The 57671-nt window shown below is 61.6% G+C and carries 54 protein-coding genes and 1 pseudogene (2 of these 55 only partly in view); 21 read left to right on the plus strand and 34 right to left on the minus strand.

The annotated features are described in order from the left end of the window. From fliI to fliR, 10 genes are all read left to right on the plus strand, one after another. On the plus strand, positions 1-131 hold the final stretch of the coding sequence (gene fliI / locus ETEE_RS00560) for a flagellar protein export ATPase FliI (RefSeq protein ID WP_034162438.1). The gene continues 1228 nt to the left of window position 1, outside the view; 131 of the gene's 1359 nt are visible here — the last part of the coding sequence; the start codon falls outside the window, past its left edge; it ends in the stop codon at positions 129-131. A 30-nt stretch (positions 132-161) separates the two neighbouring features. Continuing rightward, positions 162-602, plus strand: a complete 441-nt coding sequence (gene fliJ, locus ETEE_RS00565; RefSeq protein ID WP_034162439.1) for a flagellar export protein FliJ — start codon at positions 162-164, stop codon at positions 600-602. After that, the gene (locus ETEE_RS00570) at positions 599-1864 is read left to right on the plus strand and encodes a flagellar hook-length control protein FliK (RefSeq protein ID WP_034162440.1); all 1266 of its coding nucleotides are present in this window, start codon (positions 599-601) and stop codon (positions 1862-1864) included. The genes fliJ and ETEE_RS00570 overlap by 4 nt, the downstream gene beginning before the upstream one ends. Before the next feature lie 150 nt (positions 1865-2014). Then, a complete protein-coding gene (gene fliL, locus ETEE_RS00575; protein ID WP_012848981.1) occupies positions 2015-2494 on the plus strand; it encodes a flagellar basal body-associated protein FliL in 480 nt (159 codons plus the stop codon). A gap of 5 nt (positions 2495-2499) precedes the next feature. Then, positions 2500-3513 (plus strand): flagellar motor switch protein FliM, encoded by a 1014-nt coding sequence (fliM, locus tag ETEE_RS00580; protein WP_034162442.1) that lies wholly within the window; start codon positions 2500-2502, stop codon positions 3511-3513. Beyond that, on the plus strand, positions 3506-3919 hold the full coding sequence (gene fliN / locus ETEE_RS00585) for a flagellar motor switch protein FliN (RefSeq protein WP_034162444.1): 414 nt from the start codon (positions 3506-3508) through the stop codon (positions 3917-3919). Before fliM ends, fliN begins: the two co-directional genes overlap by 8 nt. 1 nt (position 3920) lies before the next feature. After that, positions 3921-4316, plus strand: coding sequence for a flagellar biosynthetic protein FliO (gene fliO / locus ETEE_RS00590; RefSeq protein WP_034162445.1), 396 nt, complete (start codon positions 3921-3923; stop codon positions 4314-4316). After that, positions 4316-5056 carry a flagellar type III secretion system pore protein FliP gene (gene fliP / locus ETEE_RS00595; RefSeq protein WP_034162446.1) on the plus strand — a complete coding sequence of 247 codons (741 nt, stop codon included), beginning with the start codon at positions 4316-4318 and terminating at the stop codon, positions 5054-5056. The genes fliO and fliP overlap by 1 nt, the downstream gene beginning before the upstream one ends. Positions 5057-5203: 147 nt before the next feature. Further along, on the plus strand, positions 5204-5473 hold the full coding sequence (gene fliQ, locus ETEE_RS00600) for a flagellar biosynthesis protein FliQ (protein WP_034162447.1): 270 nt from the start codon (positions 5204-5206) through the stop codon (positions 5471-5473). Positions 5474-5475: 2 nt separating this feature from the next. Beyond that, positions 5476-6264, plus strand: a complete 789-nt coding sequence (fliR, locus tag ETEE_RS00605) for a flagellar biosynthetic protein FliR (protein ID WP_034162448.1) — start codon at positions 5476-5478, stop codon at positions 6262-6264. A 79-nt stretch (positions 6265-6343) separates the two neighbouring features. Here fliR and ETEE_RS00610 read toward each other — a convergent pair whose 3' ends face one another. The 7 genes from ETEE_RS00610 to cmoM form a co-directional block, all read right to left on the minus strand. Continuing rightward, a complete protein-coding gene (locus ETEE_RS00610; RefSeq protein ID WP_034162449.1) occupies positions 6344-6991 on the minus strand; it encodes an MBL fold metallo-hydrolase in 648 nt (215 codons plus the stop codon). Positions 6992-7072: 81 nt separating this feature from the next. After that, entirely contained in the window at positions 7073-7621 is a 549-nt protein-coding gene (gene mepK / locus ETEE_RS00615) for a peptidoglycan L,D-endopeptidase MepK (RefSeq protein ID WP_034162450.1), read from the minus strand. Positions 7622-7896: 275 nt separating this feature from the next. After that, entirely contained in the window at positions 7897-9531 is a 1635-nt protein-coding gene (gene ldtD / locus ETEE_RS00620; protein ID WP_034162451.1) for a L,D-transpeptidase, read from the minus strand. Positions 9532-9932: 401 nt separating this feature from the next. Beyond that, a complete protein-coding gene (gene mukB / locus ETEE_RS00625) occupies positions 9933-14396 on the minus strand; it encodes a chromosome partition protein MukB (RefSeq protein WP_034162452.1) in 4464 nt (1487 codons plus the stop codon). Next, positions 14393-15118, minus strand: a complete 726-nt coding sequence (mukE, locus tag ETEE_RS00630; RefSeq protein WP_034162453.1) for a chromosome partition protein MukE — start codon at positions 15116-15118, stop codon at positions 14393-14395. The genes mukB and mukE overlap by 4 nt, the downstream gene beginning before the upstream one ends. Continuing rightward, positions 15099-16421 (minus strand): chromosome partition protein MukF, encoded by a 1323-nt coding sequence (mukF, locus tag ETEE_RS00635; protein ID WP_034162454.1) that lies wholly within the window; start codon positions 16419-16421, stop codon positions 15099-15101. The genes mukE and mukF overlap by 20 nt, the downstream gene beginning before the upstream one ends. Beyond that, a complete protein-coding gene (gene cmoM / locus ETEE_RS00640) occupies positions 16418-17203 on the minus strand; it encodes a tRNA uridine 5-oxyacetic acid(34) methyltransferase CmoM (RefSeq protein ID WP_034162455.1) in 786 nt (261 codons plus the stop codon). Before cmoM ends, mukF begins: the two co-directional genes overlap by 4 nt. A gap of 180 nt (positions 17204-17383) precedes the next feature. Between cmoM and elyC the strand changes: the two genes are divergently transcribed. Beyond that, positions 17384-18181 (plus strand): envelope biogenesis factor ElyC, encoded by a 798-nt coding sequence (gene elyC, locus ETEE_RS00645; protein WP_034162709.1) that lies wholly within the window; start codon positions 17384-17386, stop codon positions 18179-18181. After that, on the plus strand, positions 18178-18462 hold the full coding sequence (locus tag ETEE_RS00650; RefSeq protein WP_034162456.1) for a hypothetical protein: 285 nt from the start codon (positions 18178-18180) through the stop codon (positions 18460-18462). Before elyC ends, ETEE_RS00650 begins: the two co-directional genes overlap by 4 nt. A 2-nt stretch (positions 18463-18464) precedes the next feature. Here ETEE_RS00650 and ETEE_RS00655 read toward each other — a convergent pair whose 3' ends face one another. The 17 genes and pseudogenes from ETEE_RS00655 to ansB all read right to left on the minus strand — a co-directional run bounded on the left by ETEE_RS00655 (position 18465) and on the right by ansB (position 37843). Beyond that, positions 18465-19835: an 8-oxoguanine deaminase gene (locus ETEE_RS00655; RefSeq protein ID WP_034162710.1), complete on the minus strand. Its 1371-nt coding sequence runs from the start codon at positions 19833-19835 to the stop codon at positions 18465-18467. A gap of 108 nt (positions 19836-19943) precedes the next feature. Continuing rightward, positions 19944-21350 carry a nucleobase:cation symporter-2 family protein gene (locus ETEE_RS00660; RefSeq protein WP_034162457.1) on the minus strand — a complete coding sequence of 469 codons (1407 nt, stop codon included), beginning with the start codon at positions 21348-21350 and terminating at the stop codon, positions 19944-19946. A gap of 385 nt (positions 21351-21735) precedes the next feature. Beyond that, positions 21736-22629, minus strand: a complete 894-nt coding sequence (locus ETEE_RS00665; RefSeq protein WP_034162458.1) for a YcbJ family phosphotransferase — start codon at positions 22627-22629, stop codon at positions 21736-21738. A 126-nt stretch (positions 22630-22755) separates the two neighbouring features. After that, the gene (gene kdsB / locus ETEE_RS00670; RefSeq protein WP_034162459.1) at positions 22756-23517 is read right to left on the minus strand and encodes a 3-deoxy-manno-octulosonate cytidylyltransferase; all 762 of its coding nucleotides are present in this window, start codon (positions 23515-23517) and stop codon (positions 22756-22758) included. Continuing rightward, entirely contained in the window at positions 23517-23693 is a 177-nt protein-coding gene (locus ETEE_RS19600; RefSeq protein WP_071844152.1) for a Trm112 family protein, read from the minus strand. Before ETEE_RS19600 ends, kdsB begins: the two co-directional genes overlap by 1 nt. 294 nt (positions 23694-23987) lie before the next feature. After that, positions 23988-24197, minus strand: coding sequence for a cold-shock protein (locus ETEE_RS00675; protein ID WP_034162460.1), 210 nt, complete (start codon positions 24195-24197; stop codon positions 23988-23990). 218 nt (positions 24198-24415) lie between these two features. After that, positions 24416-24625, minus strand: coding sequence for a transcription antiterminator/RNA stability regulator CspE (gene cspE / locus ETEE_RS00680; protein WP_005296986.1), 210 nt, complete (start codon positions 24623-24625; stop codon positions 24416-24418). A 306-nt stretch (positions 24626-24931) separates the two neighbouring features. Then, positions 24932-25927, minus strand: coding sequence for a tetraacyldisaccharide 4'-kinase (gene lpxK / locus ETEE_RS00685; RefSeq protein WP_034162461.1), 996 nt, complete (start codon positions 25925-25927; stop codon positions 24932-24934). Continuing rightward, positions 25924-27678, minus strand: coding sequence for a lipid A ABC transporter ATP-binding protein/permease MsbA (msbA, locus tag ETEE_RS00690; RefSeq protein WP_034162462.1), 1755 nt, complete (start codon positions 27676-27678; stop codon positions 25924-25926). The genes lpxK and msbA overlap by 4 nt, the downstream gene beginning before the upstream one ends. 36 nt (positions 27679-27714) lie before the next feature. Continuing rightward, a complete protein-coding gene (locus tag ETEE_RS00695) occupies positions 27715-29979 on the minus strand; it encodes a DNA internalization-related competence protein ComEC/Rec2 (protein WP_034162463.1) in 2265 nt (754 codons plus the stop codon). Positions 29980-30205: 226 nt separating this feature from the next. Next, positions 30206-30490, minus strand: coding sequence for an integration host factor subunit beta (gene ihfB, locus ETEE_RS00700; protein WP_012849006.1), 285 nt, complete (start codon positions 30488-30490; stop codon positions 30206-30208). Between the two features lie 87 nt (positions 30491-30577). After that, a complete protein-coding gene (gene rpsA, locus ETEE_RS00705) occupies positions 30578-32251 on the minus strand; it encodes a 30S ribosomal protein S1 (RefSeq protein WP_012849007.1) in 1674 nt (557 codons plus the stop codon). A 227-nt stretch (positions 32252-32478) separates the two neighbouring features. Continuing rightward, complete coding sequence (gene cmk / locus ETEE_RS00710) at positions 32479-33156, minus strand: (d)CMP kinase (RefSeq protein WP_034162464.1); 678 nt, start codon at positions 33154-33156, stop codon at positions 32479-32481. A 304-nt stretch (positions 33157-33460) separates the two neighbouring features. Next, on the minus strand, positions 33461-34747 hold the full coding sequence (aroA, locus tag ETEE_RS00715) for a 3-phosphoshikimate 1-carboxyvinyltransferase (RefSeq protein ID WP_034162465.1): 1287 nt from the start codon (positions 34745-34747) through the stop codon (positions 33461-33463). Between the two features lie 151 nt (positions 34748-34898). Continuing rightward, positions 34899-35342 (minus strand): annotated as a pseudogene (locus ETEE_RS00720) (IS110 family transposase); the annotation flags it as partial. 103 nt (positions 35343-35445) lie between these two features. Continuing rightward, entirely contained in the window at positions 35446-36537 is a 1092-nt protein-coding gene (serC, locus tag ETEE_RS00725; RefSeq protein ID WP_034162467.1) for a 3-phosphoserine/phosphohydroxythreonine transaminase, read from the minus strand. A 259-nt stretch (positions 36538-36796) separates the two neighbouring features. Continuing rightward, positions 36797-37843, minus strand: coding sequence for an L-asparaginase 2 (gene ansB / locus ETEE_RS00730; protein WP_012849011.1), 1047 nt, complete (start codon positions 37841-37843; stop codon positions 36797-36799). Positions 37844-37986: 143 nt separating this feature from the next. Between ansB and ycaO the strand changes: the two genes are divergently transcribed. From ycaO to pflA, 4 genes are all read left to right on the plus strand, one after another. Next, positions 37987-39747, plus strand: coding sequence for a 30S ribosomal protein S12 methylthiotransferase accessory factor YcaO (gene ycaO, locus ETEE_RS00735; protein WP_034162468.1), 1761 nt, complete (start codon positions 37987-37989; stop codon positions 39745-39747). A gap of 408 nt (positions 39748-40155) precedes the next feature. Continuing rightward, positions 40156-41013: a formate transporter FocA gene (gene focA, locus ETEE_RS00740; protein WP_034162469.1), complete on the plus strand. Its 858-nt coding sequence runs from the start codon at positions 40156-40158 to the stop codon at positions 41011-41013. Between the two features lie 64 nt (positions 41014-41077). Beyond that, entirely contained in the window at positions 41078-43360 is a 2283-nt protein-coding gene (gene pflB / locus ETEE_RS00745) for a formate C-acetyltransferase (protein ID WP_034162470.1), read from the plus strand. Between the two features lie 262 nt (positions 43361-43622). Then, entirely contained in the window at positions 43623-44363 is a 741-nt protein-coding gene (pflA, locus tag ETEE_RS00750) for a pyruvate formate lyase 1-activating protein (protein WP_034162471.1), read from the plus strand. Positions 44364-44412: 49 nt separating this feature from the next. On the opposite strand, the gene ETEE_RS00755 is transcribed toward pflA, so the two are convergent. Beyond that, positions 44413-45024, minus strand: a complete 612-nt coding sequence (locus ETEE_RS00755) for a TetR/AcrR family transcriptional regulator (protein WP_034162472.1) — start codon at positions 45022-45024, stop codon at positions 44413-44415. A 108-nt stretch (positions 45025-45132) separates the two neighbouring features. Between ETEE_RS00755 and ETEE_RS00760 the strand changes: the two genes are divergently transcribed. The 5 genes from ETEE_RS00760 to ETEE_RS00780 all read left to right on the plus strand — a co-directional run bounded on the left by ETEE_RS00760 (position 45133) and on the right by ETEE_RS00780 (position 47909). Continuing rightward, on the plus strand, positions 45133-45597 hold the full coding sequence (locus ETEE_RS00760; RefSeq protein ID WP_034162473.1) for a DUF417 family protein: 465 nt from the start codon (positions 45133-45135) through the stop codon (positions 45595-45597). After that, complete coding sequence (locus ETEE_RS00765; RefSeq protein WP_034162474.1) at positions 45597-45974, plus strand: thioredoxin family protein; 378 nt, start codon at positions 45597-45599, stop codon at positions 45972-45974. The genes ETEE_RS00760 and ETEE_RS00765 overlap by 1 nt, the downstream gene beginning before the upstream one ends. 9 nt (positions 45975-45983) lie before the next feature. Next, on the plus strand, positions 45984-46712 hold the full coding sequence (locus ETEE_RS00770) for a cytochrome c biogenesis CcdA family protein (RefSeq protein WP_034162475.1): 729 nt from the start codon (positions 45984-45986) through the stop codon (positions 46710-46712). A gap of 58 nt (positions 46713-46770) precedes the next feature. Continuing rightward, positions 46771-47040, plus strand: coding sequence for a YdgH/BhsA/McbA-like domain containing protein (locus ETEE_RS00775; protein WP_012849020.1), 270 nt, complete (start codon positions 46771-46773; stop codon positions 47038-47040). Positions 47041-47456: 416 nt separating this feature from the next. Then, entirely contained in the window at positions 47457-47909 is a 453-nt protein-coding gene (locus ETEE_RS00780) for a PTS sugar transporter subunit IIA (protein WP_015461821.1), read from the plus strand. A 77-nt stretch (positions 47910-47986) separates the two neighbouring features. Here ETEE_RS00780 and ETEE_RS00785 read toward each other — a convergent pair whose 3' ends face one another. The 9 genes from ETEE_RS00785 to lolA form a co-directional block, all read right to left on the minus strand. Further along, positions 47987-49132, minus strand: a complete 1146-nt coding sequence (locus tag ETEE_RS00785) for an MFS transporter (protein WP_034162476.1) — start codon at positions 49130-49132, stop codon at positions 47987-47989. Between the two features lie 113 nt (positions 49133-49245). Continuing rightward, complete coding sequence (locus ETEE_RS00790; RefSeq protein WP_034162477.1) at positions 49246-49818, minus strand: 4Fe-4S dicluster domain-containing protein; 573 nt, start codon at positions 49816-49818, stop codon at positions 49246-49248. Then, entirely contained in the window at positions 49818-50432 is a 615-nt protein-coding gene (dmsD, locus tag ETEE_RS00795) for a Tat proofreading chaperone DmsD (protein ID WP_034162478.1), read from the minus strand. Before dmsD ends, ETEE_RS00790 begins: the two co-directional genes overlap by 1 nt. Before the next feature lie 56 nt (positions 50433-50488). Continuing rightward, positions 50489-51349 carry a DmsC/YnfH family molybdoenzyme membrane anchor subunit gene (locus ETEE_RS00800; protein ID WP_034162479.1) on the minus strand — a complete coding sequence of 287 codons (861 nt, stop codon included), beginning with the start codon at positions 51347-51349 and terminating at the stop codon, positions 50489-50491. Position 51350: 1 nt separating this feature from the next. Continuing rightward, positions 51351-51968 (minus strand): DMSO/selenate family reductase complex B subunit, encoded by a 618-nt coding sequence (locus tag ETEE_RS00805; protein WP_012849025.1) that lies wholly within the window; start codon positions 51966-51968, stop codon positions 51351-51353. Between the two features lie 10 nt (positions 51969-51978). Continuing rightward, positions 51979-54426: a dimethylsulfoxide reductase subunit A gene (gene dmsA, locus ETEE_RS00810; protein WP_034162480.1), complete on the minus strand. Its 2448-nt coding sequence runs from the start codon at positions 54424-54426 to the stop codon at positions 51979-51981. A 460-nt stretch (positions 54427-54886) separates the two neighbouring features. Continuing rightward, positions 54887-56179: a serine--tRNA ligase gene (gene serS, locus ETEE_RS00815; RefSeq protein ID WP_034162481.1), complete on the minus strand. Its 1293-nt coding sequence runs from the start codon at positions 56177-56179 to the stop codon at positions 54887-54889. 120 nt (positions 56180-56299) lie between these two features. Beyond that, the gene (locus tag ETEE_RS00820) at positions 56300-57643 is read right to left on the minus strand and encodes a replication-associated recombination protein A (RefSeq protein WP_034162482.1); all 1344 of its coding nucleotides are present in this window, start codon (positions 57641-57643) and stop codon (positions 56300-56302) included. A gap of 16 nt (positions 57644-57659) precedes the next feature. Further along, on the minus strand, positions 57660-57671 hold the 3' end of the coding sequence (gene lolA / locus ETEE_RS00825; protein WP_034162483.1) for an outer membrane lipoprotein periplasmic chaperone LolA. It continues 603 nt past the right edge of the window; 12 of the gene's 615 nt are visible here — the last part of the coding sequence; its start codon lies beyond the right edge, outside the window; its stop codon occupies positions 57660-57662.

Here is a 57671-nt window from a genome sequence, read left to right on the forward strand (position 1 = left end):
GCAGCGATCCGCTGCTGGATCAGGCCATCGCGCTCTATCCGCAGCTTGAGGCGTTTCTGCAGCAGGGCATTTTTGAGCGCAGCGACTATCAACAGGCCTGTACGGCGCTGCAAGCGCTGTTCAGCGCATAGCCATCGCCGATGGCCTAAGGGGAGGTTGGCATGTCATCAGCATTAAACACCCTACGCGAACTGGCGCAGCAGGATGTCGATCAGGCGACCCGAGCGCTGGGTCATGCCCGCCAGGCCTGTCAACAGGCCCAGCAGCAACTGGAGATGCTGCTGAACTACCAGGATGAGTATCGCCGACGCCTGAATCAGGGGATGAGCGGCGGGATCGCCGCGGCCAGCTGGTATAACTATCAGCAGTTTATCCTGACGCTGGAGCAGGCCATCGAGCAGCACCGGACGCAGCTGAATCAGTGCCACTCCCGTCTGGAGCACGCGACCCACAGCTGGCAGCTGAAGCAGCAGCGCCTGAGCGCCTTCAGCGCCCTGCACGAGCGCGCCGAGGTGCAGCGCCAGATAATACTGAATAAACAGGATCAAAAACGGATGGATGAGTACGCCCAGCGTGCCAGCCAAAGGAGAGAAAAATCATGACAACGCCCGTTGCCATCACGCTTAACACCGCCTCCGCGTCGATAGATAGCCCGGCGGCGGACGCCGGCGATGGCTTCCCGTTTGCCGATATACTAGCGCTGATCAGCCAGCCGGGCAGCAAGCAGGCGCTGATCCAGGCGCTGCAGCAGCCGGAAGGCCAGACGCCGACCGGGCCGCACAGCGCCCTGCTCAGCCGCCTGTCCCAGATGAGCGCCACGCAGCGTCAGGCGCTGTTGGCCAGCCTAGAGAATCAGCGCGACCAGCGGCTTGACCCGGCGGAGATCGTCGCGGCGGCGCGCCAGACCCCGGCGCTGACGATACCGGATCACCCGCAGAAAATCGTGCCGGAAACCGCCGACGCGACGACCCAGCAGGCGATCGCCGCCCTGCTGGCGATGCTGCCGCCGCGCGCCGACGCCCCGTCCCAGACCTTTACGCCGGGCAGCGTACGCACCGGCGACGGCGACGACCTGATGCGCCTGCTCTCCCCACGCCGGGGAGCGCCGGAAAGCTCACTGACCTCGCTGTTAGGCAACGCTAACGCGACTAACGCGCGCCCTGACGCCCTAACGCAGCGCGCCGACATCGCTCCGCTGCTCAGCGCCAAGGCATCGCCCACGACGCCGGGGATCAACACGCTGGATACCGCCAGTTCACTGGTCAGCCTGAATACCCCGGAGCGCCGCAGCCTGTCGCATGACCTCCAGCCGGGTCACAGCGCACAGGCCATTACGCCGACCGCCCTGCACGCCGCGCCGACGCCGGCGACGCCCCAGCTCAGCGCTACGCCGCTGGCCTCTGCCGCCACGGCCAGCGCGCCGCTGCTCAACGCGCCCCTCGGCAGCGGTGAGTGGCAGCAGGCGCTGGGACAGCAGGTGCTGATGTTTGCCCGTAACGGCCAGCATCAGGCCGAGCTGCGCCTGCACCCGCAGGATCTCGGCGCCGTCCAGATCACGCTGCGTCTGGACGATAATCAAGCGCAGCTGCATATGGCCGCCGCGCACGGTCAGGTCCGCGCCGCGCTGGAAGCCGCCCTGCCGCATCTGCGCACGGCGCTGGCGGAAAGCGGTATTCAGCTGGGACAGAGCAGCATCGGCAGCGAGGCCCAGTCGCAGTGGGGCAATGGCCAGCAGCAGGGGCAGGCCCCGCAGCCGGATGCCACGCCGTTTATCGTGGCCGACAATGCGGTCCCGACGCCGCTGGACGCCGTTGCGCCGACCACGGTGCGCCGCCCTCTGGGCGCCGTCGATATCAGCGTTTAGCACGCCTGACAGAAACAGAACGGGGCAATCGCCCGATTAGCCCCGTTTTTTGACGTTATTCCCGCCATTGTTCCGGCCTGACGGCAGGGATAATAGCTTTAGCGAATTTCCATGCGCGTTGCGCACACAGCTACAGGAATCATCCCCCTTATGTCTGATATGTCACTCCCAAACCGCTCCGCTAAACGGCGCAAATGGGTATTGATCCTGTTGGTGCTCTTTGCCGCGCTGGCCGCCGGCGGCGGCTACTTCGGCTGGCACTATTATCAACAGACACAGCAGCACACCGTCAAGCAGGCGCCGATTCCGCTGCCGGTATTTATGGCGCTGGATCCGTTTACGGTTAACCTGCTGAGTAACGGCGACGACAGCGACCGCGTCCTGTATGTCGGCATTACCCTGCGTCTGCCTGATGAGGGTACTCGTAAGCGTCTAAACGACTATCTGCCTGAGGTACGTAGCCGTCTGTTAATGCTGCTCTCCCGCCAGCAGGCTGCAACGCTGGCCTCCGAGCAGGGTAAAAAAGCGTTGATGGACGAAATTAAATCCACCCTGCGCGCGCCGGTCGTCAGCGGCCAGCCGGCACAGATGGTCAATGACGTTATGTTCACAGCGTTCATCCTGCGGTAACCGTTATGTCCGATAGCATTCTGTCTCAAGCCGAAATAGACGCGCTGCTCAATGGCGACAGCGATGCCGCGCCCAGCGAGCAGCATGCGTCACTGGAAACCCACGACGGCGAAGTCCGTCCCTACGATCCCACCACCCAGCGACGCGTCGTACGCGAACGTCTGCAGGCGCTGGAGATCGTCAACGAGCGTTTCGCCCGTCAGTTCCGTATGGGACTATTTAACCTGCTGCGCCGCAGTCCGGATATCACGGTAGGCGCGGTGCGTATTCAGCCCTACCATGAGTTTGCCCGTAACCTGCCGGTGCCGACCAACCTGAACCTGGTACACCTGAAGCCCCTGCGCGGCACCGCGCTGATGGTCTTCGAGCCCAGCCTGGTGTTTATGGCGGTCGATAACCTGTTCGGCGGCGATGGCCGCTTCCCCACCAAGGTGGACGGCCGTGAGTTTACCCACACCGAACAGCGGGTGATCCAGCGCATGCTGCGACTGGCGCTGGATGCCTATCGCGATGCCTGGGGCGCTATCTTCAAGCTGGACGTCGAATATGTCCGCTCAGAGATCCAGGTGAAATTTACCAATATCACCACCTCCCCTAACGATATCGTGGTCACAACGCCCTTTACCGTTGAGGTCGGAGCCCTGAGCGGGGAGTTCAATATCTGTATCCCCTTCTCAATGATCGAACCGCTGCGCGAGCTGCTGGTCAACCCGCCGCTGGAGAACTCCAAACAGGAGGATCAGCACTGGCGCGATACCCTTAGCAAGCAGGTACAGCACTCCGAGCTGGAGCTGGTGGCCAATTTTGTCGACGTTCCGCTGCGTCTGTCTGACGTTCTTAAGCTGCAGATCGGCGACGTATTGCCTATCGACCGGCCCGACCGCCTGGTGGCCAACGTAGACGGTGTGCCGGTGTTAACCTGCCAGTATGGCTGCTATCACGGCCAGTATGCACTGCGCGTAGAAAAAATGATTAACCCTATTTTAGATGCGACTTCGCGAGGAAATTCCGATGAGTGACGCCAACAAGCCGTCAGCTGACGCTCAGGATGACGCCGCCGACCTGTGGGCGGAAGCAATGGGAGAACAACAGTCCGCCGCACAGAATAACGGCGATATTTTTCAGAATCTGGACGAGACGCCGACGCTGGGCGCCGGCAGCGGTCAGGATATCGATCTGATCCTGGATATCCCGGTCAAGCTGACCGTGGAGCTGGGCCGCACCAAGATGACCATCAAGGAGCTGCTGCGCCTGTCGCAGGGATCCGTGGTGGCGCTGGATGGCCTGGCCGGGGAGCCGCTGGATGTGCTGATCAACGGCTATCTGATAGCCCAGGGAGAGGTGGTGGTGGTCAACGATAAATTCGGCGTCCGCATTACCGATATCATCACTCCGTCAGAACGCATGCGTCGCCTGAGCCGCTGATATGTCCAGCGTCGTCGCGGCGATCCCCGCCGCCCCCGCACTGCCGACAGAAAGCGTACTGACCCAGGTGGGCGGTACGCTGGGCGGCATTCTGCTGCTGATCCTGGCGCTGGCCTGGCTGGTCAAGCGCCTGGGATTCGCCACCCGTCCACGCGGAGAGCGTCTGCTCAACGTCCGCGCCAGCTGTAGCCTCGGACAACGTGAACGGCTGGTGGTGGTCGAGGTGGATAACCAGTGTCTGGTGCTCGGCGTCACGGCCCAGAGCATCACCCATCTACATACCTTTGATGTGCCGGCGACGACGGAGCACGATGCGACCGAGCGACCGACCTCATTCCAGCACCTGCTGCGCCAGGCCGCACGTCACCGGTTTGGCCGAAGTAAAGAGAACTCCTGATGCGGCCTATTCTGCGTTACACCCTGCTGTCGGGGCTGCTGCTGTGCGCGCCCGCGGCACTGGCCCAGCTGCCCGGAATTATCAGTCAACCACTGGCGCACGGCGGGCAGAGCTGGTCCCTGCCGGTCCAGACGCTGGTCTTCCTGACTTCGCTCAGCTTCCTGCCGGCCGCGCTGCTGCTGATGACCAGCTTTACCCGGATCATCATCGTTCTCGGCCTGCTGCGCAACGCGCTGGGTACCCCCTCTGCGCCGCCGAATCAGGTGCTGCTGGGGCTCGCGCTATTTTTAACCTTTTTTATCATGTCGCCGGTGCTCGATAAGATCTACCAGGACGCCTATCAGCCGTTCAGCGAACAGAAAATCAGCATGGAGACCGCCCTGGATCGCGGCGCCAAACCGCTGCGGGCCTTTATGCTGCGTCAGACCCGTGAAACCGATCTGGCGCTGTTCTCCCGGCTGGCTAAGCAGCCGGAGATGCAGGGACCGGAAGATGTGCCGATGCGGATTCTGCTGCCGGCCTACGTCACCAGCGAACTGAAAACGGCGTTCCAGATCGGCTTTACCGTCTTTATTCCGTTTTTGATCATCGACCTGGTCGTCGCCAGCGTGTTGATGGCGCTGGGGATGATGATGGTGCCTCCGGCCACCATCTCGCTGCCGTTTAAGCTGATGCTGTTTGTCCTGGTGGACGGCTGGCAGCTGCTGCTCGGCTCGCTGGCGCAAAGCTTCTACACCTAACGCCCATCGCGTTAGGCTAATTATCCGCCGCCCTGCCCCGGCGGGCATACCGCGTACGCCGCATCGGCGGCGGTATCGCCGTCCGCGTCGGGGCCATGCGGCTGTCACAACCACGCCTATTGGGATAGGCGATACGAGGAGGACGCCATGACGCCGGAATCGGTAATGGCCCTGGGATATCAGGCAATGAAAGTGGGGCTGGCGCTGGCCACTCCGCTGCTGCTGGCCGCGCTGATCAGCGGTCTGCTGATCAGCCTGCTGCAGGCGGCGACCCAAATCAACGAAATGACCCTGTCGTTTATCCCCAAAATTCTGGCCGTCTTCGCCACCCTGGTGGTCGCCGGCCCCTGGATGCTCAGCCTGCTGCTGGACTATATGCACACCCTCTTCAGCAGTCTGCCGACCCTGATCGGCTAGCCATGATCACCTTCGATCCCGCCCAGCTCACGCTCTGGCTGGGGCAGTTTTTCTGGCCCTTTATCCGTCTGCTGGCCCTGTACAGCACCGCGCCGATGCTGGGCGAGAAAGCGGTGCCGCGCAAGGTGCGCATCGCCCTGGCCGCGCTGACGGCCTTTCTGCTGGCCCCCCAGCTGCCGCCGACGGATATTACGCTGGCCAGCGGCGGCGCGCTGTGGCTAGCTATCCAGCAGATCCTGATCGGCTGTGCCATCGGCCTGACCATGCAGCTCGCCTTTGCCGCCGTGCGTCTGGCCGGGGAGGTGATCGGCATGCAGATGGGGCTGTCGTTTGCCACCTTCTTTGACCCCTCCGGCGGCCCCAATATGCCGGTCCTGGCGCGCCTGCTTAACCTGCTGGCTCTGCTGCTGTTTCTCAGCCTCAACGGCCACCTGTGGACCCTCTCCCTGCTGGCCGATAGCTTCCGTACGCTGCCCCTGTCGACGCACCCGCTGAACGGCAACGGGTTCCTGGCCCTGGCCCAGAGCGGCAATCTGATCTTTCTCAACGGCATGATGCTGGCCCTGCCGCTGATCGCTCTGCTGCTGACCCTCAACATGGCGCTGGGGTTGCTCAACCGCATGACGCCCCAGCTATCCATCTTCGTCGTCGGCTTTCCGCTGACCCTCACCATCGGCATGATGACGCTTAGCATGTTGATGCCGATGCTGGCGCCCTTCGTCGAACACCTGATGCAGACCCTGTTTGACCGTCTCACGGTGATCCTGGGCGGCATGCAGATGATCTCATGATCCCGCGCGATGAGAGATCAAAAAAGACGCGCTAAGGCGTCTTTCATTCGAGTGGGTAAAGCGGCGCCGAACGGCGCCGCTACCAGTTTTCCGGCTCGTCGCGCACGTAAGGGTTACTGCGCCGCTCTTCGCCGATGGTCGACATGGGGCCGTGACCGGGGATAAACGCCACGTCATCGCCCAGGGTAAACAGGCGGGTCCAGATGCTGTTGAGCAGATCGCGGTGGTTGCCGCCGGCAAAATCGCTGCGCCCGATGCTGCCGCGAAACAGCACATCCCCCACCTGCGCCAGACGCGCCTTCTCGCAGAAGTAAACGACGTGGCCCGGGGTGTGGCCCGGACAGTGCAGCACCGTCAGCTGCTCCTCGCCCACCGCCAGGGTGTCGCCCTGCTGCAGCCAGCGGGTCGGCATAAACGGCTGACAGTCGGTAAAGCCAAACATATCGGCCTGCTGCGACAGCTGATCCAGCCAATACCTGTCCTCCTGCTGCGGGCCATAGATGGGCACCGACAGGGTCTGCGCCAGACGCGCCGCCGCGCCGACGTGGTCGATGTGGCCATGGGTCAGCAGAATTTGCGTCACCTTCAGATCCCGGGCGCCGATCTCCCGCAGGATCTTGGCACTCTCGCCGCCGGGATCGACGATCGCCGCTTCCCGCGTCGCCTCACACCACAGCAGGGTGCAGTTTTGCTGAAAAGCGGTAACCGGAATGATGTGGTATTTCATGGTACTCTCCGCGCATAAAAACGCCGGCTCACGGCCGGCAGTCGCCCTTACCAGACCCCATCATACGCATCCGCGCGGCGATCACCAACTTCTCACCGGCCCGGTATCGATATGGACAAAATTACTGCGCGGATAATAGCCTACGCCGCCGGCGCGCATACGCATCGCCGCCTTGCGCACGTTCGCCAGCGCCACGCCGTCGATGTGGAAATCCATCGCCTGCCCCTTGGTATGGAAGCTCTGCTTAGCGACGCCGCGGCTGCGCTCGCGCAGCTCGCTGTTGGTATGGGGCGAGCGGTAGCCGGACACCAGCTGAATCGGCTTCTTGCTGCCTAGCATCACCTGAAGCCGGAAGATCTGATCGAACAGACGCGGATCGATCCGCTTCACCAGGTTGGCGCGATAGTCGCGGAAAAAGTGGTTTAGACGCGCCAGCTCCTCAGGAATATAGGCGCGGCCATCAAAAAACTCGGCGCGCAGGCGCTCGCCGGTATTTAAATTATTGAGCACCAGCACCCGCGGGCGCGGCGTAGAAAGGGTCGCCTGGACGACGCCCGGCAGCAGGGCAAATCCAAGTGCCGCACCACCGAGCGCCAGCCATTTACGGCGCTGAAAATCTATCGGTTCCATGAGCAAATATGACCCGGCCAAAAAGTGTCTGAATAACACGCCCAAAGCGCACAGATTGGGGCCTTTGCGGCCCCTGTTATCTCGCGTCCCACGCAGCCGAACCGATCGTGGCTATCGATAGCACGAAAAGCGCTTGCGCGACGCCTCACTCAGCGCACCTTAACCGTCCGCCCAGGCGGCGTCAACCCGCCCTGCGCCCCCCGGCGCGGGCCATCACAAAAATCGCCCCGCCGCGGCGGCGGCCGTGGCCCCACGCGCGGCAGGATAACCGTCTGCTACAGATGGAAAAGCTGGCGCGCCTGCGTCACGCTGCGGCTACCGCTGCGGGCCAACTGATCATAATTGTAAATATCTGTGCGGAACTGGGGCTCCCCGCCGTCGCTGACCCAGGCGGTCTGATAGTAGAGCCGCACCGGAATGCGCTGCCGGATAGGAACATACTGCGTATTGCCTGCCTGCAGCGCAGAGGCAACCCGCGCCGGGCTCCAGCCGGCGTCGGCCAGCAGCATATCCGCCAGCGTCGAGGCCTTATTGATGCGAACGCATCCGGAGCTGAGCGCGCGGATATCCTGGTTGAACAGCGCATGGTTCGGCGTATCGTGCAGGTAGATGGCGTCCTGGCTCGGCATGTTGAATTTAAAGCGGCCAAGCGAGTTGCCCGCCCCCGGCGCCTGGCGCACCCGGTAAGGGAAGTTGCGCGCCGACACGCTGTTCCAGTCGATCATATAGGGGTTTATCACCTGGGCATCGCCGCTCCAGCCGGAGAGCAGCGTATAGCCGTGGCGCTCAAAATAGCCGGGATCGCGCATAGCTTTGGGGACGATATCCTCACGCACCAGCTTCGTCGGCACGTTCCACGGCGGGTTGACCACCACGTTGTTTAGCTCACTGTTCATCAGCGGCGTCTTACGCGCCGGGCGCCCGACGATTACCCGGGAAGATAGCACGTCCTTACCATCGCGGTAGTAGGTCATGGAGAAGTTGGGGATGTTGACCATGATCCCGGTATGCACCGAGGCGGGCAGCAGACGCAGACGCTGAATATTCAGCGCCAGCAGGGCGGCGCGCATCGGCGGCGTGACGTTCAGCCAGGCATAGGTGCGCGGACCGATCACCCCATCCGGCGTCAGCCCCTGGCCGCTCTGGAAACGCTTCACCGCCGCCACCAGCGCCGGCGTATAGACCTCGCCGTCGCCCTCATCCGCCGCCGACAGCGCGCCGCTGCGCAGCAGGATCGCGCGCAGCGTTGCGATGGCCGGGCTGCTGTCGCCCGGGCGCAGCGTCAGCCCGCCGGGCATCTGCGGCCAGGGCTGGGTATCGGCCAGCAGCGTCTCCAGCGCCGTACGCATCGCCGGATACTGGGGGTTAGAGGGCGCCAGCGAACGGATAAAGACCGTCAGCGTCCCCTGGCGCAGCGCCCGCTGCCAGTTATCGACCAGCCCGACGGGCGGGGCCGCGAGCGTATAGCTCTTGCTGCCGTACAGCCAGGCGTCGCCGTTGGCCGCCACGCCGGCCACATACTGCAGGTAGCCCATCATGGCATCGGACAGCAGGATATCCCGCGCCATGTCGTGAATGCGGGGATCCGTCAGCGCATCGGCCCAGCGGGCAAACTGCGGCTGTACGCCGGACAGCGCTAGCTCCGCCAGCTGCTGCTGAAAGTCCCGCACCGCCTCGCTATCCTGCCACATCGGCTGCTCACGGTGGGCCGCGTACAGCGCCGCCAGCTCATGGCCATAGCGTAGCGTGACTCCCAACGGCAGCTGCGCCTGTAGCGCCGACGCGGTCGGGGCCGCCTCCGCGTGTGCGGGCGCCGGTTGTGCCAGCGCCGGCGTACCCCAGGGTGCCAGCGTTACCGCCAGCAGCGTGCCGGCCATACGCCGGCGAAAACCGAATTTAGCGCTCAGCATGACTTCCTTGCTCCCTCTTCGCCCACAGCGATACTGTCGGGCACCTAATGCAAATTATACAGAATAAACCGCCGTTCGGCGGTCTCGCTACGGCAACAGGCTGCGCTGCCGTCCTGTGCGCCATCATCGTTCCGATCCGGTCACGCCCACGCCGCAGGCATAGGCAACATGACTATGTTGCTATTTTGCCAAAAAAAAGACGAGGGGAAAAAGTATCGCAGGCGAAGATTTATGACACTTTATGACATCATGCCCGTCACAGGCGGCCGAAGACAAGCACGCCTCCACGCTTTCAGACATTCCCCGCCCCGCCAACATTTATGGCCCAAAAGATAACGGCCCGCGCAGGGCGGGCCGTCGAGACGCCGTCAGACGACGACGCGGTGCGCCAGCGCGCGCCCTCAGGCCGAGGTATCCTCCAGCGGCTGCGCCGTGCGCCCGCCCTCGTCCTCCGCCGCGGCGCTAAAGCCGCGCAGCCCCACCACGTGCACGTGCTCGGTATGGTTGAACACCTTACGCACCAGCTTATAGGTGGTGCCTTTTTCCGGGCTGATATTCTCGGGGGCGGCGATGATCAGCTGCATCTCCAGCCGCTCACACAGCTCGAACAGCGTCGCGATGGACTTGGCGTCAAGACGCGCCGCCTCATCCAGGAACAGCAGTCGGCAGGGGGAGATATCCTTACCGCGTAGGCGGCGTGACTCCTCCTCCCAGCTCTGCACCACCATCACCAGGATCGACATCCCGGTACCGATCGCCTCACCGGTTGACAGCGCCCCGCTCTCCGCACGCAGCCAGCCGTCCGATCCACGGTTCACCTCCACCGCCATCTCCAGGTAGCTGCGGTAGTCCAGCAGCTCCTCACCGATGGTCTGCGGCGTCCGCTGTCCCATATCGATCTGCGGATTCAGGCGCTGATACAGCTTGGCCAGCGCCTCTGAGAAGGTCAGGCGGTTGCTGTTGAACAGATCCTGATGCTGCTCCTGCTGCTCGGAGAGCACGTTCAGCAGCATGGCGTGGCTGTCGCGCACATTCACGTTCAGACGCACGCTGTTGACCTGGCCAAAGGCCACCGACTGCAGCCCCTGGTTCAGCATGCGGATACGGTTCTGCTCGCGCTGAATGGTCTTGCGGATGATGTTCGCCACGCTGCGGGCGCTGATAGCCAGCTTCTGCTCGCGCGCCGTCAGCTCCTCCGTCAAGCGCGCCAGCTCGATCTCCATCTGCTCAATGGCATCGATGGGATCGTCGCTGCGGATAATATCCTGGCGGATACGCTCCCGCAGATGCTGATAGACCGCCACATAGAACTGTACCTTACGCTCGGGACGCCTCGGGTCCTCCGACAGGCGCAGCACGTCGCGCAGGTGCTCGTTATCCGCCACAGCCAGACGCAGGGCGCCCAGCGCCTTATCCGACATGGAGCGCAGCTCGTCTGCATCCATATAGGCTAGCTCACGCCGGTGCAGACGGCGCTCGACGCCGTTATCCTTCACCAAACGCATCACCGCGCACCAGCCCGCCTTGGCCTGGGTCACCTGGGTTCGCATCAGGTGGTAATCGCGCTCAGCCTTACGCAGCCGCTTGATCAGCGACTCCATCTCCGCCTCGCAGATGGTGATCTGCTTCTCCAGCTGATTGCGCCGGCTGCGGTTTTCACTCAGGGCGGCGTGCAGCTCATCGCGGCGCGTACGGGCCCGCGCCTCGGCGCTCGCATCCGCCGCTACGCCGATATCCTGCATCTCCTGCTGTAGCTCCTGCAGCATGTCACGCTTGGCATCGAAGGCGCTCTTCAGCGACGCCAGCACCTGATTATACTGGGCCAGCTGGGCCTGATGCTGACGCAGCTGCTCGCGGCTGCGGCTGCGATCGGCCTCGGCGTGCTCCAAACGCTGACGCAAACGCTCGTTGAGGTCGGCGTTTTCGCTCAGCATTCCCACCGCATCGCTATAGCTGAAATGGGCGCGACGCTGCGCCACCTCGGTCAGGGCAAAGGCCTGCTGCTTGGTCAGGCGCTGACGCTGCAGCGCCTGCTGGTAATCCTGCTGCAGCTGCTCATGCTGCTGCGGATCGCTCTGCAGCACGCCGATCACCGGTTCCAGCGCCGCCAGCGTGGCGCCGTGCTGCTGTAGATAGCGCGCCGCATCGCGCGCCTGCTCCAGTTCCTCACGCAGTTCATCGACCCGATCGGGCAGCGTTTCATCCGTCAGCAGCGCCGCCTGGGGCACCAGGCGATTCAGCAGCCCGGCCAGCTCGCGCGCCTGCTGCAGCTGCTGACGCTGTTGCTGGGTCTGGGCGTCCTGACCGGCGAACTCGCGCTCAATCTCCCCCCGACGCTGCTGCAGCTGGCGCAGCTCCTGCTCCGGATCATCGTCAAATACCACCGCCAGATGGCTGCCGATAAAGCGGCTGAAGGCGTGGTGCAGACGCTGGATCTTCTGTACGTCAAACGACAGTGTGGCATAACGCTCCGCCAGCGCCTCGCGCTCGGCGTACAGCGTCTCCAGACGGCTCTCGCGCGCCGCACGGCCAAACAGCGGCAGCGATGGGAAACGGGAGTAGCGCCACTGGCGATCGGCGATCTTCACTACCACCGCCTTCTCCAGCTCTTCAACGGCAAAAACGCTGTCGTCGAAGGACTGCGGATCCCCCTCGATCAGATAGAGATCTTCCGGGCACTCCTCCAGCCCCGCCAGCTGCGCGCGCACCGCGGCCAGATCCGGCACCACGATGGCATGGCGCGACGGCCCATACAGCGCCGAGAAGTAGGGCGCATCGTCCAGCGTGACGTCGTCGTAGATCTCCGACAACAGCACGCCGCCAAAGCGCTCTGCCAGCGCGATCAGTCGGGCATCCTCGGCACCGCCGGGCTGGCTCAGGCGCTCGATCTCCCGCTCCAGGGCCCCCTTGCGGGCGGCAACCTCGTCGCGTTCGACGGTGTACTCGCGCTCGCGCTCCAGCAGCTGCTGCATCTGGTCGGTCACCGCGCGGCTGTCCTCCAGCGTTTCGCCGCACTGCGATTCCAAGGCATTCAGCGCCTCCTGGGCGGCGAGCCACGCCGGTGCCCGCGCGCTCAGCGCGCCGACCCGCTCGGCGATCTGCTCCAGCTCCTGACGTAGCGCCATGCTGCGCTCACCGGCGTCGGCCGCCTGCTGGGTCAGGGTGTCGATCTGCGCCTCCAGCTCGGCCTGCAGGGCGTCCAGCTGCTGCGCGTCACAGTCGCGCCCGCTGCGCTTAACGCACTCCTGCAGCAGCCGCTCGGCATCCTGCTGGGCATTCAGCCGCTGCTCCAGCTCGGCCAGGCGGGCGCCGATGGGCGCAACGCGCTGGGCCTGATGCTGTAGTGCAGGCCACTCGCGCAGCAGCGCGCGCCCGGCCTGCCAGGCGTCGCTGCGGCTAACCTCGCCCACCACCCGGGCCACCAGGCGGTAGGCCTCCTCAAACTGGCTGTTCGCCGCATTGGCCACGCTCAGCTTCTGCTCCAGCTGCAGCAGCAGCTCGGTCGCCTCTTCTTCTCGGGCGCGAAAGTCCTCAAGCCAGCTTTCCGCATCGTCGGCGCTCAGCGCCGGCAGAGCGCACAGCGTCTGCGCCCGCGCCAGCGCCTGCAGCGCCTGCTGATACTGGATAGCCCGCGTTTGCTGTACGTCCAGCGCCTGCTGGTAGTCGGCCAGCTGGCTCTTCAGCTCATCGACCTCGGCCTCCGCCGCCTCGCTGCGCTCCTGCCAGGACTCATACTGCTCCTGCGCTTCGGCCGCCACCTCGCTCTGTTCGTCCAGACGGTAGCTCAGCTCCTCCAGATCGCCCTGATAGCGTTCGATCTTCTCCCGCTGACGCAGCGCGGTCTGCACCAGATTCAGGTGGTCGCTAGCCGCCTGGTAATCGGTCTCCAGATCCGCTTCGGCGCCGTTCTGCTCCTCCAGCTCGCGCGCCATCTCCACGTGGCGATACTGCTCGCTCAGCAGCTGTCGCCGTCCGCCGAGCAGCTCGCGACGCAGCTGCAGCGCCTGATCCAGATGGCTGCGCCGCTCGTTGGCATGCCGCATATAGTCCGCCGAAACATAGGCGGTGGCCTCGCTGATCAGGTGCTTAAACAGATCACGGTCGGACTGGGTTACCCGGATCGCCTCCAGCGTCATGCGGTTCTCGCGCAGCGCCGCCTCCATGTCCTGAAACGCCTTACGCACCCCGCCGTTCTCCGGCAGCAGGTAGTCGCGCAGTGAACGGGTGATCGCGCTGGAGATCCCACCGTACAGCGAGGCCTCAATCAGCCGGTAGAATTTGCTGCGATCCGCCGCCGAGCGCAGGCGACGTGGCACCACGCCGAGATCGAACATCAGCGCATGGTAGTCGGTAATCGAGTTGAACTGCTTGAACTGTACCCCGTCGATCGCCTCTACCCGCTCTTTCAGCTCAGCCAACGGCAGCACGCGCGCTTGGCGCTCGCCCACCGTCTCGGTCAGCAGCTGGGTCGGCTGATACGCCGTCGGCAGCCCCTGAATGGCGAAGGGTTTGATATCCACCTTGCGATCGCGGCCAGCCACCTGCTGCAGGCGTACCCCGACCAGCACCCGCTGGTGGCGGGAGTTCACCACGTCCAGCGCGGCATAGCACACCCCGGGGCGCAGCTTGCCGTGCAGGCCCTTATCGCGCGACCCGCTGGTGGCTCCGGCCTCGGTGGTGTTGCGGAAATGCAGCAGGGTCAGATCCGGGATCAGGGCGGTCACAAATGCCGCCATGGTGGTGGACTTTCCCGCCCCGTTGCCGCCGGAGAGGGTGGTCACCAGCTCGTCCAAATCAAAGGTTCGGGCAAAGAAGCCGTTCCAGTTAACCAGGGTCAGCGAGCGAAACTTACCGCGTTCAATCATTCCTGTTCATCCTCTGCATCCTCGGATTCGTGTTCCGCCTGCGCGTCGTCCGCCGGGCCGTCATTGAGCGCCAGCGATGGCTCCAGCGTGACCGCCTCGCCGTCGCGGATCAGGCGCATCTGGGCATCGCGTGCATCGTCGCCGGCGCGTACGTCGGCGCCGAAGCGGAACACCGCCTCGGTGATGCGGAACTTGGCGCTGTCACTCCCGATAAAGAACACCATTCCTAGCCGGCGCAGGCGGTTCAGCGAGGTACGCAGCTTCTCCTGCAGCTTCTGGCGGTCCAGATCGGAGCCGGTCGAGCGCTGGTTAACCAGCCTGAGCAGTTTGCTCTCATCGGTCAGGGTCAGCAGCTCGTCATACAGCTCCTGCTGGCTGAAGATCCCCTCATGGGCCAGCCGCTCCGGGCTGAGGTAGAGGTAACAGAGGATCTTGCCCACCAGCATGTCCAGCTCAGACAGCACCGAGCGGGGGATCAGGGTCGTGGAGCGGGGACGCAGATAGAAGAAGCCCTCCGGCGCGCGGATCAGCTCAACGCTATAGCGCCCGTAAAACAGCTCCAGCTCCTCCTGGAAATCCATCAGGAAGGCGTGATTGTCCAGATCGTCGATGCCGATATGGCGCCCGGCGCGCAGCTGACTGTCCAGCGCGGGAAACAGCGGATTAAACACCGCCTGTGCCAGCTTGGCCGGCATAGTATTTTCAGTATTTGTCGATGACATGGGCCTGCACCTTGGCTCCGTACTCATTGATCGCCTGCCACTGGGCCTGCAATCCGTTAAAATCTGCTTCGGCTACACCCAGGCGCACCGCCTGGTCAACCAAAATTCTTGCCACGTCGAAATGGCGCTGGCGTGGATAGCGCGCCAGGTATTCGCGCAGTACCCGCCCCAGATCTAGCGGCCGCTGTTCCTGGCGGTAGACCTGCAGCTCCTGCTCGATCAACGCCGCCAGCCGCTCACGCAGCTCGGAATACTCCTCAAACTCCAAGTCGGGCGGCAGTTCGCCGGTCACCTCGGCATTGAGCAGCATCAGCTCTTCGTCGCGCATATCCAGCAGCCGATCGGCGTTGGCGTAGGTCAGCGCCCAGGGCGCCTCAAGATACCCCTGCACCGACTGGCGCAGACGCTGGGCGAAGACCCGGTTCTTATCCATATCGATGGCCGTACGAATAAATTTGTGTACGTGGCGGTCATAGCCGATCCACAGATCGATCGCCTGCTGCCCCCAGCTGATAATACGATCCAGCTTGGCCTGCAGGTCGAACACCAGCTTATCGACAAAGCCCAGCGCCTCCTGCCCCAGGGTCGCATCCTGGATGCGCAACAGGTTGGCCTGCAGCTTGTCCCCCGCCGCCTCCAGGGTATCCTGCAGTTCGCGCAGGGTACCAGAGGTTTCCGACAGCAGCAGCTCGCAGCTGGAGATCGCCGCCCGCCAGTCCTGGGTGAGCAGCCCGGCGATATCGCGCTTAACCCCCTGCTGCTGCTCATCCATCAGCCGCTGGGTCAGATCGATGCTGTCAAAGATCTCCGCCACCGAATATTTCAGCGGCGCAAACACGTTGCGGTGCCAATGAAACTCATCGCCGCCCTCTTCTGCCGCGTCCCCCGCCGCCCGCAGCTCCTGTGCCACGATAGAGAGCTGCATCGACAGACGCAGGGTGGAAAACTCGCGCTGACGGATATAGTAGTCGGAAATACTGATCCCCAGCGGAGTCAGGCGATAGATGGCGTTCCCCTCCGCCAGCTCGCTGGTAAAGCGGTTAAGCAGGCGCTGCTTAACCAGATCGTTAATCGCATTGTTGGCGCGCTGGGTGACGGTTTCGTGCGTCTGTTCAAATGTCTTGCTGACATGACGGAATACGTCGACCAGATCCCCCTCGCTCATTTCGCCGTCCAAACGCTCGCCGTTCAGGGTAGCGATAGCCAGCAAAAAGGCCAGCCGCTCGGTCGAGAGCGTTAAGGCGAAATCATTTTTGCGCGCCCAGGCAACCAGCTCCGGTACCGTCTGGGAAAAATCGCTCATAATGGATCCTTCATGTCACCTTTGTGCGCCATCACGTGAATATAGCGCCCCAAACTTACAAAAGGCTCCTGACGACAATAGCGCTGCTCCAGCGCCAGCAGATCGTCAAAGGCCCCGATTTGTTGTGTCTTATCCCGCAGATAGTCATGGAATACCCGCACCCCGGTCTTACCGCTGATGGTCAGCCCCAGCTGCTCCAGCCAGCCATAGACCTGCGCGGGATCCAGCGGATGGTCGGGCGAGAGCGAACGCCGCTTGCGCTTTGGCATGCCGAGCTTCACATATTCCATATTCCCCACCAGGGTATTCAGCATCAGCAACCCGTTGTAGTTATAGAACATCAGCGACAGCGCGCCGCCCGGCGCCAGGCATTTCTCCAGCGCCGCCAACACCGCCTGCGGCTGTGCCACCCATTCAAGGACGGCATGAAACAATACCAGATCCACCGGCTCAGCCAAATGGCGATGCATCTCCTGCGCCGGACTTTGTACCAATTCCATGCGCGCGCTAACACCCTGCTCCTCGGCGTGCTGCGCCGCACGCTGTAGCATCTGCGCCGAAATATCACACAGGATCACCCGGTGACCGCGCGCCGCCAGCTGGCAGGCGATCTGCCCCTGCCCACCGCCGGCGTCCAGGATGCGCAGCGGGCGCTGCGGTAAACCGGCCAGCAGGGTTTCCAAATCCTGCCACAGAACCGCCTGACGGATACGCCCCTTGGTGGTGCCATAAATATTACGCGCAAACTTCTCCGCGATATCGTCAAAATTACGATCCTGCATACTCCCCACTCCGCACGCCGGGTGACTTAGGCTGGCCAGCCCCTTCGGGCCGCGCGGTTAGCCGCCGCGCGAGGTCCAAAGGATCAAAGGTACATTTTGACACAGGCTATCGTAGAATGAATATCATCAGCCTGATATTCGACGCGAATGGCGTTTTTTCATCCAAAAGAGACGGTTGTCATGCTATTTGAGCTCAAAAAATTTGTCGGCATGCTGCTATTACCGCTGCCGCTGCTCCTGTCGCTCTGCGCGCTCGGCCTGGCGCTGCTTTGGTTCACTCGCCGTCAGCGAATAGGAAAAGTCCTTGTTTCGCTCGCTTGGCTGGGTATTCTCCTGCTGAGCATGCAACCGCTGGCCGATCGCCTACTCGCCCCGCTGGAGAACCGCTACCCGACCCTGAACGGCCCACATCAGGCCCGCTATGTGGTGGTGCTCGGCGGCGGCTACACCTATAACCCGCAGTGGGCGCCCAGCTCCAACCTGATCGGCAACAGCCTGCCGCGGGTGATCGAGGGCGTTCGCCAGCTCGCCCTGAACCCACAGGCGCAGCTTATCTTTACCGGCGCAGCGGCGCAGGGGAACCCGCTCAGCAGCGCCGAGGTCGCGGCGCGGGTGGCGCGTTCGCTGGGCATCGATGAACAGCGTATTATCGTTTTGGACAGTCCCCGGGATACCGGCCAGGAGGCGCGGGCCGTCGCAGGCGTCGTCGGTAACGCGCCGCTGATTCTGGTGACCTCGGCCAACCATATGCCACGGGCGCTGGGCTTTTTCCATCATCAGGGGCTCGATCCGATTCCGGCGCCGGCCAACCAGATGGCGATCGCCAGCCCGCTCAATCCCTGGGAGCGCTGGCTCCCCTCTCCGCTCTATCTGGGGCACAGCGAACGCGCCGGGTATGAAACGCTGGGGCGCCTCTGGCAGGCGCTCACGGGACAGGCTCAGGATCGGCGCACGGCGGCACCGACGGAGGAGAAATGAACCTACGGACCTTAACGCGGCGGCGCGCTCGCCGCTACAGCCTGGCCGTCGCACTGTTAACCTTTGAGGGGCAGGTGCTGCTGTTCGACGCGCTCGCCAAGCCGCAGAACGCCGCGTTGAACGGCAGCCCGCTGGAAACCGTCAGCATGCTAGGGTTCTTTTTTGCCTGGACCACCGGTCTTGGCACTACGGCGGCGCTGCTGACCGCCGCCGCCTGCCTGCTACTGCTGCCGGCGACGGCCTACCTGCTGTGCCGCCGCTGGCTGTGGCGCGCCCGCTAGGGCTACAGCGGATCGGGGTGCAGCAGCAGCGTGCTCAGGCGGTTGTGCTTCGCGATCACCTGCGGCAGATCGATCGTCTGTAGCTGGCCGTCGCGGATCACCACCCGGCCATTGATCACGCTGAGGGCCACGTTGCCCGGATTGCAGAACACCAGCGCCGCCAGCGGATCGTGACGGGCGCCGGCGGTGCCCAGGCCGCGCAGATCGAAGGCGACAAAGTCCGCCGCCATGTCCGGTGCCAGCGCGCCGATGTCGTCACGGTTAAGAACCTGCGCCCCACCCCGCGTCGCCAGCCACAGAGCCTCACGCGCGCTCATGGCCTGTGGCCCGCTGGCCACCCGCTGCAGCAGCATCGCCTGACGCGCCTCGGCCAGCAGCGAGCTGCCGTCGTTAGAGGCCGAGCCATCCACGCCGATGCCGACCGGCACCCCGGCATCCACCATCTGACGGATCGGCGCGATCCCCGACGCTAGACGCATGTTGGAGCATGGGCAGTGGGCGACCCCGGTCTGGGTACGGGCAAACAGATCGATCCCCTGCGCATCCAGCTTCACGCAGTGCGCATGCCAAACGTCCGGGCCGGTCCAGCCCAGATCGCGCACATACTCTGCCGGCGTCATGCCAAAGTGGCGCTGACTGTAGCTGACGTCGTTATCATTCTCCGCCAGATGGGTATGCAGCGAGACCCCGTGCTGACGCGCCAGCTGCGCACTCTTTTTCATCAGCTCTCGACTGACGGAAAAGGGCGAGCAAGGCGCCAACGCGATACGCAGCATGCTAAAGCGCGCCGCATCATGATAGGACTGGATCAGCCGTAGCGAATCCTCCAGAATCGCCTCCTCTTGCTCCACCAGCGCATCGGGCGGCAGGCCGCCGCGGCTGCGTCCCAGGCTCATGCTGCCGCGACAGGCGTGAAAGCGCATGCCGATTTCACGCGCCGCATCGATGCTGTCATCCAGGCGACAGCCGTTGGGAAACAGGTACAGGTGGTCGCTGGAGGTCGTGCAGCCGGAAAGCATCAGCTCCGCCATCGCCGTCTGGGCCGAGATGGAGATCATCTCCGGCGTCAGACGTCCCCACACCGGGTACAGCGTCTCCAGCCATGAGAATAGCTCGGCGTCCTGAGCGCCGGGCAGCGCACGCGTCAGGGTCTGGAACATATGGTGATGGGTGTTGACCATCCCCGGGATCACCACGTGCCCGCTCAGATCCAGCTCCTCGTCGGCGCCGGCGGCCAGCAGCTCGCTGCCGCCGACCGCCACAATGCGGCATCCCTCCACCAGCATGCAGCCACCGCGGATCTCCCGGCGCTGGTCATCCATCGTGACCAGCAGATCGGCATTCTTAATCACCAGCGTCTTCTTCGTGTGCATCGCTTTCCCCTCTGCGGGCAAGCGCATCCGCTGTGCGCCGCTCCGCGGCTGATTTAACGGTGCCATGGCCCCCAGCGGCGGCCTACGGCATCTGAACGCCTGCGCCGGCTAAGAGGCCCGAGATGAATCGGCCTGACGAGCCGCCCGCCGCTCGGCGCGCATCTTGACGACCCGCTCATCGCGCTGATAGCCGTTAAAGAACAGGTTCAGGGCGACGGCGCTAACGCTGGCCAGCAGGATGCCGCTGTGCAGCAGCGGCTGCAGGGCGGGAGGAAGCTGGCTAAAGAAATGGCTCGATACCGTCGGGATCATCCCGACCCCCAGGCTGATGGCGACGATATACAGATTAAACCGATTATGGCTGAAATCCGTACGTGCCAGAATACGGATCCCGGTGGCCAGTACCATACCAAACATCACGATCCCGGCCCCACCCAGCACAAACTGCGGCACGGAGGCCACGATCACCGACATCTTGGGGATCAGCCCGAACAGCAGCAGAATGACGCCGGACATTACGCAGACCCAGCGGCTGGCGACCCCGGTCACGCTCACCAGGCCGACGTTCTGCGAAAAGGAGGTGTGCGGAAAGCTGTTAAACATACCGCCGATGATGGTGCCAATGCCGTCCACCCGCAGTCCGCGCACGATATCGTGCTGCTTGGCCGGGCGGCCAACGATATCGCCCAGCGCCAGAAACATCCCCATCGACTCGATAAAGGTAATCAGCATCACCACCGTCAGCGTTACGATGGAGACCGGCTCAAAGGTGGGCCAGCCAAAGGCAAAGGGGTGGATCGGTGCGAACCAGGCGGCGTCGCTCAGCCCGTCAAAGCTGACCTCCCCCAGCCACAGCGCCACCAGGAAACCAAAGACGATGCCCAGCAGCACCGAAATATTGCCGAGAAAGCCCTTGGCATAGCGGGTCACCAGCAGAATAAACACCAGCACCAGCAGCGAGGTCCCCAGGTACAGCGGGCTGCCGTAGTCCGGATTCCCCTTGCCGCCCGCCGCCCAGTCGATCCCCACCTGCATAATGCTGATGCCGATGGAGGTAATCACCACCCCGGTCACCACGTTGGGAAACAGCGGCATCAGGCGCCCGACCAACGGTACCAGCAGGGTCGCCAGAATCCCCGAGGCGATGGTCGCGCCGAAGATCCCGGTCAGGCCGATGGTGGGATCGGCACCAATCGCCAGCATCGGCGTAACGGCAGCGAAGGTGACCGACATGATCACCGGCAGGCGAATACCTGCAAAGCGGCCGATCCCCAGGCACTGCAGCAGGGTCACGACGCCGCAGCAGAACAGATCGGAGCTAATCAGAAAGGCGATTTGATCTTTGGGCAGGCCGAGGCTGCCGCCGATCACCAGCGGCACCGCCACGGCGCCGGCATACATCACCAGCACATGCTGCAGTCCCAGGGTAAACAGCTGCACGATAGGCAGCTTACGCTCTACTTCATCGACAGGCTGTGCAGCGCTTTCCGCTGGCGGATTCTTCATGACGCTCATGGACTCATCACTCCTTACGGCGCGACGGCGTCCGCCGTCGGCTACGATTCGAGAGGCATTCGCTTCCCCTGGTTCAGGTGCTCGCCGTAATGGTGCGCACCGATATCATGGCATCTGCCGCGCCCCGTACTCGTCGGACGCTGACGTTATCACCATGCACAGAGCATGCGCATTTGTCGTCTAAAACAGCATTCAGGATAAAATGAAACGAGAATTGAGGAAGGCGTCACATTTATCGCCGACGGCAGCGGCGCTGTGCGACGAGAGCGCGGTTAAACGTTTGCGTCACGCTATCAAAGTGGTAGACGGCGTATCATTTTCAATGCGCAAGAGCCTCAAAGTGATTGACGGCGCGGCGAACCCGCGCCGATGAACGATAATAATCTTACCCCAGCCACGGCAGCAGCTGCTGCGCCGCCCGGGTGAGCACCGCCTGCTCCTGGACCCCCGTGTGCAGATAGCGGTTGGCCGCCTCCCACAGCATATATAGCCAGCGACGCGCCATAAACGCCTCGCTGACCGGCGCCTTGCGCAGATAGCAGCCCAGCAGATCGGCCGACATGTCGTCTTCGCACAGGCGAAACAGATCGTACTCCCGCGGAGCCCACAGGATCATGCCGGGATTCAGCATCGCCAGCAGCTGATCGCTACGGCTCTCTTTCAGCACGCTGCGCAGCGTCAGGTTGCCGTGCACCAGCACCGCGCCATCATCAAAGTCCGCAAACAGCGCCGTCAGCTGCGTCTGACTGCGTACCAGCGCCCGTCGCACGGGCATCGCTAACGGCCCCATATGCGCCGCGTCCAGCAGCGAGGCGATCACCGTCACCCGCTGCTGATACCACGCGGCCCAGCCATTCTCCTGCACGCTATCGACGTTGCCCACGCAGCCGTGGCTATCGATGCGGTGCCAGCCCAGCACTCCCTCAACGATCTGCTCTTTCAGGCTCTCCCAGCGCGCCGGGGTGCGGGCGGGTGCCTCGGCGGCAACCCCGGACAGGCGCTCCATCAGTAGCACCTCCTGAAACGGGCTCTGCTGCGTCGTCAGTACGCCGAATACGGCGGGCAGGCGGACGGTCCCCTGACGGGCCAGCATCGAGAGCTTATAGGCCTCCTGCTGCGCCACGCCGCCGCACAGATAGCTTTTCGCCACCAGCGGGATAGCCGCGCCCTGGCGAGTATAAAGCGCATACAGGCGGGCATAGGGCTGCTCGCTGATTTGCACCATGCGCCCCACGGGTTCCCCCAGCGCGGCGCTTAACTCCGCTTTCAGTTGCTCCATCCGTCATACCCTTTTCGTCACCGGATTACTTTATCATGGGCGAGAATGTGCTCCTCTACACGCGCTGAGATCAAAAAAGCGTGCAATCGCACGCTTTCAGGTTAACTCGCGTCACCGCAGGCACAGTCAGTGCTGCCCCTGCGACGCCAGGATCGCCCGAACGCAGGCCAGATCCTCAGGGGTATCCACCCCGGTGCCCGGCGCCTGCAGCGCGACGTCCACGTGGATCTTCTCGCCGTACCACAGCACCCGCAGCTGCTCCAGCATCTCAATCTGCTCAAGCTGGCTCGGTGCCCAGTTCACATAGCGGCGAATAAAGCCGGCGCGATAGGCATAAATGCCGATGTGGCGCAGAAACGTTTGCCCGATCTGACTCTGCGAGACGGCAAAGCGATCGCGATCCCAAGGAATGGCGGCGCGAGAGAAATAGAGCGCATAGCCCTGGCTGTCGCGCACCACCTTCACCGCGTTGGGGTTAAAGGCCTCGGCGGCATCGTGGATCGGTACCGCCAGCGTCGCCATACCGGCGTCACAGCGCGCCAGGTTCTCAGCCACCTGACGGATAATCTGCGGCGGGATCAGCGGCTCGTCGCCCTGTACGTTGACGATGATGTCGTCATCGGCAAAGCCACAGCGTTCAATCACCTCGGCCAGTCGCTCGGTCCCCGAATGGTGGTCGGTGCGTGTCATACACACCTCGCCCCCCGCCTGCAGCACGGCGCGCTGCACATCAGGGTGATCGGTCGCCACAATGACCCGCTCTGCGCCGGAGGCCAGGGCCTGGGCCATCACATGTACCACCATGGGCTTACCGGCGATGTCCGCCAGCGGCTTCCCCGGTAGACGGGTCGATGCATATCGGGATGGGATAATGGCAATAAAACTCATCAATTCTCTTCCAGCGGCAGGGTTCGGGCCTCGTTTTCCAGCATCACGGGGATGCCGTCGCGCAGCGGAAAGGCCAAACGGTCAATTTTACAGACGAGCTCCTGATGCTCCTGATTAAAAGAGAGCTTTCCGTTACATACCGGGCAGGCAACTATCTCGAGTAAACGGTGATCCATGCGTAAAGGGTCCTACTGATTTTGCTATCCAAAAGTAGCGCTAGCATACCCCCTTCGGGGGAATTAATCATCCGCTGGCACAGCTCGGGAGCGTAGAACGCAACCCGGCGAATATCCGCGTGCCACGGCGTAATTCACTATGCTGCAAATCAGGACGCTGCGCCATCGCAAAATCTGAAAACATGAAGCTGTTGACGAAAATCAGGTGAATCAATGCGCGAGGGAGCGAGGGGGAAAGGCTCTATCAGCAGCCAGCGTGGAGACGTGTAGGGAAAACGCTGGCTGCACGGTACATCAGTAGGCGATCACATCTTCCGCCATCTGGCTGCGGCGACCGCGCGGCGTCGAAAACTCGACCCGCTGCCCCTCGCGCAGCAGCTTATTGCGCGCGCTGGCAATACCGGTCCGGCTGACGTACAGATCGTCACCGCCATCCAGAGGAGAGATTACGCCCAGACCCGCACTCGGGTCATACCACTTCACGAAACCCATTTTTAATGTCATTTTACTTATCCTTCTTATCAGTACACCCGCGCGGACATACGCCCTCGGGGTGGTCATGCTCTGTCAAGTTATCGTTATCAACCTCTATGAGCCTTGGTGAATTACAGATACAAAAAGCCCGCCGTAATAGGCGGGCTTTCTCGAGAGACAATGCACGTCACTGGCGAACGCATCGCCGCGCTAACGATAAGTGCATTGTCACACGTTATGCGATGTAATTACAGCGCAACAACGTTGGCGGCAGCCGGCCCGCGCGGGCTGTCCTGAATGGTGTACTCTACACGCTGGCCTTCAGCCAACGTTTTGAAACCGTCACCGGTGATGGCAGAGAAATGTACGAATACATCTTTACCGCCGTCATGCTGCTCGATAAAGCCGAAGCCTTTGCTTTCGTTGAACCACTTTACCTGACCAGTCTTCTTAGACATTTGAATTACCTTAAATTTTAACTGAAATTGCCCCATCGGGGGGTTAGGCCGAATGCAGAAACTAACTTATGGGTGGCACTAAGAAGAGGGTTCTCGAACAAGCGGAATCACCAAGGATAACGTCTTAAAAGAGTAACAGCTTTATTCTCATGTCGTACATAAATCGGGTCTGTTTTACAGGCCACGACCATTTACGCATAAACGCCGCGATTGAGCAAGCCGTTTTTTGCCTAAAAATTTCCCTTTTAAAATATTTACCGCCTAAACGACCGGAGCGACGGCGCCCCTGCGGCGCCGCGGACGGCCCTAACCGCGCGGCCGCGCCGCCATCAGCGCGGCGATACGCGCCAGCAGACGCTCGCCGGCCTCCGCGGGCAGCGTGGCACTGACCGGCAGATACCACCAGTTGTCTTGGGTAAAGGCGCGGCATTTCACCGCATCTTTTTCAGTCATCAGCAGCGGCTGCGCCTGCGGCGTCAGCGCCGCCAGCGCCGACGCCTGATACGCCTGATGATCGGCAAAGGCATGGGTCGCCTGCAGCGGGATCCCCAGCTGTGTCAGGGTGTGAAAAAAGCGCGGCGGATGACCGATCCCGGCCATGGCAACGGCCGGCGTCACAAACTGCGCCGCCGCACGCCGCTCCCCGCTGCGCAGGTTGACCAGCGTATGGCCGGCCAGCGACATCGGGATCTCGCCGGATCGGGGCGTACCGCCGTTGACGATCACCGCATCGACGCTGCGCAGACGGGCGGCCCGCTCGCGCATCGGCCCGGCCGGTAGCCACCAGCCGTTGCCGAAGCGGCGCTCCCCGTCGACCACCACCAGTTCCATATCGCGCGCCAGCGCATAGTGCTGCAGGCCATCGTCGGTGATCACCACGTCCAGCGGCCCCTGGGCCAGCAGCGCCTGCACCGCTGCGCTGCGCTGCGGCGCCACCGCCACTCGGGCGCCGGTGCGCTGGGCTATCAGCAGCGGCTCATCGCCGCACTCTGCGCTACGGGTATCCGGCCCCAGCACCAGCGGATAGTGCGCGGCCCGGCCTCCGTAGCCGCGCGATACCACCCCGACCCGGTAGCCACGCTGCTGCAGCTGCTCGACCAGCCAGATAACCAGCGGCGTCTTACCGTTGCCACCGGCGGTCAGGTTCCCCACCACCACCAGCGGCAGCGGCGCCCGCCAGACCCGGAGCCAACCGCAGCGGTAGGCCTGGCGACGCAGCAGCGCTACCAGACCATACAGCCAGGAGAGCGGCAACAGCAGCAGATACAGCGGCGAACGCCCAGACCAGATCCGCGCGATCATTGGCCGAACTGCATCCGGTAGAGCTGAGCATAAACGCCGTCGTTGTCCAGCAGCGTACGGTGGTTGCCACGTTCGACAATACAGCCGTCCTCCACCACCAGGATCTCGTCGGCGCTCTCAATGGTCGAGAGGCGATGGGCGATCACCAGCGAGGTACGGTTTTTCTGCAGCTCATCCAGCGCCGCCTGAATCGCGCGCTCGGACTCGGTATCCAGCGCCGAGGTCGCCTCGTCAAGGATCAAGATCGGGCAATCGCGCAGCAACGCGCGGGCAATCGCGATGCGCTGGCGCTGACCGCCGGAGAGCATCACGCCGTTCTCCCCGATGATGGTGTCCAGCCCCTGCGGCATTTTATCGATAAAGTCCATCGCATAGGCCAAGCGCGCCGCATGCTCGATCTCCGCGCGGGTGTAGGTATTATCACGCGCATAGGCGATGTTGTTGGCGATGGTATCGTTAAACAGGTGCACGCTCTGAGAGACCAGCGCCACCTGATCGCGCAGCGAACTCAGGGTATATTCACGCAGATCGCGTCCATCGATCAGGATCGTCCCCTGCTGAATGTCATAGAAGCGCGTCAGCAGATGCGCGATGGTCGACTTCCCGGAACCGGAGCGGCCCACCAGCGCCACCGTCTTGCTGGCCGGGATGGTCAGGCTGATATCACGCAGCGCCGGTACTTCTTTCCCCTGATAGGTAAAGGTCACCTGCTTGAAATGGATATCCCCTTTGGCGTGATCGGCCGTCAGCACGCGCTTGCCTTCGTCTTTCTCCTGCTCCAGATCCAGAATGGCGAACAGAGTCTGACAGGCCGCCATACCGCGCTGGAACTGCGAGTTGACGTTGGTCAGCGACTTCAGCGGGCGCATCAGGGCGATCATGGAAGAGAACACCACGGTAATAGTCCCGGCGGTCAGCGTATCCATCACGCTCGGGAAACTGGCGGCGTAGAGGACGAAGGCCAGCGAAAATGAGGCGATGAGCTGGATGATCGGGTCGGAGATCGACGACGCCGTCACCATCTTCATGCTCTGTTGACGCATGTGGTTGCTCACCTTGTTGAAACGCTCGCTCTCTACCTTCTGTCCGCCGAAGATCAGCACCTCTTTGTGCCCTTTCAGCATCTGCTCCGCGCTGGCGGTCACCTGCCCCATGGAGCTCTGCATATTCTTACTGATGTTGCGAAAGCGCTTGGAGACATAGCGGATAGCGAACGACACGATCGGCGCCAAAACGATCAGGATCACCGACAGCTGCCAGCTGTAGTAAAACATCAGGCAGAACAGCGCGATAATCGAAGCCCCTTCGCGCACCACGGTGATCAGCGCACCGGAAGAGGAGGAGGCCACCTGCTCGGAGTCATAGGTGATACGCGACAGCAGCGTACCGGTCGACTGTTGGTCGAAGAACGAGACCGGCATACCCATCATGTGGGAAAACAGGCCGCGGCGCATATTCATCACCACCTTGCCGGATACCCAGGACACGCAGTACGAGGAGACAAAGCCGGAGAGTCCACGCAGCACCATCAGCCCGATAACGGCAAAAGGCATCCACTTAAGGATATCGGACCCCGCCTTGCCAAACCCGTCGTCCAACAGCGGCTTAAGCAACGACAGCATGTAGGCATCGCTGGCCGCGTTGATCACCAACGCCACCGACGCCACGATGAGCCCCGCTTTAAAGGGAGCGATCATCGGCCACAGCCGACGGAACGTCTGCCAGGTCGAGAGATCTTTATCATTCAGCATTTAATGAACCAGTTAGGAATGAAACAGCGGATTATTTTACCCGTTATGACCGTCAACGCCAAACCAAGCATGATACCAATGCGGATCTATTTGCTGCCGCAGGGTGCTGACTCGCCAACCGGCGGCAGAAAAATCCACCCGAATCATCCCATCGTGAGCGGTATCCCGCCAGGCAATCCCCCGCTGACCGTAGCGCTGGCGCACCGACGGCGCAGGAAAGCGCCAGGGGGAGTAACGGGCGGCCGACGCCAGCGCCAGGGCGGGCTGCACCGCCTGCAGCAGCCCCTCGCCGGAGGAGCTGCGGCTGCCGTGATGGGGAACCTGCATCACCTCGGCACGCAGGTGCGTCCCCGCCGCCAACAGCGCCCGCTCGCTGTCGGCCTCAATGTCTCCCGTCAGCAGCAGCGCGCCTCCCGGCCCGCTGATACGCACGACGCACGAGTCATTGTTACGCGGGCGGGCCACCGCCCGCGGCGGCCAGAGGAAGTCGATCCGTAGCCCCTGCCAATAGGTATGCAGACCGCGCCGGCACGGAAGATCGTTCGGTGCCGGCGAGGCGACCCAGGCCAGGGGATAGGCCTGAACCAGCGTCCGCCGACCTCCCGCATGATCGCTGTCGGCATGGCTGATGATGAGCCCGCTCAACCTGAGTCCCTGCCAGCGCAGGTAGGGCAGCAAGACCTGCTGCGCCGCGTCGCCGCCCGGCCAGCGCCCCCCACTGTCATACAGCAGCGCCTGCCCGTTACGGCTGATCGCGATGGCCTGCCCGTGACCGACGTCCATCATATCGACCCGCCACCCCTCGCCGCCGCTGCGCCCACGCAGCGCCCCTCCGCCGGCCAGCAGCCCGCACAGCAAGAACAGCCACAGATCGCGCCCCCCTTGGCGAATCGACCACAGCAGGCCCAGCGCCAGCGCTAGCGCGCTATACATCAGGGCGAGCCCGCTCGGCATCAGCCAGCCATCGGGCAAGCGACGCAGCAGCGCCAGCAGCGCCTCGAGTAGCCACTGCGCCATGCCCCACGCCCCCTCTCCCGCCCACGGTAAACCGACCAGCATCAGCAGCAGCCCCGCCAGCGCCAGAGGCATGACGCCCAGCGAGACCAGCGGCACCGCCGCCAGATTGGCCAGCGGCGCGGTCCAGCTGATTCCGTGGAACAGCGCCAGCTGCAGCGGCGACAGCAGCAGCAGCAGCCCCAGCTGCAGGTGCAGTAACCTCAGCGGCGCACAGCAGGGCCCGCGCAGCCGAGCGCTCAGCGGCTGCCAGGCGGACCAGAACAGCAGCGACGCCACCGCGCTCACCGACAGCCAAAAGCCCGAGGACAGCAGCAGCAGAGGCTCGCTTAGCAGTCCCAGCGATAAGGTCAGCGTCAGCACATCGCGCAGCGTAGACTGGCGTCCGCGCCAGCGCCACAGGGCATACAGCGTCACCATCAGCGCGGCGCGCAGCGTCGGCGGTGGCACGCCCGCCAGCCAGGCATAGCCCCAGGCGGCCAGCACCGCCAGCGCCAAAGGCTGGCGCGGCGTCTGCCAGTGCAGCGGTAACATCAGCGCCAGCCCGCGCCAGAGCCCATGAGCCAGCGCGGCGGCCAGGGCAATATGCAGCCCGGAGATCGCTAGCAGGTGCAGCGTCCCGCTCTGGCGCAGCAGCGTGCGTGACTCTGCCGTTATCTCTCCCCGCTCGCCGAACAGCAGCGCCAGCAGCAGCGGTCGGGCTGAATGACCGGCGAGGCGCCGTACGGCGAGATCGATGATCCGCTGGCGCAGCGTGCGCCGGGAATCCAGCAGACGATAGCCGCGCGGCGTCGCGCTCAGCACCACGTCCTGAGACAGGTAATGACGCTGACGATCGAAGCCCGCCGGGTTCAGGCTGCCGTGCAGCGCTCGCGGCAGCGCATCCACCTGCCAGCGCTGCCCGGCCGCGAAGGGGTAGCGCTGGCTGTCCCAGTGCAGCAGCAGGCGAAACGGCGCCACCGCCCGCCCCTCCAGACGGGTTACCCGCAGAATAACCGGCTGACGCAGCGTGGCGCTCGCCAGCGACGCCGACACCACCTGCCCCTCCAGGGTCACCGCGCGATCGGCGTAGGCGAGCGGCCGCAGCGCCTGATGGCCCCGTTCACTGCCCCACAGCAGTCCCAGGCACAGCAGCCCAATCCGCAGGCTCACTCCGCCGCGCCGCAGCAGGCACAGCAGCGCCACGCCCAGCAGCAGCGCCGATGCGCGCCCCGACGGCAGCGTCGGCAGCCACAGCAGCGGCAGCATACCGCACGCCAGATAAGATAACGCCGTCGGCAGCCCCATCCGTACTCCACCGCAGGTTAAAACGGGAAGTGTGCACGCAAAGGCGCCCTGGGTAATCCGGCAAGGCACACGCCTGCGCAGCGGCGCGCAGAAAGCGTTATCGCCAATGCAAACCTACGCCGTTCACGGGCGAGAGAGAAGCGAAAGACGGGAGAGAGGACGAGCGCGCGGGACGACAAAGAAAAATGGCGCCGTTCGGCGCCATTTTAATCAATTCAATCCGCAATCAAGCGTAGATGTTTGCCCGATCGCGTAACTCTTTACCCGGTTTGAAGTGGGGAACGTATTTACCTTCCAGCTCCACTTTTTCGCCGGTTTTCGGGTTACGGCCGACGCGGGGAGCACGGTAGTGAAGTGAAAAACTGCCAAAACCACGGATCTCGATGCGTTCACCGTCGGCGAGCGTGGCTGCCATATGTTCCAGCATCTCTTTTACCGCATCCTCAACGGCCTTAGCAGGCAGATGGGGCTGCTGACTGGCAAGTCTTTCAATGAGTTCTGACTTGGTCATATATCCTCCAAGCTGTGTCTCCCATGACGGGAGAGCGCACGATGCAGCTTAACTACCGTTACAGGGCGGCTAACGCCGCCCTCATCATTATTCGCCTTTAGCAGCCTTGAATGCTTCAGCCATAGCGTTGTTGGAGAAGTTTGCATCGTCCTGGCTGTTTACGGCAGCCATAGCATCTTTCTCTTCCGCTTCGTCTTTAGCACGTACAGACAGGCTTACAACGCGGTTTTTGCGATCAACGCCGGTGAACTTGGCTTCGACTTCGTCGCCTACGTTCAGAACCAGAGTCGCATCTTCAACGCGGTCGCGAGAGGCTTCAGAGGCACGCAGATAGCCTTCTACGCCATCAGCTAATTCAACTGTAGCACCTTTCGCGTCAACAGCGGTGACTTTACCAGTAACAATTGCACCCTTCTTGTTCAGAGAGATGTAGTTGTTGAACGGATCTTCCGCCAGCTGTTTAACGCCCAGGGAGATACGCTCACGCTCTGCGTCAACCTGCAGAACGACGGCTGCGATTTCGTCGCCTTTCTTGTATTCGCGTACGGCTTCTTCGCCGGCAACGTTCCAAGAGATGTCAGACAGGTGCACCAGACCGTCGATGCCGCCTTCCAGGCCGATGAAGATACCGAAGTCAGTGATTGACTTGATCTTACCTTCAACGCGATCGCCCTTGTTGTGGGTTTCAGCGAACTGCTGCCACGGGTTGGCTTTGCACTGCTTCAGGCCCAGGGAGATACGGCGACGCTCTTCGTCGATATCCAGAACCATAACTTCCACAACGTCACCCACGTTAACCACTTTGGACGGGTGGATGTTCTTGTTGGTCCAATCCATTTCGGATACGTGAACCAGGCCTTCAACGCCTTCTTCGATCTCAACGAAGCAGCCGTAGTCGGTCAGGTTGGTCACGCGGCCGGTCAGTTTGGTCCCTTCCGGATAACGCTTGGCGATAGCGACCCACGGATCTTCGCCCAGCTGCTTCAGACCCAGGGATACACGGGTACGCTCACGGTCGAACTTCAGCACCTTAACGGTGATTTCATCGCCAACGTTGACGATTTCGCTCGGATGCTTAACGCGTTTCCAAGCCATGTCAGTGATGTGCAGCAGGCCGTCAACGCCGCCCAGATCAACGAATGCACCGTAGTCAGTGAGGTTCTTAACGATACCTTTAACTTCCATGCCTTCCTGCAGGTTTTCCAGCAGCTGATCGCGTTCTGCGCTGTTTTCAGACTCGATGACAGCACGACGAGAAACTACAACGTTGTTGCGCTTCTGGTCCAGCTTGATAACTTTAAACTCAAGCTCTTTGCCTTCCAGGTGCAGAGTGTCACGCACCGGACGTACGTCTACCAGGGAGCCCGGCAGGAACGCGCGGATACCGTTCAGCTCTACGGTGAAGCCACCCTTCACTTTACCGTTGATAACACCGGTAACAGTTGCAGCGTCTTCGTAAGCTTTTTCCAGCATCAGCCAAGCTTCGTGACGCTTAGCTTTTTCGCGGGACAGCTGGGTTTCACCGAAGCCGTCTTCTACTGCATCCAGAGCCACATCAACTTCGTCGCCTACCGCGATTTCCAGTTCGCCCTGAGCGTTTTTGAACTGCTCGGCCGGAATGGCAGACTCAGACTTCAGACCGGCGTCAACCAGGACTACGTCTTTGTCGATAGCAACAACAACGCCACGAACGATGGAACCCGGACGGGTTTCGATTTCTTTCAGGGATTCTTCAAAGAGTTGAGCAAAAGATTCAGTCATGTTGATAATCTTCAGGATTCTTTAATTGAACGTCCATCCGGCATCCGGCCAGACGGGGTTGTTTAACATACCTCGGCTGCATTCCATCGCGGCGAGGGGTACTAATTATACAACGTTTTTCACGGCTAAACGAACTAATTTATCAATAACAACAATAGACAGCGCGTAAAAATCACAACGCACCGCCCCGTTGACTGCGGCTATGCCGCACCGCCGTGAATGCCCGCTTACGCCAGCGTCTGGCGCGCATGGGCCAAGGCCTGCGCGATAACCTGCTCGATAGACAGAGTCGTCGAGTCGAGCAGCAGCGCCCCCGCCGCCGGGACCAACGGTGCCACGGCCCGGTTGCGATCGCGGAAATCGCGCTCTTTAATTTCGGCTAAAAGACTCTCAAAGTTAACATCAAAGCCATTTCCCTGCAACTGCAACATACGGCGGTGGGCGCGCTCTTGCGCGCTGGCATCCAGAAAAATTTTCACCGGCGCATCGGGGAAGACCACCGTGCCCATATCGCGACCGTCGGCGATCAGCCCCGGCGTCTCGCGAAACGCGCGCTGACGACGCAGCAGCGCCTCGCGCACCCGGGGAAAGGCCGCCGCGCGCGACGCGGTGTTGCCGACGGTTTCCGTACGGATCGCCGTACTGACGTCCTCCCCCTCCAGGATCACCCGCAGATCGCCCTCGGCGGCGTCAAAGCGCACGTCCAGGTGCGCCGCCAGCGGAACCAACGCCTCTTCTGAATCGATATTCACCTGATGGTGCAGCGCCGCCAGCGCCAGCACGCGGTAAATCGCACCGGAGTCGAGTAAATGCCAGCCAAGGGCCTGTGCCAGCGCCTTGCACAGCGTTCCTTTACCTGCGCCGCTGGGCCCATCTACGGTAATGACCGGGACTATCGCCGTCATTCTTGTCTCCTCTCAATTGGAACCGCCGATCCCGCGGATCGGCGAAAACATGTTAGGGAATGGCGACGTCACCGGACCTGCACCATTCCCTAACACGCTCAGCGGCGGGCGTGAAATACGGCGGCATTATACGCTGCCACCGGGCGAACTGTTACCCTTGAGGAGACGGTTGCTGGAAAAACTGGCGCCGGCAGACGCAGACCGGGCGCCCCCAAACGATTGCCTACGCCGCCCCGCGGGCGATCGGATAGCAAAAAGCCGGCGTATGCCTACGCCGGCTTTTCAGATTAACCCCCAACGCGTCTTAGCGCGGGTGGCACAGCGCGGAAAACTGGCTAAAGTAATCGGGAAAGGTTTTCGCGGTGCAGCCGGGATCGCAGATGGTCACCGGCGTGTCCGACAGCGCCACCAGCGAAAAGCACATGGCCATGCGGTGATCGTTGTAGGTGGCAATCTGCGCCGCCCGCAGCTGCGCCGGCGGCTCGATGCGCAGGTAGTCCGCCCCCTCCTCGACCACGGCGCCCACCTTCTGCAGCTCACAGGCCATCGCCGCCAGGCGATCGGTCTCCTTAACGCGCCAGTTATAAATATTGCGTAGAGTCGTCGGCCCTTTGGCAAACAGCGCGGTGGTGGCGATGGTCATCGCCGCATCGGGGATCGCGTTCATATCCATATCGATGCCGTACAGGCTATCCCGGGTGCAGGCGATATAGTCATCGCCCCACTCAATATGGGCCCCCATTTTCTCCAGCGCATCGGCAAAGTGAATATCCCCCTGCATGCTGTTACGGCCAATCCCGGTCACCCGGACGGTGCCGCCGGCGATCGCTGCGCCGGCCAGGAAATATGACGCAGAGGAGGCGTCCCCTTCGACCAGGTAGTCACCCGCGGCCTGATAGACCTGGCCCCCGCGCACGACGAAATGACGATAGTCGTGATGCTCCACCTCCACGCCGAACGCCCGCATCATCGCCAGCGTAATAGCGATATAGGGCTGGGAAACCAGCTCCCCCAGAATGGTGATACGGGTTTCTTCTGCCGCCATCGGCGCCGCCATCAGCAGCGCGGTCAGAAACTGGCTGGAGACCGAGCCGTTGACGCTGATGTCACCGCCGTTAAAGCCGCCGCGCAGACGCACGGGCGGATAGCCCTCGCTCTCCAGATAGTCAACGTGCGCGCCGCCCAGCCGCAGGGCCGTCACCAGATGCGCGATCGGACGCTCCTTCATGCGCGGCTCCCCGGTCAGGATCACATCGCGCTGCCCCAGGCTGAGCGCCGCCGCCAGCGGGCGCATCGCCGTGCCGGCATTGCCCAGAAACAGCGTCAGCGCGCCGTGGGCGCTCAGCGTCCCCCCGAGTCCCTGCACCTCGCAGCGGGTGCGGCAGTCCGACAGCTGATAGCGCACGCCCAGCGCCTTAAGGGCATCGAGCATGTAGCGCACATCGTCGCTGTCGAGCAGGTTATGCAGCCGCGTTACGCCGCGGGCCTGTGCCGCCAGGAGCAGGGCGCGGTTGGAAACGCTTTTCGAGCCGGGCAGATTAATCTCGCCGCTAAAGCGGCGCACGGGGTGTAACGTCAGGGCGGACGACATGCTAAATCACTCCTGCTGGGCAAACGGCGCCGCCATCATGGCCGCGCTTCCTATTGAGGGTATTTTTGTACCGTTTTTATTGAGCGCTGTCACTATGCGGCGCCCCATCGGCGCCGGCTCGACGGCGATGCCAATAAAAAATCTACGCTCACCCCCATTTTTGCAACACTGATTTTGGATTCATGGTGGGTTTCACCTTGTCTCTGATGAGTGATTCCCTGACCCGATGCAGCGCTCGCATTGCCCGCTGAATCGCTGTTCTCGGCTGGATGATACGCATTGATGGTCGCGATGCGGCCTCACATATTGCTTCAGCGTCGACAAAGTCATTTTTATTACTTTTGACAAACGGACGCACGAATTGTGGAGAGAGCAGTTTTGCTTTATGGCCGATATCGCTGATACGCCGTGCCATAACATGGGCGCCGGCACAGGCCGCCATAGCAACAGCGGAGGATGGACATGTCGCCAGAAACTGCATTAGCGTCAGGCGCGTGAATCTCTTACGCAAAAGCGCCTTGCCAGACTTATCTTGGCAATGGATGTAAAAGGGCGGTTTGCCGAGATCGCTATCAATAAGCGCAACGTTTTGCACGCTGGCGCCCTAAAGTAAAACACCCTATCAACGTACCGCTCACAGGATGAGGAGGCCATCTCATTAGCCCCGCGGATACGGGGCTTACGCCGCACGCAGAAAATCAGCCGTGGCGACGGGCGAAGTCTGCCATAAACGCCACCAGCGCCTGCACCCCGGCCAGCGGCATGGCGTTATAGATAGAGGCCCGCATGCCGCCGGCGACCTTATGCCCCTTCAGCGCATGCAGCCCGGCCTTTTGCGCCTCATCCCAGAACAGCGGATCCAGCGCGCTGTCCACCATCTGGAACGGCACGTTCATCCGCGAACGGTTGGCGGGCGCCACATCGTTGCGGTAAAACTCGCAGCCGTCGATCGCCTGATACAGCAGATCGGCCTTGGCCTGGTTGCGGCGCGCCATCTCGCCTAGCCCGCCCTGCTCTTTAAGCCACTTGAAGACCATCCCCGACAGATACCAGGCGAAGGTCGGCGGCGTGTTGAACATGGAGTCGTTTTCCACCAGCACCTGATAATCGAGGATCGACGGGATCTCCCGACGCGCGCGCCCCAGCAGGTCCTCCCGCACGATCACCAGCGTGATCCCCGCAGGCCCGACGTTCTTCTGGGCGCCGGCGTAGATAAGCCCGTAGCGACTCACGTCGATAGGACGCGAGAGAATGGTCGAAGACATATCGGCCACCACCACCCGATCGCCGAAGTCCGGCTCCTCATCGATCGTGACACCGTCGATCGTTTCATTCGGGCAATAGTGCAGATAGGCGCTATCGCCCAGCAGATCCCACTGCGCCATCGGCTTCATCGCCAGCTTACCGTCCACGCGGTGGGCGATATCGATCGCATGGGGATCGCAGTACCGCTGCGCCTCTTTTGCCGCGCTCTGCGCCCAGTAGCCGCCGACGGCATAGTCGGCCCGGGCCGTCCGCTCAGCCCCCAGCAGGTTGAGCGGGACCGCGGCAAACTGACCGCGGGCGCCGCCGTGACAGAATAGGATGCGGTAATCCGCCGGCACCTTGAGTAAATCGCGCAGATCCTGCTCGGCCTCGGCGGCCACCTGCATAAACGCCTCACCCCGATGGCTGATCTCCATTACCGAGGTCCCCAGTCCGTGCCAGTTGCACAGCTCCTGCTCGGCCCGGCGCAGTACCTCTACCGGCAGCATCGCTGGCCCGGCGCAGAAATTATAAACCTGAGTCATGTCACTCACCGCTCTCGCTAAATTTCACCCGTAGGTGTTTGGTTGACAGGTCTTTGGTTGTATCACCGCAGGAGAGACGCCGCAACGGTTATCACCCGCCGAGCCCATGCCGCCGTCGGCCATGGCCCCAAGAGGACGCAGCGCCCCTGTCATAAGCGTAGCCAAAACGGAAGATCCGGCGCAGAAAGATGCAGGATGGCGCCCTAGGGCGCCATCGGGTGGTCGGCGGGAAACGGGGGGCGTATGCCCCCGTCCGCTATCAGTAGGTGTTGAAGATTTTCTGGATCTGCTGCGGATTTTTGGTCTCCGTCAGCGCCAGCTGCAGCAGGATGCGGGCCTTCTGCGGATTCAGCGTACCGGAAGCGATAAAGCCGTACTTGGCGTCGTCCACTTCGGCGTCCTGCGTGGTTGAGCCCGTCGGCACGCGGGAGGAGCGAACCACCGCTACGCCGTCGTGCGCGGCATTGGCCAGCGCGTCGAATACCGTCTTATACATGTTGCCATTGCCGACGCCGGCGCTCACGATCCCCTGGTAGCCGTCTTTCACCAGCGCCTCAACCGGCAGCGCACTGGCATTGGCGTAGTTGTAGACGATGCCGACTTTCGGCAGCGAGGTCAGCTTGCTGACGTCAAACGGCGTCTGGGTCGTGTGCTTACGCGCCGGCGTACGCTGATAGTCGATCTTGCCGTTGTGGATATAACCCAGCGGGCCATAGTTGACGGACTTAAAGGTTTCCACCCCGGTGGTGTTGGTTTTGGTCACGTCGCGACCATCCAGCACCGTATCGTTCATCGCCACCAGCACGCCGCGGTTGGCAGAGGCCGGATCGGCGGCGGTAACGACCGCGTTATACAGGTTGAACGGGCCGTCGGCGCTCATCGCCGTGGACGGACGCATCGCGCCGACCAGCACCACCGGCTTGTCACACTTCACGGTCAGATCCAGGAAATAGGCCGTCTCTTCCATCGTGTCGGTGCCGTGGGTGATCACGAACCCGTCGGTCTTGCTGCACTCGGCGTTGATTTTCTTCGCCAGCTTCAGCCAGACCTGATCGTTCATGTCCTGGGAACCGATGTTCACCAGCTGCTCACCCTTGATGTTGGCGATGTTTTTCAGCTGCGGCACCGCGTCCACCAGCGCCTCTACGCCCACCTTCCCGGCGGTGTAGTTGGACTTGGTGGCGGAGTCGCCGCCGCCGGCAATGGTACCGCCCGTCGCCAGTACGGTGATGCTCGGCAGCGCCAGCGCCGCGCCGCTAAAGCCGGAAACCAATAGTGCCAACAGGCTAACCTTGACTAACTTCATCCCAATTCTCCTTATGTTAACTGCATGAATTATCTATTTTATCCATACAAAAAATGTGACCTCAGACAGACATAGCGAATACGTGGAGGAATAGGCTAAAAAAACGTATCATGCGCTTTTGACCTCCGCATAAAGTGACACAAATGACACAGACCTTTATCCCCGGCAAAGATGCCGCGCTGGAAGATTCGATCGATCGTTTTCAGCAACAGCTGCAGGCGCTGGGTTTTAATATAGAAGAGGCCAGCTGGCTGAACCCGGTACCGCACGTCTGGTCGGTACATATTCGCGATCGCGACTGCCCGCAGTGCTTCACCAACGGCAAAGGCGCCAGCAAAAAGGCGGCGCTGGCCTCCGCGCTGGGCGAATACTTTGAACGCCTGTCCACCAACTACTTCTTTGCCGACTTCTATTTGGGCCGCGCTATCGCCAACGGCGACTTTGTGCACTATCCGGACGAAAAATGGTTCCCGCTGCCGGAGGATGACCGCCTGCCCTCTGGGCTACTGGACGATAGCCTGCGCGCCTTCTACGATCCCGACAGCGATCTGGCCGCCGGCGATCTGATCGATCTGCAGTCCGGCAACGCCGACCGCGGGATCTGCGCGCTGCCCTTTATCCGCCAGTCCGACTCGGCCACGGTCTATATTCCGGTCAATATCATCGGTAATCTGTATGTCTCCAACGGGATGGCCGCAGGCAATACTCCCAGCGAGGCCCGGGTGCAGGGGATGTCGGAAATCTTCGAGCGCTATGTCAAGAACCGCATCATCGCCGAAGCCATCAGCCTGCCGACGATCCCGCCGGAGACGCTGGCGCGCTATCCCCAGGTGGTCGAGTCCATCGCCTCCCTGGAGCGCGAAGGCTTCCCGATTCTGGCCTATGACGCCTCGCTGGGTGGACGCTATCCGGTGATCTGCGTCGTGCTGTTCAACCCGGCCAACGGCACCTGCTTCGCCTCTTTCGGCGCCCATCCAGACTTTGGCGTCGCGCTGGAGCGTACCGTCACCGAGCTGCTGCAGGGCCGCAGCCTGAAGGATCTGGACGTCTTCGCCGCGCCGACCTTCGATGATGAAGAGGTCGCCGACCACACCAACCTAGAGACCCACTTCATCGACTCCAGCGGCGCCCTCTCTTGGGATCTGTTCAAAGCGGATGCCGACTACCCGTTTGTCGACTGGAACTTCAGCGGCAGCAGCGAGCAGGAGTTCGCCACCCTGATGGCGCTGTTCGCCCGTGATGGTCAAGAGGTCTATATCGCCGACTACCGGCATCTGGGCGTCGACGCCTGCCGCATCCTGGCACCGGGCATGTCCGACATCTATCCGGCGGAGGATCTGCTGCTGGCCAACAACAGCATGGGCGCTGGCCTGCGCAGCACCCTGCTGCAGCTGCCGGACAGCGAATGGGAAGAGGAGGAGTACCTGCAGCTGCTGACGCGCCTGGATGACGAGGGGATGGATGACTTTACCCGGGTGCGGGAGCTGCTGGGCATCGTCTGTGACAGCGGCAGCGCCTGGCATACTCTGCGCATCGGCGAATTGAAGGCGCTGCTGGCGCTGGCCGGCGGCGATCTAGAGCAGGCGCTGACCTGGACGGAGTGGACCCAAGAGTTCAACGCCTCCGTCTTCAGCGCCGAGCGCGCCGCATTTTACCGCTGCCTGCACACTCTGCTGCTGCTGGCGATGGAGGAGCAGCGCGATCCCGACCAATATATGGACGCCTTTGCGCGCATGTACGGCACAGATACCCTTGAGACGGCGCTGGCCAGCCTGAACGGCGATCTGCGCTTCCACGGGCTGACGGCGGTCGACGACGCGTTCAGCGCGCTGCCGGCCCACCGAGCCATGCTGGCGGCCTATGAAAAGCTACAGCAGGCCAAGCGCCATTTCTGGCAAGCCTGATATACAGCGGCCGGCGGCCACCGCGGTGGCCGCCGGTTTACAGCGCGCGCCGTGCGCCTTATGCTGTTCACCGCTCGGCAACGGGCGGTGGCGGCATTCCGCCACGGCATAACAATAAATTTACCTTGGCAACATAACAAAAACAAAGAAAGCAATAAATATACGAGAACATTACCTCTATAACGATATTTTCGCTTTTTTTTCGACTGTCCCAACGGATTTTTTCAACTCAGAGCGTAAAATTTAAAAATTTTTTTTCCTTTCTATTTCAATGAGTTTTACTATTAACCCTCTGTTTTTGGGGTGTTTTTACCTGCCTCACCGCCGCTCAGCATGATCCATGTCAATTTTTGCCGTATACTGCTTTGCTAGTATCTCGGCGCTGATTAATCTTAAGAGAGAGTTAGTGTGAAAGCTGACAACCCCTTTGACCTACTTTTACCCGCAGCAATGGCCAAAGTGGCCGAAGATGCCGGTGTTTACAAAGCCACTAAGCACCCGCTAAAAACCTTTTATTTAGCGATCACCGCTGGTGTCTTCATTTCTATTGCCTTCACCTTTTACATCACCGTTACGACAGGGACTGCCACCGTTCCGTTTGGCCTGGCCAAGCTGGTAGGCGGTATCTGCTTCTCGCTCGGTTTGATGCTGGTCGTCGTCTGCGGCGCCGATCTGTTTACCTCTACCGTGTTGATCGTGGTCGCCAAAGCCAGCGGCCGCGTCACCTGGAAACAACTGGGTTTAAACTGGCTGAATGTCTACGTCGGCAACCTGATCGGCGCGCTGTTCTTCGTGGCGCTGATGTGGTTTTCCGGTGAATATATGGCGGCGAACGGCGGTTGGGGACTTAACGTGCTCAAAACGGCCGATCACAAGATGCACCACACCTTTGTGGAAGCCGTCTGTCTGGGCATTCTGGCTAATCTAATGGTCTGTCTGGCCGTGTGGATGAGTTACTCCGGACGCAGCCTGATGGACAAAATGTTTGCCATGGTCCTACCGGTGGCCATGTTTGTTGCCAGTGGCTTTGAGCACAGCATCGCAAACATGTTTATGATCCCCTTTGGTATCGTAATCAAAAATTTTGCAACGCCGGAATTCTGGCAGGCAGTAGGCGCTGCACCGGAACAGTTCTCAAACCTGACAGTAAGTCACTTTATTACGGCCAACCTGATCCCGGTCACGCTCGGGAATATCATCGGCGGCGGCCTGCTGGTAGGTCTGACATACTGGGTAATTTATCTGCGCGGCGGCGATAAGCATTAACGTAATGTTTATCCCGCGCAGGGACGGGTTTACAAAGAAATCCACACTAGAAGGTAGGTGTTAAATGACCGAACTTAATGAAAAACAAGCAGCTGCATGGGAAGGTTTCACCGGCGGCGACTGGCAGAACGAAGTCAACATCCGTGACTTCATCCAGAAAAACTACACCCCGTATGAAGGTGACGAGTCCTTCCTGGCCGGTGCCACCCCTGCGACCGCTGCCCTGTGGGACAAAGTCATGGAAGGCATCAAAATCGAAAACCGCACCCACGCGCCGGTCGATTTTGATACCAACATCGCCTCTACTATTACCGCGCACGATGCCGGTTACATCACTAAAGATCTCGAGCAGATCGTCGGTCTGCAGACCGATGCTCCGCTGAAGCGCGCCATCATCCCGTTTGGCGGCATCAAGATGGTCGAAGGTTCCTGCAAAGCGTACAACCGCGAACTGGACCCGATGATCAAGAAGATCTTCACCGAATACCGTAAGACCCACAACCAGGGCGTATTCGACGTTTACACCCCGGACATCCTGCGCTGCCGTAAATCCGGCGTGCTGACTGGTCTGCCGGATGCCTACGGCCGTGGCCGTATCATCGGTGACTACCGTCGTATCGCCGTATACGGTATCGACTACCTGATGAAAGACAAGTTTGCCCAGTTCACCTCTCTGCAGGAAAAACTGGAAAACGGTATCGATCTGGAAGCGACCATCCGTCTGCGTGAAGAGATCTCCGAACAGCACCGTGCGCTGGGTCAGATCAAAGAGATGGCCGCTAAATACGGCTGCGATATCTCCGGTCCGGCTACCAACGCCCGCGAAGCCGTACAGTGGACCTACTTCGGCTACCTGGCCGCGGTTAAATCCCAGAACGGTGCCGCCATGTCCTTCGGCCGCGTATCCAGCTTCCTGGATATCTACATCGAGCGCGACCTGAAAGCCGGCAAACTGACCGAAGAAGAAGCGCAGGAAATGATCGACCATCTGGTCATGAAACTGCGTATGGTACGCTTCCTGCGTACTCCGGAGTACGATGAGCTGTTCTCCGGCGACCCGATCTGGGCAACCGAATCCCTGGCCGGTATGGGCCTGGACGGTCGTACCCTGGTTACCCGCACCAGCTTCCGTTTCCTGAACACCCTGTACACCATGGGGCCGTCTCCGGAACCGAACATGACCATCCTGTGGTCTGAAAAACTGCCGCTGGCGTTCAAAAAATACGCAGCCAAGGTCTCCATCGATACCTCATCCGTACAGTATGAGAACGATGACCTGATGCGTCCGGACTTCAACAACGACGACTACGCTATCGCCTGCTGCGTAAGCCCGATGGTTATCGGCAAGCAGATGCAGTTCTTCGGCGCCCGCGCTAACCTGGCGAAAACCATGCTGTACGCGATCAACGGCGGCGTGGATGAGAAGCTGAAGATGCAGGTCGGCCCGAAATCTGAGCCGATCAAAGGCGACGTTCTGAACTTCGACGAAGTGATGGAGCGCATGGATCACTTCATGGACTGGCTGGCCAAGCAGTATGTCACCGCCCTGAACATCATCCACTACATGCACGACAAGTACAGCTACGAAGCCTCTCTGATGGCGCTGCACGATCGTGACGTGTTCCGTACCATGGCCTGTGGTATCGCCGGTCTGTCCGTTGCCGCCGACTCCCTGTCCGCCATCAAGTATGCCAAAGTTAAGCCTATCCGTGACGAAAACGGCCTGGCCATCGACTTTGACATCGAAGGCGAATACCCGCAGTTCGGTAACAACGATCCGCGCGTTGACGACATGGCCTGCGACCTGGTTGAACGTTTCATGAAGAAAATTCAGAAACTGAATACCTACCGTGGCGCTACCCCGACCCAGTCTGTACTGACCATCACCTCTAACGTGGTTTATGGTAAGAAGACCGGTAACACCCCGGACGGCCGTCGCGCCGGCGCACCGTTTGGCCCGGGTGCCAACCCGATGCACGGCCGCGATCAGAAAGGCGCCGTTGCCTCTCTGACCTCCGTCGCCAAACTGCCGTTTGCCTACGCGAAGGATGGTATATCTTATACCTTCTCTATCGTGCCGAACGCGCTGGGTAAAGATGACGAAGTGCGTAAAGCCAACCTGGCAGGCCTGATGGATGGTTACTTCCACCACGAAGCCTCCATCGAAGGCGGTCAGCACCTGAACGTCAACGTCATGAACCGTGAAATGCTGCTGGATGCGATGGAAAACCCGGAGAAATATCCGCAGTTGACCATCCGTGTATCCGGCTATGCCGTCCGCTTCAACTCGCTGACCAAAGAGCAGCAGCAGGACGTTATTACCCGTACCTTCACGCAGTCCATCTAATTCCCTGACCGCGTAAAATGGCATAAAATAAAGGCTCCACCCCGGTGGGGCCTTTTTATCATCAGGAGTCAGGCACAGACTAAACCATCCAAAAAAACAATAGGATTGACTGTTTTGCCGGGGCGCTCTCTGGCACGCTGGTACCAAGGGATACCGGGCAAAACAGTTACTACCCGCGTGACAGGGTGCTACCCGTATATCGCCCTGCCCCATGTGGTTTTATGACTGCTATTGATCAGTCAATTTTGGAGATAACCCCGCAATGTCAGTAACAGGTCGCATCCACTCGTTCGAATCCTGCGGTACCGTTGACGGCCCAGGCATCCGCTTTATCACCTTCTTCCAGGGCTGCCTGATGCGCTGCCTGTATTGCCACAACCGCGACACCTGGGATACCCACGGCGGCAAAGAGGTGACCGTCGAAGAGCTGATGAAAGACACCGTCACCTACCGTCACTTTATGAATGCCTCCGGCGGCGGCGTGACGGCCTCCGGCGGCGAAGCCATGCTGCAGGCCGAGTTTGTACGCGACTGGTTCCGTGCCTGCAAGGCGGAGGGGATTCACACCTGCCTGGACACCAACGGCTTCGTACGCCGCTATGATCCGGTGGTCGATGAACTGCTGGACGTCACCGATCTGGTGATGCTTGACCTCAAGCAGATGAACGACGATATCCATAAGAATCTGGTCGGCGTCTCCAACCATCGCACCCTGGAGTTTTGCCGCTATCTGGCCAAACGCAACCAGAAAACCTGGATCCGCTACGTGGTGGTCCCGGGCTGGTCAGACGATGAGGCATCGGCGCGCCTGCTGGGTGAATTCACCAAGGATATGAAGAATATCGAGAAGATAGAACTGCTGCCCTACCATGAACTCGGCAAGCACAAGTGGGAAGCGATGGGGGAAACCTATCAGTTGGGCGACGTGAAGCCCCCCTCCCACGAGATCATGGAGAAGGTTAAGGGTATTCTGACCGAGTATGGTCACAAGGTTATCTATTAAGCCTCGCCCACCTCCGAGGCGCCGCCGCCTCGGAGGCTCAGTAGCCCGCTTAGCGCGTCAGCATCTGCACAAACTGGCGGCTAATATGCAGCAGCATATCGCGATCGCTCCCCGCCTTCGCCTGCATCGCCAGCCCCTTCTCGAAGGCCAGGATCAGCGTCGCCGTCTCCTGGGGGGTGCCCGCCCCGCGGATCTCACCGCGCTCTATCCCCTGCGCCACCAGCGTGCAGAACGCGTTGAAAAAGGTAAACCCGGCGCTGCTCAGCCCGGCAAAGACCGTCGGTGGCTTCTTGTGGTAAGTGAACAGCTCAAACAGCAGCATGCAGCCGCGCGGATAGCCAGGCTGGGTGATCACCTCGACAAAGCGGGTCAAAAACAGCTCCAGCCGGGCCGGAACCGACAGCCCCGGCGTCTCGATGCTGGCGATCACCTGGCTCAGGTACTGCGAGACATAGCGCTCCATCACCAGCGCAAACACCTGATCCTTACTGCCGAATGACGCATACAGCGTCGGTGGGTTAATCCCTGCGCACTTCACGATCTCGGCGATAGAGGTTCCCTCATAGCCCTGCATCCAGAACAGGTGCAGCAGCTTATCCAATACCTGTTCCCGCTCAAACTTCTGTGGCCGCCCTGCCTTTTTATTGTTGTGCTCTTTCATTTTTTACCCTGCGTATCGATTTTTGTATCGATAGATACAAAAATACTTGACTCAACTTGCCAATACCATAATAGTATATTGTATCGAACATTACAAAAAGGTGAAATTATGAATTCATGCAAATACAACGGACGACGCGGCTATCTGATCGGCCTGTGGGCAACGGCGCTGATCCTGATTTGGCTCGGCATCTTCAAATTTACGCCGACGGAGGCTGCAGCGATTAAGCCGCTGGTCGAGCACCATTTTCTGATGGGGTGGCTGTACGGCGTATTCAGCGTCCAGATGGTCTCCAACCTGATCGGCACGGCTGAGGTCGTGGTGGGCGTGGCGCTGCTGATCGGCATCACGCGACCGCACATCGGCTTCTATGCCGGGCTGGCCTCCAGCGTGATTTTCCTGGTGACCCTGAGCTTCATGTTTACCACCCCGGGCGCCTTCAAAGTGGTCGACGGGGTGCCGGTAACCGAGTTTTTCCTGTTTAAGGATCTGGCCTTCTTGGGCATCAGCCTGAGTATTGCCGAGCGCAGCCGTGCGGCGATGCAGGCCCCGACTACCGCGGAGGTGGCATAATGAAAGCCCTGAGCACCCTACTGTTTATTCCCGCCCTGCTGCTGTCGGCGGCCGTTCAGGCCGCCAGCGTAGAGCCCTATAGCGACGCAGCCTTTACCCAGGCACAGTCCAGCGGCGCGCCGGTGCTGATTGATGTCTACGCCGACTGGTGCCCGGTTTGCAAACGGCAGGAGCGTGAACTCACGCCGCTGTTTGCCCAGCCGGAGCAGCGCGATCTGCGCGTCTTTAAGGTCAACTTCGATACCCAAAAGGCGGCACTGCAGCAGTTTCGCGTCAGCCAGCAAAGCACCCTGATCCTCTATCGTCACGGTCAGGAGGTCCGCCGCAGCATCGGCGAAACATCGCCAAGCGCGCTCTCAGACTTTCTGAGCCGCTGAGGACATCCCATGGAGATAAGCCTGCTGACACTGGGATTCAGCCTGCTGGCCGGCATGCTGACGACCCTCTCCCCCTGCGTCCTGCCGATCCTGCCTATCGTGGCCTCATCGGCGATGGATCGCAGCCGTTGGGGGCTGTTATTCCTGGCCGCCGGTATGGCCGTGGCGTTTACCCTGACCGGCGTGCTCGTCGCCTCGCTGGGCTTCAGCCTAGGATTTGACGGCAGTACGCTGCGCTACGGCGCCGCCCTGCTGATGCTGCTGGTCGCTCTGTGGCTATTGAACAGCCGGATACAAGCCTGGATGAGCCTGAAAACCAGCGCGCTGACCGGACACGGGCAGACCTGGCTCAGCGCCTTTCAGCCGCGCTCCGCCGCCGGCCAGCTGATCGTCGGCCTGCTGCTGGGGCTGGTCTGGACCCCCTGTATCGGTCCAACCCTGGGCGCCGCCATCGCCCTGGCCAGCCGCGGCGAAAGCCTGCTCAGCGTCAGCGTCGTCATGCTGGTGTTTAGCCTCGGCGCGCTGGTGCCGCTGATGGCGATCGGCATGCTATCGCGCCAGTTTTTCCTGCAGCGCCGCGCCAAGCTGGTGCAGCTGGGGGAGTCCGGCCGCAAGATCATGGGCTGGAGCCTGCTCGCCGTCGGACTGCTGGTGCTGAGTGGCCTGGATAAAACCCTGGAGAAGTGGCTCATCGCGCTGTCTCCTGAGTGGCTCATTAACCTGACCACCGCGCTGTAATCACGTATTGACTGATTAAGACAATGCTATTGACCTGCAAAAACAAGAAGGAAATCCTATGAAAACCTATACCATCGCAACCACCCTGGCCCTGCTGCTCAGCGCCACTTCCGCCTTCGCCGCCAGCCAAATCGATGCCCGCCAGGCCATGGATCAGCAGCGTATCGGCGCCGTACGGATCCAGATCCCCAACGGCACGCTGGATCAGACCGTCGATGCCCTGGCGCAGAAAACCGCGCAGCAGGGGGGCGACTACTTCCATATCACCTCGATAGGCTCTACCGGCATGGGTAGCAGCATCACCGCAACCGCTGAAATCTATAAATAGGTTCTCTGCGCCAGGCCTCCCTCCCGGAGGCCGCTCTTCGTCGCGAACCCCGTCTCCTCCCGGCATACCATTCATCATGCCATTCCCGTTATTTTCAGTATATTCATCGCACATAATGCCTTTTTGCTGAATTATTACGCTAATATCGCGGCGATGATTTAAGTAATGTAATGAGACGATCGCGATTATTAGAAATTCTTCTAGTCAGTGACTTCTGTGACCTGAGTCGATACACTGTTTTTACACCGCAAGAGATTAGATGTTATTAATCAATCTGTTACGTGTGATGTATCGTTATTTTAATGCTGAACTTGTACCCGCGTCCTATCGTCACTGCGACCGTAGACGGCTCAATGAAATTATCACTAGGGACAGCACAGATAATTATTTCAGGTACAAGGTTACCGGAGGATTTTATGTCTATTGATGCAACTCTCGACCAACGCTGGCAGTATTGCCACCAGCCGCTGAGCTGGCGCCATGCCATCCATCTTGCCTGTCAACCGCTGATCAGCGATAAGAAGGTTAGCGCCCATTATCCGCTGCACATCATCGACGCACTGAAACGGGGCAAGCAGGATTTCATGGTACGCGAAGGTGTGATGCTGGTATTCGCCCAACCGCAGCATGGGGTACTCAGTGAACAGGGAGAGGCATCCGTACTCAAGTGTGATAAACCGGTCGTCATGCCGGATGGCGCTGAGGTCAACCTGATTATCACCCTTTCCGCCGGGACCCAGCAGGCGCTGTATGATCTGCACAGCCGGATCGAAAACTGGCTGGAGATCAACAACGGCTTTGAGCTGTTCACCCAGGCAACCAGCCAGAACATGCTGGGGGCCCGAATTCAGGCCGCGCTGCTGCACTGACGGCAGAGCCCCGCCCCACCGGGCGGGCATCTACGGCACCATAGCGACACCCTGCGCCCTGCGCGGGGTGTCTTGCTTTAGGCCGCCGGCAGCGCGGAGTGTCCCTCGGGGCGGCGCCACAGCATCAGTCCATAGCACAGCGCTATCGCGGCGATCGTCACAAACATCCAGCGATCGGAGAAATGCTGCATCAACAGCGCCACCAGCGTGGGTCCGGCCAGGCTGCCCAGGGTATAGCTCATCAGCAGCGCCTGATTCATCGCCACCAGCTCATGGCGATCGGCCCGCTCACACGCCCACGACATGGCGACGGGGTAAAGCGTAAATCCAGCGCCGCCCAGTATCACCAACGCCGCCAGCGCCCCCTGCGGCGTCGACAGCATCACCAGACTGCCGAGGATCAGCAGCGTGACCTGTACCCGCAGCACCCGCAGGCGGCCATAGCGATCGGCCTGGCGCCCCACCGGCCACTGGCCGAGGATCCCTGCGCTGACCAGCAGCGCCATCCAGTAACCGACGCGAGCATCGCTGATCCCCTGATGACTCAGGTACAGCGGCAGCAGCCCATACAGGGTGCCCAGTATCGCCCCGGAAATCACGCAGCCGTTCACCCCCAGCCGGGCACTGCGACGGCGCAGCAGCGGCCAGATCGCCAGCGCCGCACGCCGCGGCTGAGGGCGTTCGATGCGGGCGAAACACAGCGGCAGCATCGCCACCACCATCAGCGCCGTCGTCCAGGGGATCACCCTCAGCAGCGCCGTCGAGATCACCCCCAGCGTGAGCTGGCCCAGCACGGTGCCCAGATAGTAGATGGTCATATAGGCCGCCAGCAGCTGGCCCCGGTTGGCGTTACTGCCGCTGCGCAGCAGGGCGCTCTCGACGATCACCCAGATCATGGCGCAGCCGATCCCGGCCAGAAAACGCCACAGGAGCCAGCCCCAGAACTCACTGGCGATCCCCAGCGCCGCCGTCGAGGCGGCAAACAGCAGGCAGGCGTAGTAGTAGCTCTGATTGAAGCCGCGCCGCAGGATCACCCGCCCGGTGACCAGCGTCCCGACCAGATTGCCAAGAAAATAGGCCGATCCCACCAGCCCGACCTGCCACGTCGCCAGGTGCTGCTGATCCAGCCACAGCGGCACCAGCGTATTGAGTAAGGCCATGGCGACCGTCAGCAGTAATAGCCCGCAGAGCAGCAGCAGCACCGGGCGAGAGAGCGAGAACATGGAAGAGTGACCGCACAGACAGAAAAAGTGTGCGCATCATGCCACCGGTGACAAAAATGTCAATGGCTCGTTAAGTGCTCAGCGACGGGCCGGATCGAAGCCGGGACGGCGCGTTACCCTCTCCCGTGTGCGACGGCGGCAACCAGCTGCAGATGGCCGTCGTGACAGGCGATTTTGCACTGGCCGCAGCCGTCGCAGACGCGCTCCTCAAGCTGCGGCAGTCCCGCGTCGTCGAAGCGCAGCGCTTGCCGGGGACAGGCCCGCTGACACAGGCGACACCCAGAGTAACGGCCCAGGCAGTGTGGGCCAACCTGCGGGCGCCAGGCGGTATCCGCGGGGAGCCACGGCTGCAGCGCTCCCGCAGGACAGGCGTCGACGCAGGCCCGGCAGCGCTGCGTGTCGCAGGCGCAAAAGGCGATATCCAGCCAGGCGTGCCCCTCGTGCAAGGCGATGAGCCCATAGGGACAGGCGGCGACACACTCCCCGCAGCCATCGCAGCAGGCCAAGAAGGCCGCCTCCGCCAGCGCATAGGGTGGTCTCCCCGCGGCCCGACATTCGGCGATCAGCGCCGCCTGCCGCTGCGCTTGGCGCCCTCCCCCCAGCAGGCCGCGCAGCAGACCACGCCGGCTGACGTGACGGTGCGTCATCCAGGCGCGATAGTAGCGTTCGTCGCGGCGATCGCTCATCAGCGATAGAGCCGTACGTCGCTGTCGGCGATGGCGAGCTGGCGCTGCCACGCCTGCAGCGTCAGCGCCGCCAGCGACGCCAGCCCCTGATAAAACGGATGATCCGCGCCCTGCTGCAGCAGCGTCAGATAGCGTTCGCCCCACGGCAACAGATGCAGCTGCAGCAGCGCCGGCAGCAGCTGCGGCTGCCCCTCGGCCAGCCAGGCGGCCATCAGCAGCAAAATACCGATATGATCCTCCGGCTCGCGGGCGTCTGACTGCCAACTAATCCCCTGCGCATCCATCCAGCGGCGCAGCGCCAGGGTGGACTCACCGAACAGTACGCTCTCCCGATCCAGATAGACCGATCCCCAAGGCGGCGCCGCCAGCGCATGGGGGCCGATAAACAGCCGCTGATGAGCCGAGGCCAGCGACTCCTGCGCTGGCGCACACAGCAGCGCAGCGCAGTGTTCACGCTGCGCCGACGAGCCATAGGGCCAGCGCAGCGTCTCCTGCGGCTGACGCAGCAGCGTCACCAGCGGCGCCGCCTGCTCACTGTCCGGCGGCCAGTATAGCAAGGCCCCCAGCGCCCGCGCCGTCAGCGCCATATCCTGCAGTTGTTCAGGTTGTAACATAACCAACGCATTCCTTACGCGATTGGGCGGCGCCTTGGCGCCGCCCCTCTCTGTCATCAGCCGGCAACCGCCACGCCGACGGTCATATGCAGGCCATAGAACACCCCGCGTCCCACCAGCTCACCCGCCAGCACCAGGATCAGGGCAAGCGTCAGCGTCGTCAGCGACGGCGCCTTGCCGCGCAGCAGCGGACACAGCCAGCAGCCAAGTCCCAGCACCAGCAGCACGCTGCGCAGCGCCAGCAGACCGGCAAAGTCCGGAACCAGGGCATAGGCCTGCTGTACCGCGCTGTGGATGGTGGCCAGGCCACTCCCTTGCATTCCGGCGGCCACCACGCCGACCAGCGCGGCGAAGCAGCTAATCAGCGGCAGCAGGCGCAGCGAGGCACTGTCCATCTCCACCGAGCGCAGCAGCAGATAGCCCAGCAGCGGCCCGCCGATCAGCATGGTGACGAAGAAGCTCAGTGTGGTGTATCCGCTATACCAGGTCGGCACCGTGTTGATCTGGTACACCTGGCTCATCGCCCAGACAAACAGCAGCGCCAGCGCCATCGTCAACATCAGCCACAGGCGCCCCAGGGCGACGGGCATCTTGCCCAGCACCGCCAACAGCCAGTACAGTCCCCCGGCGGCAAAGAACAGCGAACCGCACAGGATCTCGTTGCTCAGCCCAGAGGCCCCGATCCGGTTCAGCGAGTTCAGGGCCCGCAGCGGCGAGCCCAGATGCAGCACCGACGCCACAAAGGCGATCCCCAGCAGCAGCCACAGGAAGAACATTCTCCCCTGGATCCGCAAGGCGCGATCGGCCTGTAGACGCCCGCGCAGCAGCACCGCCGCCATCACGATAAAGGCTCCGGCCACGCTCTGTCCCAGCACCGTGAAGATCATCAACGGCCATTCATGCCATCCCATTCCCATCTCAGACCTCCTTTGGATTCGCCAGGTAGCCGCAGGTATCACCGACCGGACGGCTGTTGGCATTCGGCTTCAGCACCAGGTTCGGCCGGGTATAGTGCGCCGCCGGCAGCGGCGCTACCGCGGCCAGATCACCGTAGCGGGCGCGTAGCTCCTCAATCGGCCCCATATCGAGCGCACGCAGCGGACAAGACTCGACGCAGATCGGCTTCTGCCCCTGCGCCACCCGCTCATAGCAGCCGTCGCACTTGGTCATATGCCCCTTCTGCGCATTGTACTGCGGCGCGCCGTAGGGACAGGCCATGTGGCAATAGCGGCATCCGATACACACCGATTCGTCCACCACCACAAAGCCATCCTCCCGCTTGTGCATCGCACCGCTCGGGCACACCTTCACGCAGGCGGGGTCGTCGCAGTGGTTGCAGGAGATCGAGAGATAGTAGGCAAACACATCGTGATGCCAGCCGTCGCCCTCGCGCTGCCATTCGCCACCGGCGTATTCATAGATGCGGCGGAAGCTGACGTCCGGCGTCAGATCCTTGTAATCCTTGCAGGCCAGCTCGCAGGTCTTGCACCCGGTGCAGCGGCTGGAGTCAATATAAAAACCGTATTGCGTTGTCATCAGCTACTCCTTAGGCCTTGGCAACCTGTACCAGATTGGTGTGTGACGGATTACCTTTGGCCAGCGGCGACGGACGCTGAGTCGTCAGGACGTTAATACAGCCGCCGTAGTCGACCCGCTCGCCGTCCGGGCTATACCAGGCCCCCTCACTCAGCGCCACGACGCCAGGCAGCACGCGCGGCGTCACCTTGGCGCTGATGCGCACCTCGCCGCGATCGTTGTAGATCCGTACCAGATCGCCCTGGGCGATACCGCGCGGAGCGGCGTCCAGCGGATTGATCCACATCTCCTGGGGACAGGCCGCCTTCAGCACATCCACGTTGCCATAGGTCGAGTGGGTACGCGCCTTATAGTGAAAACCGCTCAGCTGCAGTGGAAACTTGGCGATCAGCGGATCCTTATAGCTTTCAAACCCGGGGCTGTAGATCGGCAGCGGATCGATGACGTCGTCCGGCCCCAGCTGCCAGGTGGCGGCGATGTCGGCCAATGCGCTGGAGTAGATCTCGATCTTACCCGACGGCGTAGTCAGAGGATGCGCCTTTGGATCGGCGCGGAAGTCGCGGTAGGCCACGTGGTGTCCCTGCGGATCACGCTGCTTGTAGATCCCTTGGCTGCGGAACGCCTCAAACGACGGCAGCCCCGGGATCGCCTGTTGTGACTGGGCATAGAGATGACGCAGCCACCCCTCCTGCGTACGGCCTTCGGTAAACTGCTGACCAACGCCCATACGCTTGGCGATCTCACTGGTCATCTCATAGATGGTGCGGCACTCGAAGCGCGGCGCAATGGCCTGATCGGCAAAGATCACATAGCTCATGTTGCCGCAGGAGGCATCCAGGCAGAAGTCCATCTGCTCGGAGGCGGTGCAGTCCGGCAGCAGGATATCGGCATACTTGGCCGAGGCGGTCATATGGTTATCGATCACCACAATCATCTCGCACTTACTGTCATCCTGTAGGATTTCGTGGGTACGGTTGACCTCTGAATGCTGGTTAATTAAGCAGTTGCCGGCATAGTTCCAGATCATCTTGATCGGAACATCCAGCTTATCCTTGCCGCGCACCCCGTCGCGCGTGGCCGTCATCTCCGGGCCCCGCACGATAGCATCGGTCCACAGGAACATCGAGATGCTGGTCTTCACCGGGTTCTCCAGCGTCGGCATCCGCACAAACGGCAGGCTGTAGGAGCCTTCGCGGGCGCCGCTGTTGCCGCCGTTGATCCCCACGTTGCCGGTCAGGATCGGCAGCATGGCGATGGCGCGCGACGTCAGCTCACCGTTGGCGTGACGCTGCGGTCCCCAGCCCTGGCAGATATAGGCCGGCTTGGCGCCGCCGATCTCCCGCGCCAGCTTGATTATCTTATCCTGCGGGATCCCGGTAATCGCCGCCGCCCAGGCCGGCGTCTTGGCGGTTTTATCCGGTCCCTGGCCCAGGATATAGGCCTTATAGTGACCGTTGGCCGGCGCGCCCACGGGCAGGGTGCGCTCGTCATAGCCGACGCAGTAGCGATCCAGGAACGGCTGATCGACCATCGCCTCGGTGATCAGCACATGGGCCAGAGCCGCCGCCAGCGCCGCATCGGTGCCGGGACGGATCGGGATCCACTCATCCTCACGCCCGGCGCCGGTGTCGGTGTAGCGCGGGTCGATAATGATCATTTTCGCATTGGACTTGGCGCGCGCCTGCTCCACATAGTAGGTCACACCGCCGCCGCTCATCCGGGTTTCGCCCGGGTTATTGCCGAACATCACCACCAGCTGGCTGTTTTCAATGTCCGACGGGCTGTTGCCGTCGGCCCAGCCGCCGTAGGTGTAGTTCAATCCGGCGGCGATTTGCGCGGTGCTGTAGTCGCCATAGTGGTTGAGGTAGCCGCCGCAGCAGTTCATCAGCCGGGCGATCAGCGTCGCCCCCGGCGGCCATGAGCGGGTCAGGGTGCCGCCCAGCGTCCCGGTGCCATAGTTCAAGTAGATCGCTTCGTTACCGTACTCTTTGATGATCCCCTTCATGCTGACGGCGATCGTGTCGAACGCCTCTTCCCAGGTGATGCGCTTAAATTTGCCTTCGCCGCGCTTGCCGACCCGCTTCATTGGATATTTCAAGCGATCGGCGTTGTAGACCCGGCGACGCATCGAACGGCCGCGCAGGCAGGCGCGCACCTGATGCAGCCCCTCGTAGCGATCGTCGCCGGTATTATCGGTTTCGACATAGGCGATTTCACCATCGACCACGTGCATCCGCAGCGGGCAGCGACTGCCGCAGTTAACGGTACAGGCGCTCCAGATCACCTGCTCATCCTGCGCCGCCGGCTTATTCTGCGCGGGCGCGGCCTGAGCCTGGCGGACAAAGGGCAATGACAGCGCGCCGCTGGCCGCCGCCAGTCCGCCGATCGCCCCGCCCTTCACCACGGTTCGCCGACTCAGCGACGCATCCAGTAACGCCGTCCGACTGTTTTTTTTCATAGCATGCTCACTTTTATTTTGCTTTCTACTGGTTAATACAGCAAAGACCACTTTCCCTATTGGAAAAGCGGCACACTCAAAGAAAACAGAAAAGAGGTGACAGGCGCCCAGCGGCTCGACAATAACGCTGCGGGACGCTCAAGCTGACGCTAAGGATATAATAATCATTAAAATAATCACCTGGCTATGCAACGCCACGGCCTGGATCACGCTCTCTTAAAAGAGAATACGGTTTTCGTTCTCGCTCTATTTGCGTCACATCAACAAATAAGACGTTGTATTTCACATAACGACAAAAAATATGTTTAAAGTCTTTCAGACAGAATTAAGACATTACGGCTGATAACCACAATCATTTATTTTTACGATGGCAGGCACGGCGTCAGGGTGGGAATAGACGATAGATCGACGGCAATAAAAAACCCCGCAATGCGGGGTTTTAACGGTAGAAAATAGCGTATTAACCGATATATTCCAGACCGTTCATATACGGAAGCAGCGCTTCCGGCACCTGAATGCGGCCATCGGCCTGCTGATAGTTTTCCATTACGGCGACCAGGGTACGCCCCACCGCCAGACCAGAGCCGTTCAGGGTGTGCACCAGACGCGGCTTCTTGTCGTCCTTGCTGCGGTAGCGGGCCTGCATCCGGCGCGCCTGGAAATCCCACATGTTGGAGCAGGAGGAGATTTCACGGTAGGTGTTCTGCGCCGGAACCCAAACCTCCAGATCGTAGGTCTTGCTGGAGCCAAAGCCCATGTCGCCGGTGCACAGCAGCACTTTGCGGTACGGCAGATTCAGCAGCTGCAGCACTTTCTCCGCGTGCGCGGTCAGCTCTTCCAGCGCCGCCATCGAGTCCTCCGGACGGACGATCTGTACCAGCTCAACCTTATCGAACTGGTGCATACGGATCAGACCGCGGGTATCGCGACCATAGGAGCCGGCCTCAGAGCGGAAGCACGGGGTATGGGCGGTCATCTTCAGCGGCAGCGCGCTCTCTTCCAGGATCTCGCCGCGCACCAGATTGGTCACCGGGACTTCGGCAGTCGGGATCAGCGCATAGGTGCTGCTGTCGGCCTCCTCTTCCAGCGGACGGGTGTGGAACAGATCCGCGCCGAACTTCGGCAGCTGGCCAGTGCCGTACAGGGTATCGTGGTTGACCAGATACGGCACATAGGTTTCCAGGTAGCCATGCTGCTCCGTGTGCAGATCCAGCATAAACTGGGCCAGGGCACGGTGCATGCGGGCGATCTGACCTTTCATCACCACAAAGCGGGCACCGGTCAGCTTCACGGCGGCGGCGAAATCCAGGCCATCGGCCATTTCACCCAGGGTGACGTGATCGCGGACGTCAAAATCGTAGCGGCGCGGCTCACCCCAGCGGCAGATCTCCTGGTTATCGTTCTCATCACGACCGACCGGCACGGAATCATCCGGCAGGTTGGGGATCGAGAGCGCCAGATCGCGGATTTCCTGCTGCAGTTGATCCAGCTCGGCCTTAGCGGCATCCAGCTTTTCACCCAATTCGTTGACTTCACGGCGCAGCGGTTCGATATCCTCACCGCGCGCTTTCGCCGCACCGATGGATTTGGATCGCGAGTTACGCTCAGCCTGCAGGGATTCCGTTTCGACCTGCAGCACTTTACGGCGTTCTTCCTGTTGACGCAGCGTGTCAACATCCAGTTTATAGCCTCGGCGAGCCAGCTTTTCGGCGACTGCGTCTAGCTCATTACGCAGCAAATTGGGATCTAGCATGCTAATCCTGTGAATTATTGAGGGGTTTTTAATAAACAATACATCGGGGCGATAGCCGCATCCGCGGCAGTGCGCTCAATGCAAAGCGGATTTCTTCATAACCTTACCGCAATGAATGGGTTAGCGGTAGCGTTTTGTCGGGCTATTTTGATCCTGCTCAGCGAGCCAGGCCAGCTTATCGCCGATCTTGCCCTCAAGACCGCGCGCGGTCGGCTGATAATAGCGCGTCTGCGCCATTTCCGGCGGGAAATAGACCTCGCCGGCGGCATAGGCATTCGGCTCATCGTGGGCATAGCGATACTCCTGCCCCAGCCCCATCGACTTCATCAGCGACGTCGGCGCATTGCGCAGGTGGGGCGGCACGTCGTAGTCCGGACGCTCTTTGGCATCGCGCATCGCTGCCTTAAAGGCGGTATAGACGGCGTTGCTCTTCGGCGCACAGGCCAGGTAGACGATCGCCTGGGCAATGGCGCGCTCTCCCTCGGCGGGGCCGACGCGGGTAAAGCAGTCCCAGGCGGCGATCGCCACCTGCATCGCACGGGGATCGGCATTGCCCACATCCTCCGACGCAATGGCCAGCAGACGGCGCGCCACGTACAGCGGATCGCCGCCCGCCGTAATAATGCGCGCATACCAGTACAGCGCGGCATCCGGCGCCGAGCCGCGTACGGACTTATGCAGCGCGGAGATCAGATCGTAATAGCGATCGCCGTGGTTATCGAAGCGAGCGCTGCGCTCGCCAGACACCGATCGCAGCAGATCCAGGGTGAGCACCCGCTGCCCCTGGGCGTCCGCCTCGGCCATATCCGCCATCATCTCCAGCGTATTCAGCGCCCGGCGCGCATCGCCATTGACCAGCTCAGCCAGGGCATCGCGGGTCTCCGTCGGCAGCGTCAGATCCTGAGCGCCATAGCCGCGTTCGCGATCCGTCATCGCCTGCACCACCACCTGGGCGATATCCTGCGCGTCCAGCGCCTTGAGCAGGTATACTCGCGCCCGCGACAGCAGCGCCGAGTTCAGCTCAAACGAGGGGTTTTCCGTAGTGGCCCCGATAAAGGTGATGGTGCCATCCTCGATATGGGGCAAAAAGGCGTCCTGCTGACTCTTGTTAAAGCGGTGCACCTCATCGACGAACAGGATCGTACGCCGCCCCGCGTCGCGATTGTGGCGTGCACGCTCAATGGCCTCACGGATCTCCTTGATCCCTGAGGTCACCGCCGAAATCCGCTCCACCTCGGCGTGGCCGTAGCGGGCGATCAGTTCCGCCAGCGTCGTCTTGCCGGTCCCCGGCGGTCCCCACAGGATCATCGAGTGCAGGTGCCCCGCCAAAATGGCGCGCGGCAGCGGTTTGCCCGCCGCCAGCAGGTGACGCTGTCCGATGTACTGCTCCAGCGTCGCCGGCCGCATCCGAGCGGCCAACGGCTGAAACGCATTCTGAGAGAAGTCGAGGGAAAGGTTGCTCACGTCGCGGTTCCGCCCCTTATTTTTGGCG

This window comes from Edwardsiella anguillarum ET080813, from assembly GCF_000264765.2.
Taxonomy (GTDB): Bacteria; Pseudomonadota; Gammaproteobacteria; order Enterobacterales; family Enterobacteriaceae; genus Edwardsiella; species Edwardsiella anguillarum.

Coding starts and splice junctions, on each gene's coding strand:
- aroA (WP_034162465.1), bottom strand. CDS start 34,747: ATGTCGTCCGCCCTGACGTTACACCCCGTGCGCCGCTTTAGCGGCGAG.
- dmsA (WP_034162480.1), bottom strand. CDS start 54,426: ATGAAAAAAAACAGTCGGACGGCGTTACTGGATGCGTCGCTGAGTCGG.
- ETEE_RS00760 (WP_034162473.1), top strand. CDS start 45,133: ATGAATTCATGCAAATACAACGGACGACGCGGCTATCTGATCGGCCTG.
- mukE (WP_034162453.1), bottom strand. CDS start 15,118: ATGTCATCGACAAATACTGAAAATACTATGCCGGCCAAGCTGGCACAG.
- mukF (WP_034162454.1), bottom strand. CDS start 16,421: ATGAGCGATTTTTCCCAGACGGTACCGGAGCTGGTTGCCTGGGCGCGC.
- elyC (WP_034162709.1), top strand. CDS start 17,384: ATGCTATTTGAGCTCAAAAAATTTGTCGGCATGCTGCTATTACCGCTG.
- lpxK (WP_034162461.1), bottom strand. CDS start 25,927: ATGATCGCGCGGATCTGGTCTGGGCGTTCGCCGCTGTATCTGCTGCTG.
- ETEE_RS00675 (WP_034162460.1), bottom strand. CDS start 24,197: ATGACATTAAAAATGGGTTTCGTGAAGTGGTATGACCCGAGTGCGGGT.
- ETEE_RS00660 (WP_034162457.1), bottom strand. CDS start 21,350: ATGAGCGTCATGAAGAATCCGCCAGCGGAAAGCGCTGCACAGCCTGTC.
- ETEE_RS00765 (WP_034162474.1), top strand. CDS start 45,597: ATGAAAGCCCTGAGCACCCTACTGTTTATTCCCGCCCTGCTGCTGTCG.
- cspE (WP_005296986.1), bottom strand. CDS start 24,625: ATGTCTAAGAAGACTGGTCAGGTAAAGTGGTTCAACGAAAGCAAAGGC.
- ETEE_RS00770 (WP_034162475.1), top strand. CDS start 45,984: ATGGAGATAAGCCTGCTGACACTGGGATTCAGCCTGCTGGCCGGCATG.
- ETEE_RS19600 (WP_071844152.1), bottom strand. CDS start 23,693: ATGGATCACCGTTTACTCGAGATAGTTGCCTGCCCGGTATGTAACGGA.
- fliJ (WP_034162439.1), top strand. CDS start 162: ATGTCATCAGCATTAAACACCCTACGCGAACTGGCGCAGCAGGATGTC.
- ETEE_RS00790 (WP_034162477.1), bottom strand. CDS start 49,818: ATGAGCGATCGCCGCGACGAACGCTACTATCGCGCCTGGATGACGCAC.
- mukB (WP_034162452.1), bottom strand. CDS start 14,396: ATGATTGAACGCGGTAAGTTTCGCTCGCTGACCCTGGTTAACTGGAAC.
- fliM (WP_034162442.1), top strand. CDS start 2,500: ATGTCCGATAGCATTCTGTCTCAAGCCGAAATAGACGCGCTGCTCAAT.
- serC (WP_034162467.1), bottom strand. CDS start 36,537: ATGACTCAGGTTTATAATTTCTGCGCCGGGCCAGCGATGCTGCCGGTA.
- ETEE_RS00695 (WP_034162463.1), bottom strand. CDS start 29,979: ATGGGGCTGCCGACGGCGTTATCTTATCTGGCGTGCGGTATGCTGCCG.
- fliO (WP_034162445.1), top strand. CDS start 3,921: ATGTCCAGCGTCGTCGCGGCGATCCCCGCCGCCCCCGCACTGCCGACA.
- serS (WP_034162481.1), bottom strand. CDS start 56,179: ATGCTAGATCCCAATTTGCTGCGTAATGAGCTAGACGCAGTCGCCGAA.
- fliP (WP_034162446.1), top strand. CDS start 4,316: ATGCGGCCTATTCTGCGTTACACCCTGCTGTCGGGGCTGCTGCTGTGC.
- ETEE_RS00805 (WP_012849025.1), bottom strand. CDS start 51,968: ATGACAACGCAATACGGTTTTTATATTGACTCCAGCCGCTGCACCGGG.
- mepK (WP_034162450.1), bottom strand. CDS start 7,621: ATGGAACCGATAGATTTTCAGCGCCGTAAATGGCTGGCGCTCGGTGGT.
- ETEE_RS00780 (WP_015461821.1), top strand. CDS start 47,457: ATGTCTATTGATGCAACTCTCGACCAACGCTGGCAGTATTGCCACCAG.
- cmoM (WP_034162455.1), bottom strand. CDS start 17,203: ATGCAGGATCGTAATTTTGACGATATCGCGGAGAAGTTTGCGCGTAAT.
- ansB (WP_012849011.1), bottom strand. CDS start 37,843: ATGAAGTTAGTCAAGGTTAGCCTGTTGGCACTATTGGTTTCCGGCTTT.
- pflB (WP_034162470.1), top strand. CDS start 41,078: ATGACCGAACTTAATGAAAAACAAGCAGCTGCATGGGAAGGTTTCACC.
- ETEE_RS00570 (WP_034162440.1), top strand. CDS start 599: ATGACAACGCCCGTTGCCATCACGCTTAACACCGCCTCCGCGTCGATA.
- dmsD (WP_034162478.1), bottom strand. CDS start 50,432: ATGTTACAACCTGAACAACTGCAGGATATGGCGCTGACGGCGCGGGCG.
- ETEE_RS00655 (WP_034162710.1), bottom strand. CDS start 19,835: ATGCACACGAAGAAGACGCTGGTGATTAAGAATGCCGATCTGCTGGTC.
- msbA (WP_034162462.1), bottom strand. CDS start 27,678: ATGCTGAATGATAAAGATCTCTCGACCTGGCAGACGTTCCGTCGGCTG.
- fliR (WP_034162448.1), top strand. CDS start 5,476: ATGATCACCTTCGATCCCGCCCAGCTCACGCTCTGGCTGGGGCAGTTT.
- fliL (WP_012848981.1), top strand. CDS start 2,015: ATGTCTGATATGTCACTCCCAAACCGCTCCGCTAAACGGCGCAAATGG.
- ETEE_RS00610 (WP_034162449.1), bottom strand. CDS start 6,991: ATGAAATACCACATCATTCCGGTTACCGCTTTTCAGCAAAACTGCACC.
- ETEE_RS00785 (WP_034162476.1), bottom strand. CDS start 49,132: ATGTTCTCGCTCTCTCGCCCGGTGCTGCTGCTGCTCTGCGGGCTATTA.
- ETEE_RS00800 (WP_034162479.1), bottom strand. CDS start 51,349: ATGGGAATGGGATGGCATGAATGGCCGTTGATGATCTTCACGGTGCTG.
- rpsA (WP_012849007.1), bottom strand. CDS start 32,251: ATGACTGAATCTTTTGCTCAACTCTTTGAAGAATCCCTGAAAGAAATC.
- fliQ (WP_034162447.1), top strand. CDS start 5,204: ATGACGCCGGAATCGGTAATGGCCCTGGGATATCAGGCAATGAAAGTG.
- ycaO (WP_034162468.1), top strand. CDS start 37,987: ATGACACAGACCTTTATCCCCGGCAAAGATGCCGCGCTGGAAGATTCG.
- ihfB (WP_012849006.1), bottom strand. CDS start 30,490: ATGACCAAGTCAGAACTCATTGAAAGACTTGCCAGTCAGCAGCCCCAT.
- cmk (WP_034162464.1), bottom strand. CDS start 33,156: ATGACGGCGATAGTCCCGGTCATTACCGTAGATGGGCCCAGCGGCGCA.
- ETEE_RS00755 (WP_034162472.1), bottom strand. CDS start 45,024: ATGAAAGAGCACAACAATAAAAAGGCAGGGCGGCCACAGAAGTTTGAG.
- ETEE_RS00650 (WP_034162456.1), top strand. CDS start 18,178: ATGAACCTACGGACCTTAACGCGGCGGCGCGCTCGCCGCTACAGCCTG.
- ETEE_RS00775 (WP_012849020.1), top strand. CDS start 46,771: ATGAAAACCTATACCATCGCAACCACCCTGGCCCTGCTGCTCAGCGCC.
- ETEE_RS00665 (WP_034162458.1), bottom strand. CDS start 22,629: ATGGAGCAACTGAAAGCGGAGTTAAGCGCCGCGCTGGGGGAACCCGTG.
- kdsB (WP_034162459.1), bottom strand. CDS start 23,517: ATGAGTTTTATTGCCATTATCCCATCCCGATATGCATCGACCCGTCTA.
- fliN (WP_034162444.1), top strand. CDS start 3,506: ATGAGTGACGCCAACAAGCCGTCAGCTGACGCTCAGGATGACGCCGCC.
- ldtD (WP_034162451.1), bottom strand. CDS start 9,531: ATGCTGAGCGCTAAATTCGGTTTTCGCCGGCGTATGGCCGGCACGCTG.
- pflA (WP_034162471.1), top strand. CDS start 43,623: ATGTCAGTAACAGGTCGCATCCACTCGTTCGAATCCTGCGGTACCGTT.